The sequence below is a fragment of the Paenibacillus sp. H1-7 genome (genome assembly GCF_022354825.1).
Classification (GTDB): domain Bacteria; phylum Bacillota; class Bacilli; order Paenibacillales; family NBRC-103111; genus Paenibacillus_S.
In genome coordinates, this window is sequence record NZ_CP031168.1 from 1,211,201 (window position 1) to 1,268,871 (window position 57,671).

The window sequence follows — 57,671 nt, forward strand, 5'->3', positions numbered from 1 at the left end:
TTCAGACTCATATGGATTTGCCCAAAACCGGCAAGCGTTCTGCAATCGCTACTTTTTCCCGAACGGCTGAGCATATTAACGCCATGCTGAAATGGATCGATCAGAACTATAAAATGCCTTTTACGATTGCCTATATGGCATCCCGGCTGCATTTCTCTCCCAATTATTTATCCAAGCTGTTCAAGGAACAAATGGGCAAAACGATTATCGAGTATACGAATGAGAAAAGATTGGAGCAGGCAAAGACGCTATTGGAGTTTCAGACGCATTCCGTCGAGGAGATCAGTAAAGAGACCGGCTTTAAATACCCGTCATACTTTATCCAGCTGTTCAAGAAAAAGGTCGGAGTCACTCCGCAACGTTACCGGGACCAAGTAAGAAACGTACAGAGAACAAATGCAGTCAATTTTGAAAGCGTAACCAAAAATGAATAGAATATTGATATTTTCGCAGTGAAATCTGTTATCTTCTATATCTTATGATAGGACTATGGCTTACACAGCAGCTAAACATTCGAATCCGAAAGGGGGAAAAGGATATAGGGTCGTCCCGGAGCTAAGCGGAAGCCCGCAGCAACCATAGGGCCTAAACTAGTACCGAGGAGTCAACGTACATCCCATGATAGCAGACTCAAAATGAGAGGTGGAGAATTCATTGTACCAAGCTAAGCAAACGATCAGCCGTTGCCTGGCTATGCTGCTCTTCTTATCCTTACTGATCCCTGCACTGTTACCTGCACCGAGTACGGCATTGTCTCTGGAAGCCGGGCCGAAGGTCAATTTGGCGCTGAACAAACCGGTATCGCAGAGCTCCGATTGCTCCTGCGGACGAGCTGTCTCTGTTGTTGACGGCGACCCGGCCACGTTCTGGCAGCCTCTCAGCGCCGACAGGACGGACGGCAACGTTTGGATCACGGTTGATTTGAAAGCGCATTACGACATTGACGAAGCGGCGATCCACTTCAAGTCGGGGAGCGTCAGCAATTATAAGATTCAAACTTCGAAGGATAACGTCGAGTGGCAGGACGCCTTTGTCAAAACGATCAACGGCTCCGTATCCAACAAATTGGAAAACGTTCATTTCCCTGCCGTCAACTCCCGATACGTGAAGCTGTCCGTCCAATTATCCAGTACAAGCGGCTTCCAATTGAACGAGTTCTCCTTGTATTCCTCCAACGGCGAGCCCCCTAAGGCCGTATTGGAAAGCGTTTACGTAGCGGATATGACGGGTCGTGTTATGGACCGCTACGATACGGTCACGCTTCGCCCGGCGGAATCGTATTCCTTCAAGCTCGGCGGTATAATGAGCAACGGCCAGGCGGCCGATTTGTCGCAGACTCCGGTTACATGGGAGAGCACGAAGGCAGGGACGGTATCGGTGAATACCTACGGAACCGTAACGGCTCTTCAGCAAGGCGTCGCCAAAATTATCGGCAGAGCAACGCTGGACGGCATTACGAAAGAAGCCAGCGTCTGGGTAGACGTATACGATCCGGGCACGCTTCTTGTCGATGTGCAGATGGATCACGCAACGATGGAAAGAGAGATCGGCAAACCGGCGCTGCTCGCAGTAGGAGATGCCTATCCTTCCGTTAGGCTGACTCCTTATTCCGACGGGCAGGTGAAGGCAGCTCTCGTTAACGCGACGACGGGGACGATAGCTGCGGAGCTTCCGGCAGCAGCCTTGCATCGCGATACGCAGCAGGTGCTGACATTTCCGGGTAGTGTAGCGAGTGCGGGAAATTACGAAATTCGTCTGGAGTTTATGCTCGGCAACAAGCCGGTGTACGATGCCTTGTTCTTTACGGTTCCCAATACGGCTGACATCAGTCTGGGAGAGAGCAGAATTGCTTATCTCGACCACAACGGGCAAATGGCTTACGCTCCCGATTACCGCGGCAACCGGATTCTGGATTTCTCCAATGCCGGTTATATGGGAGGCGGGGTGAAAATCCCCGATGTTCAGGCACGAATCGCTCTGGAGCCTGGAGAAGGGGATGACATGGCGCGCATCCAGGCGGCAATCGATCAGGTCTCGCTTATGCCGCAAGACGCCGACGGCTTCCGTGGTGCGATACTGCTGAAGAAAGGTACGTATGAGATTTCCGGAACGCTGTATATTCAAGCAAGCGGCGTCGTTCTGCGCGGGGAAGGCCAAGGGGAAGACGGCACGATCCTGTATGCGACCGGTACGGCGAAACGGAATATTCTCGAAATCAAGGGACAGCCTGTGAAGATGCTGGAAGACACGGCGGTCACAATTGCGGACCTATTCGTTCCATCCGGATCGCGTTCGTTCCATGTCGACGACGCCAGCGGATACCAGGTAGGGGACAAAATTAAAGTTCGCCGTTACGGTAACGACCGCTGGATTCATGAAATCGACATGGATACGATCCATGAGATCGAAGGAACCGTGCAGTGGACGCCTTTCAGCCTTGATTTCGACCGTGTCATAACGGGGATTCAGGGCAATGTCATCACCATCGATGCACCGATCGCGAATTCCATCGAACAGCGCTGGGGCGGAGGAGCTATCGTCAAGTATGAGGATCCGAACCGTCTGGAGCAAGTGGGCGTGGAAAATCTCCGCGTAGATTCGGAATTCGATCCGAGCGTCACGGCGACTCAAAATGGGAAGAAATATTTCTCCGATGAAAACCATGCGGTCAGCTTCGCTATTTTCACCCATGTAACCAATGCATGGATGCGCGAAGTAACCGGGCTCCATCTGAACCATGCGCTGGCGCATGTGGGCCGGGGAGCCAAGTGGGTGACGATTCAAGACAATCAATCGCTGGATATGGTCAGTGTCATTACAGGTGAGCGCAGGTATCCTTTTAAATTGGGTGGAGAGCTCACACTGATGCAGCGCAATTATGCGGAAACGGCACGACATGCTTTCATCGTGGACAGCCGTGTTCAGGGCCCGAATGTCTTCCTTGACAGCCAATCCGTTAACGAATATGCCTCAAGCGAGCCGCACCACCGCTGGTCGGTCGGAGGATTGTACGACAATGTGAAGGCGGATATTGCCATCCAGGACCGCGGTTCATACGGAACCGGGCACGGCTGGTCGGGAGCGAACTATGTGGCGTGGAATACGGAGGGGGATTTGATAGCGCAGCAGCCTCCGACGGCGCAAAACTATGCGATCGGCCACGTAGGAGCCAAAGTCAAGCCGTATTTGCCAAATGGAGATGACAATCGTCCGCGCAGCGACGGATACTGGGAGTCCTTCGGATTTCATGTGTCACCAACCAGCCTGTATTTGCAGCAGTTAGAGGGCCGGCTTGGTGCTCAAGCTGTACAAAATATTGCTCAATCGCCAGTAGGCGGCGGCAATCTGGATATTCCGGCACTGCCGTCCGGTCTGCCTCTGCTGAAGGGAATCAAGGTGAACAATAAAGCGCTGGAGGGCTTCACGGACGATGTATTCGAGTATACGCTGCAGTTCCCTGCAGGGACAACCGTTGTCCCGGATATTAGACCGCACGATATGCGGCATCATGTAGAAGTGATTAAAGCTTCCACGATTTACGGCAAGACCGTTCTGATCGTCCGGGATAAGAAGCAGCCCTCTCAATCCGTGCAATATCAGGTACGTTTCAATGTAGCTCCATAAACCTTGTGAGGCGGCCTATTCAGGTCGCCTTTTTGCACGGTTAAGACCGGCGCTCCTGCAAAGAATCCGATTGGCCTCGAAGCCAAAGCTCCGCTTTGCAGGGTTATTTTGTAGTATAAGAAACGCTGTTTTGGGAAATGTTGATGTTGTTCAACGACTGTTCAAGAATGGTCGTTCCGCGAACTGTATTTTTATGGAATAATTATAAGTGAAGGACCAGCATGTAAACCATGGGGAGGTACAAGATGAATATAGCCGAAATCAAAATATTCGCCGGAAGCTCAGGAAAAGCCTTTGCCGAGAAGATGTGCCGCTATATGGGAGTCGAGGTCGGCCGGTCGGAAACGCTTTCCTTCTCAGAAGGAAATACGTTCGTAAGGATCGGAGAGACGGTTCGAGGGAAAGACGTCTATCTTGTACAAACCATGGGCTTGAAGCCCAATGACGAATTTGTGGAGATTTTGTTTTGGATCGATGCTTTTAAACGGGCCAGCGCCAATAGCGTCACGGTCATTATGCCTTATTTCAGCTATGCCAAAGGCGACAAAAAGGACGAGCCCAGGGTATCCATCCGGGCGCGCGTTTGCGCGGAAGCCATTGAAATGGCCGGAGCCGATCGTGTCGTAGCGATGGATTTGCACAGCGATCAAATTCAAGGCTTTTTCAAAAAGCCGGTAGATCATCTCTATGCGCTCCCGGTATTGTGCGAAACGATCGCAAGAATGCAATTGTCCGATCTGGTTGTCGTCTCTCCGGATGCCGGATTTGCCAAGCAAGCCCGTAAGTATGCCGATTATTTGGGCACCGCGATTGCTATTGGAGACAAAACAAGAAAAGATCACAGCGAGCGGGCTGAAGTGCTGGAACTGATAGGGGACGTCAACGGGAAGACGGCGCTGATCTTTGACGATTTCTCCATCTCGGGCGGAACGCTGGTCGACCTTTCCAACATGCTTGTGCGCAGAGGAGCCAAACGAATATTGGCCTGCTTATCCCATCTGGTTATGAATGAAGCCGGCATCAAGAAGCTGGAGGACAGCCCGATCGAGCTTATTATAGGGACCGATTCCGTAGACAACCCGCATCTTGCTCATTCCAGTAAAATCAAGGTGGTATCGGTTGCTCCGTTATTCGGAGAGGCGGTCAGCAGAATTCATAAGCGCGAATCCGTAACGCCTTTGTTCGAGAAGGTTCCTGACGAAGTGATTCTTGAATCTATGGAGTAGGGTGAAGCCGATGCTGTTTTTTGATTTGAACGTAACGCTGCTGGATTTTAAAGGCGCCGAGTATGCTGCAGTTCAATCGTTTCATCGCGAACTCAAAGCCACTGGAAGCCTTTCGAGGATGTGATCCCATATCTGGAGCGATCCGAAGGGGAGCGGCTGGGCGTCATAACGAATGGCGATCTGAGCGAACAGAGGCTAAAGCTTGAGCGAATGGGCGTGCTCAACTATTTTGAAGTCATTGTGGCATCAGGGGACATTGGCTTCTCCAATTCAGGCTGCTTGCGAATGGACCGGAACATCCGTATCGGAGATGATATATGTCGGCGATGATCCGGCAACGGATATCATCTCATGTGAAGTGGACCAACAGACGGAATGATATTCCCGCCGTTCCCGTAAAACGGATGATTATTTCATTGAATGAATTAATATAAATAAATGACCAGGGCTTCCGAGAGGAAGCCCTGATTAGTTTTACAACCTTAGTGCCGTTTTCGGATCAGCTCGATCACGCTTGGGAAATCGTCGCTCCCATGTCCTTCGGCTACCCGCCGTTTCATAAGATCGTACAATGGAGCAAACAGCTCGGTGCTGATTCCTTGCGCCCTGCTTACTTCGCCGATAGTATCGTTCGACGCCTGCATTTCCAGGCTGGCTTCCTTAGAGGTGTAGTCCCCGGTGTCGATCTGCCGTGCCATCTCGGGCAGCGTTGTCATCATCGCTTGCAGCCAAGGGATAAGCAACGTAGAAGTGAATTCCGTTGCCTTAACCCCTTCGGAGCCCACCAGCGCTGCCGCATGCAGGAAGCCGCCGAACATTCCGTACATTCCGCTTAGCAGGGCCAAGTCGTGCAGCGGCGCAAGTCCGGGGTCGCTGCCGAGGTAGACGGCCTTGCCCAACCGGCTTAGCGTAGAGTGATGCCGATTGAAGGCATCCTCTGTTCCGCTATAGAGCAGCACCGCCTCAGGCCGGGCTATAAGGGAAGGGACCGCCATGATGCCGCCGTCCAGGTAATCCGCGCCATGGCGGCCAGCCCATTCGGCGAGCTCGCGTGCCCGGACTGGGGTTCCGTTGGTTAAATTCACTAGGACACGGCCCGCCAGTCCGCTGCTCGCCGGTTGGAGAATTTCTTGCACAACCGAGTAGTCCAGCACGCAAATTACTACCAAGGAGCTGGCTTTAACCGCTTCGTCTACCGTCGCGGCAAGAGCTGCACCGCGGGCTACCAGGGCGTCCGCTTTGCCTGGAGTCCGGTTCCATACGGTCGTCGGATGCCCGCTGTCCAGAAAAGCGCCTGCAAGCGTCGATCCCATGGCTCCCAGGCCGATGACCGTTACCGGCGTGCGGTCTGCATCCGGTATCCCGGCGGCTTCTTCAAGGACTCGGTCGTTTCTACTCTGCTCATGGTCATTTCTATTCATGAAATGGCCTCCTTTCATTTTGGGGCTGGATTTATTGTAAAGGTTCACACTAGTGTGAATGTCAATAAGCTTTTTTTAGCACCTGTGCAATGAAAGGGCTGGTTGTAAGCTCGAGCGGGACTGCTTTATAATGGATGTATCGATATTTGATTTACATCATTTGGTATAAAATGAATCTGCGCAACCGAACTCATAGAGAACCAACGATTTTTTGACGGCAGGGAGGCTTTTGCTGTGAAAATAAGCGAGTTATCCAAGAGAACCGGCGTCAGCACAAGATCTATCCGGCACTATGAAAAGAAAAAGATCATTAAAGCCATGCGGCTGGAAAATGATTACCGGGAATTCGACGAGTCAGCCATTGAACGCATAAGAATCATTCAGCTTTATTTGGGTTTGGGCTTAACAACCGAGCAAATCGAGCAAATACTGTCATGCGAGGACAGCGGGCCCGATGAGTACGAGTTTTGCAAAGAAATGTTGGACGCTTATCAAGGGAAGCTGAATCAAATCAACCAACAAATCGAGGCGTTGGAAGCCGTAAAACAGCGGCTGGAAAAGCAAAAGGCTAAAATGATGGAAAAGCGAACAGTAAAGGCAGCGGAAGCAGCTGCATCAACAGCTACATAAAAGGAAGAGCCCCGGTCTGCATGAAGACAGGGGCTTAATTCGTTTTGAGCAGGCGGCCGTTCACAGATGCGGGTTCCTCAGAAACCCGGTCAGACGGCCGTAGCCGTCATTGCCGTATCCTGCATTGATGGCCCGCCGGGCCGCTGCCAAGGCCGCACTCATAACGGAAGTATCCATACCGTGGTACTGAGCGGCGTGGATGATATGCTCCATCCCCGCCGCAGCGGAGGTAATGCTGGAGGCATCGCCCGGATGGCGTCCCGCTTCAACGGCATTCGCTATGTCAACCATAATATTAGGCATGATCGCAGCGATTCCCCGGGCATAGGCTGCAAATTCCTTGGGAGCGACGTTCTCTGCGCCGGCGAGGGCGAGAGCATGGGCATAACCGCTCATCGTTGTCCAAAACAGGTCAAGCAGCGCCACATCATACGCCGCGGCACGGCTGGAATCTTCGCCCAGATAAGAGGCGGTGCCTCCTATGCTCGACAATGTTTCCCGATGAGCCTGATAAACCGGTTCCGGTCCGCTGTACAGAACGACGGCGTGCTGCGTTCCAATGGTCGGCGTAGGAGTCATAATCGCCCCGTCGATATAATCGATTTCTTGCTCGGCAGCCCAAGCCGCCATCCGCCGGGACCGATCAGGCGTGTCGGCCGTTAAGTTCACGAAGGTTCGTCCTGCTAGTTGATCTCCCAATGGACTCAGGATCGCGTTCACAGCATTGTAGTCCAATACGCAGATAATGGTCAAAGAGCTCGCTGCCACAGCATCGGCGGCCGTATCGGCAAGGACTGCTCCCTGTTTGACAAGTTCAACCGCTTTGCCTGGCGTACGATTCCATACGGTTGTTCTGTGGCCGCTGTTCAGAAAGGCTCCCGCCAATGCCTGCCCCATCGGCCCCAGGCCAATTACCGTAACGGCTGCGCGATCCCCGCCCGCAACGACCGCATGCTCTTTCACCGTCTTTCCGCTTGCATGGCTTTCGTTCTCATTTCTTTCTTTTGTCGACATGGATCATGTCTCCTCTCTTTGTTCAGATGATTTCGAATCTTATTGTAAAGTTTGACGCTAGTGTCAATGTCAAGGAGCAAAACAACATTGCCAAAAACAACGGAGGGCTTGAGGCGAAAGGCGGCGTACAGGAACTGAATGGGAGCCGTTAGCATGAACAGCAAAAACCGCAGACTCTATCGAAGCAGTCTGCGGTTTGATTATGCTTAGCCCATGTCTTTCAATCCCATCATGATCCCGTAGACCGGTAATGCCGGACGCCGATGTGCCAAAATAACAGGCAGGGGAAGAAAAACAGCACTCCGGCAAGGGGCGACAGCATATACAGCAGCTCGTTCCCATTCGCTCTGTCCAAGAGGTACAGCAGCGGCAAATAGTTGACGCAGCCGAAAGGGATGACGAAGGTAAAGAAGAGGGTCACCCACCGCTGATATATATTGAGCGGGTATTTGGTCATTTCGCGGCCGCCGTCCGTAAACACATTCGCCACCTCCAGCCCCTGGACCGTCCAGAAGCTGAGGGAGGCTGTCGCCATGAAGATGCCGCTGAAAATAAGCACGCCGCACAGGATCATCAAGGTTAGCGTGATCACCTTCGGAAACGTGAGCTCAATAGGCAGGTTGTGCAGTGACCAGATGAGGATGATGACGCTCTGCAGCAATCGCCCCATTCGGGCGAATTCGAATTTGGAGCCCAGAACCTGCAATACCGTATTTCGGGGCCGCACAAGCAGCCGGTCGAAATCTCCTCCCTGCACGAGGCCTGAAAACGTATCGAAGCCGCGGGCGAACGTCTCGCTTAAGGAGAAGCAGAGACCGATGATCGCGTAGCAGAGCGCCGCTTCGAAGAAGCTCCAGCCCTTCAGCTGCCCGAACCGGTCGAACATAAAATAGAGTCCGGCAAAGGTAGTCAAGGGCGTCAGTGACTGCCCTATCATCATAAGCCAGAATGACGCGCGATACTGAACCTGGGATTTGAACAGCATCGCTACGTATTTGAAATATAGATTCATGTCAGGTTATCCTCCTTGCACTACGACTTGACGGAGCGCCTTGCGCAGCCACCATCGGCCAAAGCCGACCAGTACGGCCAGCCAGGCCAGCTGAATGAGGATCCCCCACAGTGCTTCGGTCTGAGGGATTTGGCCCGAGTAGACGCGAAAAGGAAAATCCGTCGTCCAGCGAAACGGCAGCGCGTAGGTGATCGTCTGCATCCATTGCGGCATCAGCGGAACGGGAATGACCATTCCGGCGAAAAATTCACCGGCTATGGCGATCATAAGGATCGAGCCGGTGGGAGACATCGTCCAGAAGACGGAGATGTAAATGAGCATGGAAATCGACACGACCACGAGCAACCCTAACATTAGGGTAACCAGAAACAAGGCCAAAGTGGACAGTGAAGGCGGCAGGGTCAGCCTGTAAGGGTGAGGCAGCAGGAATGCAACGATAAGAATCGGGAAGCAGCGGAGGATGGCGCTGGACAGCCGCTGGGCGAGCAGCTTGGAATACCAGAAAGGGTAAATGTCGCAAGGTCTGCATAATTCGTAAGCAATATTGCCGCTCGTGATCAATTGAAAAATCTCGTTGTCGCGAAACCACAGCATGACGAAGGCGAGAAATACTTGCTGGAGCCATATGTAGGCTACCAGCTCCTGGAGCGAAATCGGGGGCTGTACGGTGCTCTGGCTGTAAAAGGCGATGAAAATCATGATGAAAATAAACCCGAAAAACAGCTGCGTCGCCATCCCGGCCAGTGCCGCCGCGCGGTATTGCAAGCCGTTAATAAACCGCAGCTTCCAGACGGACAGGTAAGCATTCATATTTGATGCTCCTTATACAGTTGTATGATAAGTTCATCTACCGGTTTGGTCTCGATGCTCACGTCCTCCAGCTCGATTTGCTCGGATAACCGGGAGAGCACATTCGCAATTTGCACCTGCTCGGTGTCTACGCTGAATACCGCCCTCTCGGAAGTCCACGATAACCGTGAGGCGCCAGGTATATCGACGGGCTCTGTATGCTCGCGATAATCGACCGTTATGATCCGTTGGGTGCCGAAGCGGTTGCGCAGATCATTCAACGATCCGTCGTACAGGAGCGTCCCTTTGCCTATCATCAGGATCCGGTCTGCCAGCGATTCGATATCGTGCATGTCGTGTGTCGTCAGGATGACGGTCACTCCTTTTTCCTTGTTGATCGCCTTGATAAACTGGCGGACGGCGATTTTGCTTACGGCATCGAGTCCGATGGTCGGCTCATCCAGAAATAAGATTTTGGGGCTGTGCAGCAAGGAGGCGGCTATCTCGCAGCGCATCCGCTGTCCCAGGCTCAGCTGCCGGACGGGAGTCTGCAGCAGGCTTTCCAGCGAGAGCGTTTCGCAGAGCATGGTCAGATTCGATTTATACTCAGCTTCCGGGATGTTATAAATATCTCGCAGCAGCTCGAAGGAATCGATCACCGGCACGTCCCACCACAGCTGGGTCCGCTGTCCGAACACAACGCCGATATGCTTTACGTAGGCGGTTCTATCCTCCCATGGAGTGAATCCCAGAATGGAGCACGATCCGCTGTCCGGCACGAGGATGCCGCTCATCACTTTGATGGAGGTGGACTTGCCCGCACCGTTCGGACCGATATACCCGACGATTTCCCCTTCATTGATCGTGAACGAAATTTGGTGAAGCGCTTCTACAATCGTATGCTCGCGGCGAAACAACGCTTTGACCGCTTGCCGCAGCCCGGCCGTTCGTTTGGCTACTTTGAACGATTTGTTGATGCCTTCCAGTACAATCATGCATTAATACCTCCTGTAAAATGAGTTCGTCAAAAAATATATGCGAAATACCAAAAAAAGTATAGACTTATAATAAACGATGAGTTATAATACTATTATAGAGATCAAGGATACCTAATTTTCGGATGAAAATTGAAAAAAAATCATTTTAAATGACAAGTCGGTTGTCAGTTTTATTTATAACGACGTTATTAATAAGCCGAGCATGTTTGCCTTAGTGCAAAATGCTTGGCTTTTTTGGTTTTATAGGTAATGGGTATTGTTATATTTTTACAATAAGGAGATCTCCATGATTGGTTACATTGCTAACTGGCGTAGGGATCGATGAGATGGCAATTGTGAATGTACTATACATATAGAAGAATTTGTTATGACATGGAAGATTCGATTTCATTGCATAGGAGGAGACAGGAGAATATGACAGTTTATATCGGGCTGCTGCGGGGGATAAATGTTGGCGGGAAGAACATGGTCAAGATGGCTGAGCTCAAGCGGGTGCTGGAAGGGATGGGACTTGCCGGTGTAAAGACGTATTTGCAGAGCGGCAACTTTTTGTTCGTCTCGGATGAAGCCGCAGAGCTGCTCGCTCAACGGATCAGGCAGGAAATCGAGGGCACTTTCGGCATAGCACCTAGTGTCATGCTGCGAACGGCGGGGGAGCTGGAGCAGATCATCGATGCTTGTCCCTATGCGGCGGATTCTTTGCGGGAAGGAGAATCGATTCAGGTATCGATTTTGACGGAATCACCTCCGGAGAATATTACCGAAGTACTGTCCGCCGGACAAGACGGTACGGATGAATTCCATATTCATGGGCAAGAGATCTATTATTTGTTCCGGCAAAGCGTGCTCGATTCCAAGCTGGCAAGTAATGTCCAGAAGCTGGGCGCACTGGCAACGACGCGCAACTGGAATACGATCGTCAAACTGGCGGAGCTGGCCACAGCGATGCGAAGCTGATGTTAGATGGGCTTCCGCTTGTATTGGAGCAGTAGTAAGCCTATCTCATGGGATGGAAAATTGTATATTTATGGGGGCGAATATGAACTTGAATCCAAGCTCCGGTTCGGCAAACCAAGCTTTTACGATTGAATGCAGCGATCTCATCCTGCGTGAATTTGGGCCTGACGATTTAGACGACATTCACGAGCTTACGTGGCAGCCTGAAATTTATGAATGGCTCCCGGGCTGGAACGTACCCAAAGAGAAGCGGGCTAACTGGCTATTGAACTATGAGCTCAAAGAAAACCGGCAGTTCTTGAAAGCCGTATCGGACGGCGGAGATGTTGGTCAGCTTTGTCTCCGTCTGGGGATGATAGACAAAGCGACAGGGCGATTTGTCGGCTGGTGCTGTACGCGGATCAAACCGGAGCTTCCGCCTCCAAACCGGGAAATCATGTATGCCGTATCCAGAGACTATAGAAGCAGAGGCTACTCGACTCAGGCGGCCAAAGGCTTGACTGCGTTCTTGTTCAGCAGCACGAATGTCGATGTGCTAAATGCGATTGCTCTAGTACATAATGTTCCTTCAAATAAAGTGATTCGAAAATGCGGGTTTGCGTATCATCAAAATATAGAAATCGATAATCAAACATATCATGCTTATAAGCTTACCAAAACGGATTGGGAAAAGAGCGTGGTCGGTCGATGAACGGAGCCAAAGGCGAAACGGGGGGAGTGCCAAACCGGTGCGATCGTTCATTTCTAGCCATGCAGCGAGGAAGGAAGTGACCTGCCGATGATTTGCCGCAAGCTGAAAGTCATTGAACAAATGGCGGGAGGACACGGACTGTCCTCTCGATACGATGAGCTTGAGATTCGAGGAGTGACGATTGATTCGCGAAACGTTACGAAGGGAAATCTGTTTGTCCCGATCGTTCGGCAGCTCAATGGTCACGACTATGTCCAAGAAGCCATTGCTGGCGGGGCCGTCGCTTCTTTATGGCAGACTAGCCATCCGAATCCTCCGCAGGATGTTCCGCTTATTTTCGTGGAGGATAGTTTAGAAGCGCTCCAACAGCTCGCAGCTGCTTACCGCCGGGAGCTCCCGGTTAAAGTCATTGGCATTACCGGCAGCAACGGCAAGACAACGACGAAGGACATGATCAATTCGGTAGCAGCGACGACCTATCGCGTTCATAAGACGGCGGGAAATTTAAACAGTCAGATCGGCGTTCCATTGACTCTGCTGCAAATAAGCGATAATGACGACGTTGCCGTCATTGAGATGGGAATGAGCGAAAGAGGACAGATCGAGCGTTTGTCGCGCATGTGCCGACCCGATACTGCAATCATTACAATGATTGGCGTGTCTCATTTGTCATCGCTCGGTTCGCGCGAAAATATCGCCGAGGCTAAGCTGGAAATCGTCAGCGGAATGACGGACGAAGGGGTTCTGATTTACAGCGGTGACGAGCCTTTACTTGTTAACCGTATCGAGGAGCTTCAGCGGAGCAAGCCGTTTAAAGCGGTAAGGTTCGGCGAAAGGCCATCCAACGACATTCGTGCCGAAACGGTTGAAACGGATTCCGAAGGCTCCTCGTTTACAGTCGGCTCCGCTAAGTATCGTATCCCGCTGCTCGGCGCGCACAATGTCCAAAATGCGTTGGCAGCCGCTGCAGCCGCCTCGCAGCTTGGGATTCCGGCAGATAAAATTGCCGAGGGCTTTCAAGCGTTGACTCTAACCGGCATGAGAATGGAAAAGATCATGTCGCCTCATGGATTTTTGATCATTAATGATGCGTGGAACGCCAGCCCGATATCGATGGCCGCTGCGATTGATGCAATGAAACAACTAGAAGGGTTTTCCAGGAGGGTTCTTGTTCTGGGCGATATGCTGGAGCTGGGTGAGCAGGAGGAAGAATTTCATCGGGACATTGGCAGAAATATCGATCCAGATGCCATTGATTTTGTCTTCACCATCGGTTCTCTTGGGAAGTACATTGCATTAGAGGCGGAGAAAAGATTCCCTCCCGGAGGCGGCAGGGTGCGTTCGTTCGAAGACAAGGAAGAGCTCGTGAAGGAGCTGAAATGCAGCCTGAAAGAGCGTGACGCCATACTGTTGAAAGGCTCGAGAGGCATGCAGCTGGAGACGATAGTGCCGTTTTTATTATAAAGTTCAATAAAATAGAAGGAAGTCCCGGCATCAGGTTCCGGGACTTCTTTTTTTTCACAGTGGTGGAATAATTACTTCTTGGTGTATTGGTAGAAGCTCAAAGTTCCTGTTTCTTCTTCAGCGCTAACGAACAAATCGCGCCCATTCACTTTGTGAATACCTTCCGGAGCTGTGCCGCCGGCAGGGACCAGACCTAAGTATGAAGGCTTGGCAGCATCCGTAACATCGAAGAACAAGATCGTGCTTGCGCGCTCGGAGCACACGGCCAAAATTTGCTTGCCGTCCACTTCGCCCAGCGTCAAATTCTCAACCTCGCTGCCGCGGTTAGGGCTGCGGTCGTCGGGATACAAGCCGACCTTGGCATTGGAGCGGTCGATAAGCTCCATGCTGTCGTATACTACGGAGCCGTTCAGGTCCCAGGCCATAATGTTGCGGCCGCCGGATTTGACCCCGTCCTTAAACTCGTCTTTGCCCAGATCCCCTTCATTGGCCGTATACAAGTAGCGGCCGTCCGCGCTCCATACGATACCATCCGCCTCGGGACGCGCCGTCAAATCATCCTTGAAGGCGATGATGCCGTCATTTTTCAAATCGGCTTTATGCTTGGTGGTGCCGAGATCGAATACTTTCGTTACTTTCTTGTCCTTTAGGTCGACCAGTGCAATTGCGTTGTTTTCCTGTAAAGTAACCGCTGCAGTGGTGCCGTCCGGGCTGATGGCCGCATATTCAGGCTGAGGGTCGTTCGGATACGTAACATCCGGTCCTGCATTCGTAAGATCGAGAGGAATATCCGTCATCGTTCCGTTCAATGCATCGCCATTAGGAAACGAGAAGACGGCAATGGAGCCGGGACGCTTCACACGGGAGAAATCAATTTCATCCAGAGCAGGATCGAGCTCTTCATCCTCGATGCATACGACGGCGGCCGTGCCGTCTTTGGAGAAAGTGACGGCATCAGGCCCGATGCCTACTTCGTACGTTTTGACGATGGTGCCTGCTGCGATATCGACTACGGCCAGAGCGCCTTTGTTCGCATGATCGACGTCGTCGCCTTTACGGACGGCCACAAGCGCATGCTTGCCGTTCGGCATTACGGCTACGCTGGTGACCTCGGCTTGCCCGGATACCGATTTGAAGCTGACTTGCTTCAAGGCTTGAATGTTGTTCAGGTCATCGATCGAAACGATGCTGATGGAGCCAAGCGATGCTTCGGTTACCAGAAGCGTTTTGCCGTCCGGAGTCGAGGAGACGATTTCGGCATTCTTGCCCGGCATGGAGAAGGTAGCTGCGAGCTCAAAGCCGCTTTTATTTTGCGCTTGGAGGAGCTGGGTCTGGATTTGTTTGAATGTTGCCGGAGAAACAAAGGTTGAGCCGTCTTGGATATACGGCTTTTTGTCCAAAGAGGATTTCTTGCCCTGTACTTCCGCGTCGGCGCTGTCGATGATCACCTTCGCTTGAACGCTTCCTGCTTGGATGGCTACCGACCGTTCGGCTTCGTTCCACTTCACTTGACCTTCCATATTCTCGATAGCGGGACGGAGCTGGATATCGTCTGTTTTGGCGTAAGCTGCAGGGGCGGCAACGGAAGATGCGATAAGGCATACGGAAGCTAAAGAAAGAATGGCGGGTTTGCGTTTCATTTTACGTTTCATTGTGAGCACTCCTATAACGTTTATGATGGTATGTCATTATGAACAATGGCTACTTTCGTAAAGCATACGGATGGCTTACCCACGCGGTGAAGCGCATGTCGCCATACAGGTTGTCAGGGTCGGTGGAGCACGAATAGACGGTCTGATTCGTCAGGTTGACCAGCGACAGCCGCAGGCCGTGCTTGGCTCCGGTATCGATGCCGATTATGCCCGGTCCAACCCAGATTTCACCGGGAGCAGCTCCCATGCGGCGTGTCGGCGTATGGCCAAAAATAACCGGAAGAGGATACGGGTTCCGGGTCAGCAAGAACGGCTCGCGGATGCCCGTCAAATCGGCAGGCAGCTGATCCTCCAGCTTAAGTCCCGGACGCAGACCCGCATGCACGAACAAAAAGGAAGTGTGAAGCTGGTAGTAAGGCAGGGCTCCGGCAAAATCCAGCCAGGATGCTAACGCCGGGCCGGCGTCTTGAACGCTTGGCCGTTCGTTAGGTGTGGAGCATAGCCACGTTTCCATATTGCCGGCTATGGCGCGGGCGCCGCCCGCCGTCAATTGACGGATATCGTCGAGCGCACTCCATGTGCTAGGATCGTAATCGATGTAGTCGCCAAGCAAAAATAATTCGTCTACGCCGGGTTCGTAACGGGCGGCTTCCAACAACAAACGGACGCCGTCGGTATGACCGTGTATATCGGAAATAGCCAGGATTCGGGACATGGTTCTCTACCTTTCGTCTTCATGGGGATAAACATAAGCTGATTTCGAAGAAATGGCGACGCAGCCCGAGGTCCCCGGTTCCAGTGAGATAGGGTGCATAAAGGCCAGCTTCTGCCCATCCGGCGTCGATGCGAGCAGCCTCCATTTGGAGCCTTCAAAGGCACAGTGAACAATCCGTACCGGAAGAAGGTTGGCAGGAACCGAGCGCTCGCCATGCTTGCCGTTAACGGTTTGCCCGGATAGGCTTGCAGCGGCGGCAACTTCCTCATGAGCGCTGTCGATCCAATGTACATCCTCGGGCCGGAACAGCAAGTCGACTTGTTCCGTTGACGGCACCGTACCGGCAGGCATCAAGCATTCAATCACTTCATCCTGGATACGTACTGCCGGTTGAGCGCTAGTGCCGACCCATTGGCCCTGCAGCCGGTTGCCGGCTCCGAGCAGGGAAGCGACGGAGCGGGTGGCCGGCATGCTGTAGCAAGCCTGCGGCACATCCAGCTGGTCGATGCGGCCTGCGCGCATGACCACCATACGGTCGGCAAGAGCGAACGCCTCATCGGGATCGTGCGTGACATGGAACACCGTAGTGCCCAAACGCCGGAACAGGTACCCCATTTCCGTCCTCATCTCGATGCGAAGCCGCATATCCAGATTCGATAACGGCTCGTCAAGCAATAGAAGATCCGGCTGGGTAGCCAGAGCCCGGGCAATGGCGACGCGCTGCTGCTGTCCTCCCGACAATTGGGGCGGCAGCCGCTGCTCGAGACCTTCCAGGTGAAGGAGCGATACAAGCTCCTTCATTTTACGCTCGCGCTCTGCGGCCGGAGCTTTCCGGCGATGCAGGCCGTACGCGATATTATCGTAAACCGTCATATGGGGCCATAACGCATAATCCTGGAACACCATATTGATGCTTCGTTTCTCTGGAGGTACGAGCCGTGCCGCCGAGCTTACGACCGCTCCGCGAAGACGGATTTCTCCCGAATCCGGCTGCTGCAGGCCGGCAATCAATTGCAGCAGCGTCGATTTGCCGCAGCCGGACGGCCCCAGCACACTGATGATTTCACCGGAGCGGACGGAGAAATTCACTCCCGACAGCGCGGTGAAGGCTCCGTACGTTTTGCGCAATTCGTGCACTTCCAGAATCGTTGAATTCATAGGGACGTTCTCCTTCATGAAGATGATGGCGCATTGTGCTTGCGTTTGAACAGCCGCTCGACGATACCGATGATGAGGATGACAAGACCTCCGCCGACAATGGTGGCCGCAGAGGCATAACCGAATTGCAGGTCCTCGAACGCCTTGTTGATCACGACCGGCAAGGTCATGAAATTAGGCGGAAACAATATCGACGTAACGGCCAAATCGAACACACTGGCGCCGAAAGCGGCGAGACCGGCTGATACTAGCGCTCCTTTAAGCAAAGGAACAAGAATCGTCGTAAGCCGCTTGATGAAGCCTGCTCCTTGCATTTGGGCTGCGGAAAGCAGCTGCCCTGGCACCTTCGCCATCGCGCCGACGATGATTCGGGTAATGACCGGAATAGCTCCGGCGACGCTGGCGAGCACGAGAATCCAAGGCGTTCCATACAGCAGGAGGCCGATGGAATCCAGCCATTTCTGGTTCCAGATGAAAATGTATCCGATACCGAGCACGACACCGGGCACGGCGAGCGATACAAGGGAAATCACATCAATGACGCGGCGCAGCGCAAATTGGGAATAGGTAAGCACGTAAGCGACGAGAAAACCGACGATCAGACCAATGATTCCGGCTACGGCTGCGATTTCCAACGAGTGGGTGAATCCTTCCCGCAGCACCGAATTGTTCATGAACAGCTTGCGGTAATGATCCAGCGTCAAGCTGGCTCCCGACGAAGCGGTGAACGACATCAATATATTGGACCCTACCGGAATACCAATTACGACCCCCAAAAAGAGAATATTTCCAACTGCGAGGCCGACGGAGCCCTTTCTCGGTCTAACGGCTTCGCTCTTAGTTGCCCGGGAAGACAGGAAGTCGAATCGTGCCCGGCGCATGGCGAACATTTGCACGATCATAGCGAGCGCAATCAAGAGAACGAGATAGAACGACAGCACCCCCGCCATATCGAAGCGGATCGGCGATGTGTACAAGGCCGAATAGATCGAATAAGGCAGTGTCGGAAACCGGAATACCGTAGCAATGGAAGCGGGCAGCCCGAAATCTCCTACGGTATCCATGAAGACGAGCATAGCGCCGGAGCAGTAGGCCGGAAAAAGCAAAGGAGCCTGCACCGTGCGCCACACGGTCCATGGCGAGCCGCCGTTCAGCCGGGCGGCGTCGCGGAATTGATCGACCTTCCATTCCAATGCCGAGTAAACGGTTAAATAAGCCAATGGAAATTTGCTTAATGTCATAACCAGGATCAAACCGACAGGCTGAAAAATCAGTCCGTGCAGCCAGGTCCAGCCGAACCATTGCTTGGCCAGCCCGTTGGCGGAAGCGAACATGACCCAGCCCTGAGCCAAAATGAACGATGGCGTAATGATCAGCAGCCATACGGATAGATCAAGCAGCTTGGCCGTCGGAAACGTCCAGCGTGAACGAAGCGTAGCCAGAGCGGCGCCAAGCAGGGTCGCTGTAATCGTCGTCCCGACGCCGAGGGTGACCGAATTTTTCAGGGAAGCGAGCCACAGGGGCCGGCGGAACACTTCCAGCAAGAGGGATAAATCGCCAAAGACGAGATTCCCGAAAAAAACGCCCGGCAGCAGCACTTGAATAATGACCGCGCCCAGCGGCAGTAAAATAAGAAGCAGGAGGACGGCCAGCACCAGCCAGCCTGTCCTGTTTTCTGCAAGTAATGGTTTCATGCGATTATTTCACCGCTTTGTCGGCAAACCAGGTTTTGATTTCGGCTTCATGCGATGCCGCCCATTCCGGATCGGCTACGACGAGCTTGGCGTTCGCGGCTCGGTCTTTTTTCGCCGTTACACCTTTGGCGGACGGTTCGAAATAGCTTTCTTCCCCTTTGTCGATCAGCTCCTGCTGCGTTTTCGGATCAAGGATGAATTCAACGAACGCTTTCGCTGCATCCATATTTTTCGTCTGCTTTTGAATCGCTGCCACCCGTACGGAAGCGGGAGCGCCTTCCTCCGGCCATACGATTTCTACGGGCTCTTTCTTGTTTTTCATAATGTATGCGTTGCTTTCTTGCAGAGCGGCTACTTTGATTTCTCCTCCGGTCAGCGCGGTGGAAACATTCGGGTTTTTAGGGTATACTTTGACCCCGTTTGCAAGGACGCTGTCGAAATATTTTTTGCCGCCGTCCATTCCTTGATTATTGAAGAACCAGGCTACGAACGGATAAGCAGGTGCGGCGACGGCAGGATCGGCCATGCCTACGATGTTTTTAAATTCCGGCTTAGACAGGTCGCTCCATGTTTTTGGAGCTTTGGCCGCGTCGATGGCTTTCGTGTTGTAGATTAGAACGGATGCGGCATGCGCGCCGGTTGCATAGTACGATTTGTTGGCCGGGATGAGCTTTTTGGCGAAATCGGTTAAACCGTCCACGTTCTTGGGCGACCAGCCTTCAAGCAGCTGTCCGTTTTTGCCGAGCTGGTGAATCGACGGCATCGCATCCATCCACACGACATCCCAGTGCGGATTCCCTTTCTCCGCTTCGATCCGGGACATGATCTCCGCGCCGTTGCCGCTCACAATGTTCAGCTTGTAGCCGCTAGCTTTCTCGAACATCGGCCCGATAATCTCGTCGAAATCGTTCAAGTAGACGGTCAAAGGCTCCGTCGATTTGGCAGGAGCAGGGGTAGGAGTGGCGGCAGCGGTGCTTTCTTTTGTCGCCGCGGGGGCGGAGCCTGCTGCCGTCGGCTCGGTTTTGCTGCCGCATCCTGTGAAGAGTAGAGTTAAAGATAGTGCGATAGCTCCCATACTTGCCGTTTTGTTTTTTATACGTAGCATCTGATTGTAACCTCCCGTTTTCTTGTTCTTGTCCTGTTCAATATTTACTTTAACGCAGTAATGTAAGAGCAAGGTAAACGGAGTGCAAAGGTTTTGTTAAATAACTTCTATAGATATTGATCGTTGTATAGATAGATTCTATAATATAGCCTGAAAGATGGGAGGGAGAAGCCGTGAATATTCAGCAGATCAGGGTGTTTGCCACAGCCGCGAGCTCGCGGACATTATCCGAAGCGGCGGAGGAGCTGCGTTTGCGCCAGCCGACGGTAAGCTTTCATTTGAAAAAGCTGGAGGAGGAGCTGGGTGTGGAGCTGTTTCGGAAGCAGCTGCGCCATTTTCAGCTGACCGATGCGGGCTCGGCGCTGCTGCCGTATGCCCGCAGAATATCAGCTTTGCTGGATGAAGCGGAGCATTTGATGAAGGAGCACCGGGAGCAGGGGAGGGGCAAGCTGCGGATCGGGGCGAGCTATACCCCGGCAACCTACTTTTTGCCGTCCTATATGAGGGCGTTTCAGGCCAGCTTCCCGCAGGTCATGTCGCTGCTCACCGTGAAAAAAGCCGGAACGACACTGAACCTGCTGCGCGAGTACGAGATCGACGTCGCCGTTGTTTCGCTGCGGAATGTGCCGTTGGACGGGCTGCATGTCATTCCTCTCGTTCCGGATGAGTTGAAGCTGGTGATGCCGACCGATCACCGGTTGGCGGGAATGGCCGACTTGGAAGTGGACGATCTGCGCGGGGAGCCGTTCCTTGTTCACGAGCCGGGGTCAACGTCGCGTGAGCTGTCGGAGGCATGGGCGCGCGAGGTAGGGCTGCAGTGGGAAGTACGGATGGAGCTAGGCGCAATCGAAACGATCAAGGAATCGATCAAGTTCAACATGGGCATCGGAATTCTTCCTCGCCGAAGCATCTTAAGGGAGATCGAGCTGGGCGAGCTGGAGGTGCGCGACCTACCGGGGTACGTCAATCAGCGCCATATTTGTCTTGTTTACCGCGATGAGGATATATTGGCTTACCAGGTACGTACGTTTATCGGATTTATGCAAAGCCGCTGTCAGGAGTAACGTAGGAAAAAGCCGCGTTCGGATGGGATGCGGTTTTTTTTGCGCAGTCCCGCGAGATACGGCAATGAGCAGCAGGCAAGATAAAGGCTTGCATCTATTGACAATATGCGTGAGAACGATATAATGAAGGAAAAATGTTAGTGTTTACTAACATTTTGGCAATGACTTAAGAGATGGAGGCACCGACAACGAAGAAGCTGAGCAATAAAGATAAAATGATGACTGCAGCGATCGATTTGATGGCCGAACGAGGATACAAGGGCGTTTCGACCAAAGAAATCGCTGCGTCGGCAGGGTTTAGTGAAATGACCTTGTTCCGGTATTTCGGCAGCAAGCGGAAGCTTCTGGAGGAGGCGATCGACCGGTTTTATTATACCGGCGAGATGCAGCGTATTTTTGCGGAAGAGATGGTGTGGGATTTGCGCAACGACCTCCTGCTGATCAGCAAGACGTACCATGAGATAATGCATCAAAATCGAAAGCTTATCCGCATCGTGCTCCAGGATAACGAGCTGGCGGATTTGCGGAAGCATGCGGAGAAGCACCCGCGTCAGCTGAAGGAAAGACTGACGGACTATTTTGAATCCATGCAGAGCAAAGGCAGGATGATTCCGACCCGTTCCGAGGCGCAAGCCATGACGTTCATGTGGATGAACTATGGAGCCTTCATGACCGGCCTGTATGGTGCATCATCCATGACGGCCGTTTCTTTGGAGGAATTTATGCAGTCGAGCATCGAGCTGTTTGCCAGAGGACTCACCACCTAGTTTTTATGAATAACTTACTTTATATCAAAGGAGGAATTCGTTTGACCAACTATTCATCGCAACAAGCCGTGGAAGCGGATACGGGCCGTACCATTGCATCGTGGATGGATGTGCTGAGCCGGGAGGCGGAGAAGGACTGGTCTCACGGTCAATTGGTGGATTACCTGACCTCCGTGTATGAGGTTGGGATCGAACCGGCCGGGCGGATAGCCGATCATTATGAGGAATTCAAGGGCAATAAGCCTGTCGGCAAGACCGCATCCGCAGGCGCAGGCTATCAGGTAGGCGTAAGAAGAACGTATCCAGTCACGGCGGAGGCTGCATGGGCGTTCCTTACTTCACCGGAAGGCATGAAGCTGTGGCTTGGCGGACTGCCAGCCCTTGATTTCCAGCCTGGCCAGACGTTTCAATCCGATGAGGGCATCTCCGGCGAAATGCGTGTCGTGAAACCGATGCAGCAGCTGCGGCTGACATGGAAGAAGAAGGATTGGGACCGGCCTTCGACGCTGCAAATCCGTTTGATCCCAACGGCTACCGGCAAGCTGACCATCAGCTTTCATCAGGAAAATATGGCGGATTTCTATGTGAGAGACGAAATGAAGCAATATTGGGAAAACGCTGCAGCTGTTTTGCAGGAAAAGCTCGGTTAACTGTATCGCCGCGCCGCACAGTCTCGCTTTTTGAAAGCGATCTGCCGGGCGCGGCGTTTTTTGCGTAACGAACCTTTCTAGTAGCCGACTGGTCTTGGTGCTCAACTGACTACGGCTTTGCTTCAGAGAGGACAGAACGCCGGCTGCACACTAGAACATTAGCTGCGTTCAAGCCAGCAGCCGCTCCTCCTTTAACTTCCTCAACACCTCTGCGTCGGTTGGAAACGCTAAGTCAGGCAGCTTGTCATACGAGAAAAATCCCGCATCCTGCAAATCGTCCCCTGCGGCAAGCTCACCCTCCAGCACCTCGGCCATAAACCAGATACCCACCGTATGCTGCTCCGGATTATGAAAGTTGGACTGAACGGAATACACTTCTGTTATACGAATCGTTAACCCTGTCTCCTCGAGAAACTCCCGCCGGGCCGCGTCGTACACATCCTCATCCCATTCGACATAGCCGCAAGGAATGCACCATTGCCCCTCGTAGCTTCCTTTTCGTTTGCCTAACAGCACTTTGTTGTCCCGCAGTAGTATGGCCGCAACGCCGACCGCAGGATTTTGATAAAAAATAAAACCGCAAGCCGTGCAATAAGGGCGGGTTGTTTCTTTTCGCTCGTTCAGAGCAAGCTTTCCCCCGCATTTCGGGCAAAAATCGTATCTCATGGTGGCTTCACCTCCGCAGCGCATTACTCCCAGTATAGCAGAATAGATATCGATGAGCTGCGCATGCCGAGCAAATAGTTGCCAATAACATATGAGAATTTCGATAGAACAGATGAGAATTTTGCATGTGCTTTTGAACCAACATAAACGATAATGAGAAAGCAAAGACGATTACATTTTTTAAACAAATGGAGGTCACTTATATGAAAAAGGTCGTATCCACGCTTCTTGCGGCAGCGTTGATCACAACGGCAGTAGGCTGCGCCAGCACGGGAGGAACGAATACAGGGGCATCAAGCGGAGGGGCACCAACCGGTTCCGGCGGCGCTGCAAAAAAACCGGTGCTCGGCGTAGCGATTTATAAATTCGACGATACGTTCATGACGGGAGTGCGCAACGCGATTTCGAGTGCGGCTGAAGGCAAAGCGCAGGCGGACATCGTAGACAGCCAAAACTCGCAGCCGACGCAAAACGATAAAGTCGACTTGTTCATTACGAAGAAAGTGAATGCGCTTGCCATCAACCCGGTTGACCGTACAGGCGCTGGAGTTATTATCGACAAAGCGAAGGCTGCCAATACGCCGGTTGTATTTTTTAACCGTGAGCCGTTGGCCGACGATATGAAGAAGTGGGATAAAGTGTACTACGTTGGCGCGAAGGCCGAGCAATCCGGCACGATGGAAGGCCAGCTTGTCGTCGACTATTTCAAATCCCATCCGGAAGCGGACAAGAATAAGGACGGCACGCTGCAGTACGTTATGCTGAAAGGCGAGCCAGGGCATCAAGACGCCGAGCTGCGCACCAAGTTCTCGATCAAAGCCGTGGAAGATGCAGGTATCAAGGTTCAAAAGCTGGCTGAAGACACCGCCATGTGGGACCGCGTAAAAGGACAAGAAAAAATGGCTGCATTCCTGGCATCCCACGGCGACAAAATCGAAGCCGTATTCGCGAACAACGACGATATGGCGCTCGGAGCTATTGAAGCTTTGAAGGCAAAAGGCTACTTCAAGGACAACAAATACGTTCCTGTCGTAGGCGTTGACGCAACGGCTCCCGCTCTGAAAGCGCTCGAAGAGGGCACATTGCTCGGTACCGTGCTGAACGATGCGAAGAACCAAGGAAAGGCAACCTTCAACCTGGCTAATGTGCTGGCGCAAGGCCAAACGCCTAATAAGGACAATACAGGCTACGAAATTACCGACGGCAAATATGTATGGGTACCGTACAAAAAAATTACGAAAGAAAACATGAACGACGCGAAATAATCCGGTTTTTTTGTAAAAATTGCAGCATTAGCTCGGTACAGGTGAAATAGGCGATTTAGGTTAGAGATGTTCCGTTTTTTCAAATAGTACGACAGGGCAAGGGGCAATGTGTGCTTTCGTTGTACCCTTGCTTTCTTTTTCGAAGGGGGCGTTACCGTGACACAAAGCGGATTTTTACTTGAAATGAACAATATCTCCAAGGAGTTTCCCGGTGTGAAGGCGCTCGATAATGTAACGCTTAAGGTTCGTCCGGGTACGGTACATGCTCTGATGGGAGAAAATGGCGCTGGAAAATCGACGCTGATGAAGTGTCTTTTCGGAATATATACGCCCGATGGGGGCGACATTTATTTGAACGGCAGCAAGGTGGACTTGAAAAACTCCAAGGATGCGCTGGATCATGGCGTATCTATGATTCATCAGGAGCTGCACCCGATTCCGCAGCGCAATGTGATGGAAAATATTTGGCTTGGACGGTTTCCGCTCAAGGGCATCGGGCCGTTCCAGCTCGTCGATCATAAAAAGATGTATAAAGATACGGTAGAGCTGTTCCGCGAGCTCGAAATGGATATCGATCCGAATGCGCTTGCGGGCTCGATGTCGGTCTCGAAGCTGCAGTCTCTTGAAATCGCCAAAGCCGTATCGTTTCAATCCAAAGTCATTATTATGGATGAGCCTACCTCGTCCTTGACGGGTAACGAAGTCGAAGCGCTGTTCAAAATTATCGACAGTCTGAAAAGCCGCGGCGTAGCGATCATCTATATTTCGCACAAAATGGAGGAAATATTGCGTATTTCCGATGAAGTGACCATCATGCGGGACGGCAAGCTGATCGGCACTTGGCCGGCGGCGGAGCTGACGACCGATCTGATTATTACCCGGATGGTCGGACGCGATTTAAGCCAGCGGTTCCCGGAGCGGACCAATGTGCCGGGGGACGTGCTGCTGAAGGTGGAAGGTCTCACTTCGCCCATCGCCAAATCGTTCAAGGACGTATCCTTCGAGCTTCGCAAAGGGGAAGTGCTCGGGCTCGGCGGCCTCGTCGGAGCTCAGCGAACCGAATTGATCGAGGCGCTGTTCGGCCTGCGTGCGGTATCGGCCGGTACGATCTCTCTGCGCGGCAAGCCGGTGCGCTTCAAGGCGCCGATCGATGCGAAGAAGCATAAGATCGCGCTGTTGACCGAGGAACGGCGGGTAACGGGGATTTTCCCGGTGCTGTCGATCCAGGAAAATACGGCGATTGCCAACCTCGACCGGTACATTAATCCGTTCTTCCTGCTGAACGAACGGAAAATCAGGGACGAGGCTGAGCGAAGCGTGGAACAGCTGCGCGTGAAGACGCCATCGGTCAAGCAGCTGATCAAAAACTTGTCCGGAGGCAACCAGCAGAAGGTGCTGCTGGCCCGGTGGCTGTTGACCGAGCCGGACATATTGCTGCTCGACGAGCCGACCCGCGGCATCGATGTCGGGGCCAAGTTCGAGATCTACTCGATCATCGCCGATCTGGCGAAGCAGGGGAAGAGCATCATTATGATTTCCTCGGAAATGCCAGAGCTGCTCGGAATGAGCGACCGCATCATGGTGATGTGCGAAGGGCGATTATCCGGCATTGTGGAAGGTAAAGACGCGACGGAAGAAGAGATTATGCGCCTGGCGACCAAATATATGGTGTGATATGGAGTTTACGAAGAAGGCTTTCCTTCGGAAAGCCCAGTATCGCTTACGAAGTCAGTTTTGCTACCGCAAAACTTTTAGGAGGATCAAAAATGCAAACCAACAAAGTAAGTAACTTTTTGACGCAAAATGCGATTTACATGGTGTTGATCGTGCTCGTCATAGGAATAGCGATATCGGATCCGCGATTTTTGTCCATTGATATTTTTCGCGATATTTTGCTGCAAAATTCAACGAGAGCCATTATTGCGCTCGGGATGGCGTTCATCCTGATCACCGGAGGCACGGATTTGTCCGCTGGGCGCGTCGTCGGTCTGACGGCTGTATTATCCGCCTCCATGCTGCAAATGTCGGATTATCCGCGACGGTTTTTCCCGGATATGCCGGACTTGCCCTTGTGGGCGCCGATTGCTATCGGTATTCTCGCCGGGCTTGTCGTAGGACTGCTTAACGGCTGGATCGTATCACGGCTCAGCGTGCCGCCCTTTATCGCCACATTGGGCACGATGGTTATCGTGTACGGGGCGAACTCGATTTACTTCGATTTGAAGCCGAACGAATCACAGCCTATTGCAGGCTTGCGCAAAGATTTCACGAATTTGGGCACCGGATTTTTCGGTCAGAACGGCTCTTATTCCATCCCTTATATTGTCATCATCGCAATCGTCGTCGCGCTCATCGTCTGGGTTGTGTTCAATAAGACGAGGCTCGGAAAGAACATGTACGCCATCGGCGGCAACATCCAGGCCGCTACTGTATCGGGGATTAACGTAAAGCGCAATTTGCTGTACATTTATGCCTTTGCGGGAGCTCTGTATGGACTTGGCGGCGTTTTGGAAGCGGCAAGAACCGGCGGTGCGACGAACAACTACGGCAACATGTACGAGCTGGACGCCATCGCAGCCTGCGTCGTAGGCGGGGTGTCCACGGCCGGAGGGATCGGAACCGTACCTGGCGTGCTGGTAGGCGTCTTGATCTTCGGAGTCATCAACTACGGACTTACGTTCATCGGCGTCAGCCCTTACTGGCAGCTGATCATTAAAGGCTTGATCATTGTTGCCGCAGTAGCCTTTGATATCCGCAAATATTTGGCTAAAAAATAATAAGAGTGACGCGATGGAAAAGCGCTTTATAGACAGGGGCTGCTATATGCAGCCTTTGCTATGGAGCGTTTTTTTTGTGTCGCTGTGCTGGGGAATGAAGCCGAGGGTCAGAATTATCGGCTGAAAGAAGGAAATTCCGCGTTACAGGGAGGATGTAACGCGCAGGAGCACGCTGTAACGCGGTTTTTCCGCGTTACAGAGCAGGAGCAAGCAGCCGAGGAGCGAAACTCTCGGCTGTAAGCAGGAAATTCCGCGTTACAGGGAGGATGTAACGCGCAGGAGCATGCTGTAACGCGGTTTTTCCGCGTTACAGAGCAGGGGCAAGCAGCCGAGCTACGAGACTCTCGGCTGTAAGTAGGAAAAACAGCGTTACAGGGGAATGTAACGCGCAGGAGCACGCTGTAACGCGATTTTTCCGCGTTACAGAGCAGGGGCAAGCAGCCGAGGAGCGAAACTCTCGGCTGTAAGCAGGAAATACCGCGTTACAGGGTGGAAGTAACGCGCAGGAGCACGCTGTAACGCGATTTTTCCGCGTTACAGCAGAAAAGGCATATCTCCACGCTGACCGCCCATCTCACCACCTCGCCCCTACTCTTCGGCCCAAGGTGGACAAGCAGGCCGGAGAATGAGACAATCAGAGCAACATTCACGTAAGGGGAATACGCAATGGATCAGCATGAAGAAGCAGCAGCGCCTGCTTATGTATATACTTACGCTTGCCACGAGGACGAGCTCCCGCTATGCAGACTGGAGCATCGCTCATTGTTCTGCTGCGATCCGGGAGACGCAGGCTATGTCGTAAGCCGGCGTGAGGTGGATCCGAGCCGCAGCCCTTTCACGAAGCTGCGGCTGGCCGTGCGGTACGACACGGACAGCCTGGAGCAGATGGCGCAGTCGGTCGAGCAGCTGTCGCTACGGTCGGCGACCTTCAAGGTCGTCTACGTCGAAACCGGCGGAACGGTCGACTATGACAGGCAGCGAGCCGTCGAACGCTTGCTCGGCTCTCATATTCGCGGCAAAGCGGAGATGCGCAGGCCGCAGCGGACGTTCGGCATCGCCCATATCGAGGGGCGATGGCTGTTTGGGGAATGCAGCCGCAACGAGGCGGTGTGGCTGCGCCATAACGAGAAGCCGCAGCAGTACTCTACGGCTTTGAGCACCCGCGTTGCCCGGGCCGTTGCGAATATCGCCGTTCCCGAGCCCGCAGGAACACGGGCGATCGATCCGTGCTGCGGCATCGGAACGGTCGTGCTGGAGGCCCTATCGATGGGGATTGACATCGTAGGCAACGACATCAATCCGCTCGCCGTTCGCGGAGCAAGGGTGAACTTGGCTCATTACGGCCATCCCAATGTCGTGTCGTTGGGAGATATTCGCCGGATCGAGGGGCACTACGACGTGGCTATCGTCGATTTGCCTTATAATTTATGCTCGGTCCTAACGACCGGGGAGCAGTTGGAGATGCTGACCAGCGCACGAAGGCTGGCAGGCAGAGCGGTCATCATCGCAACCGATATGATAGATGAGGCGATTGAACAGGCCGGATTTGTCATTGCCGATCGCTGCGAAGTCAGGAAAGGGAGATTTGTTCGACATATTTTCGTTTGTGCGTGACAACATTGAACGATCCGCAAAGCCGCCCGGAGCATTTCTTCCGGAGCGGCTTATTTTGCATAGCGTCAAGCTTGCCAAAGCATGTCTTCCAATCGCTGCTCATATACTTGTACCAGCCCCAATATAAGAAGTCGTATTGATCATAAACGATTTGCCGCTTAGGTTGGGTAAGTATGAGTTGGGATAGGAGAGATCGTTATGGCAAGCTTGCTCCGTTGGTACAATGTACTGTCGTTTGCGGCTGTATTGGTAGTGAATGCGCTCGCTCAAATCAAGCCTCTTAAAGGATTGTCGACCGGAGAAATATCCGCCCTGTTTCCGGTCCAAATAACCCCCGCGCCGTATGCCTTCTCGATTTGGGGGCTCATCTATGCTCTGCTGATCGGTTTTGTCATCGTCCAACTTCTGCCCGCTAAGTCAGAGAAGAATGAAGTTCGAGCCATAGGACCGTGGTTCGTGGCAAGCTGCTTTTTTAACATCAGCTGGCTGTTATTGTGGCAAAGTCTGTCTATTGCTTCTTCCATGTTTTCCATGCTCGGCCTGCTGATAGCGCTGATAGGGATTTACTCGAATACGCGGCACGCCGGTTGGTCGTCGGACGCGGCAGTCCGCTGGCTTGTTCAGGTGCCGTTCAGTCTGTACATTGGCTGGATTTCCGTTGCTGCCCTGGTAAACCTCGCGGTAGTGTTATATGCAAACGATTGGAACGGATTCGGGCTGCCCGAAACGTTGTGGACCGTGATTCTCATCTTAACAGCCTCTTTAGTCAGCTTATGGGTAGGCTATCGTTACCGCGACCCATTCTATATGCTGGTGACCGTTTGGGCACTCGTGGCGATAGGGATAGCCAATCCCGGGACGCCTCCGATAGTATTCATCTCTTGGGGGGCTGCCGGAATGCTGTTTCTGTATGCGCTGCTTCTGCTGTATTCAGGAGAGCTGCTCCGGCTGCAGCGTCAAACCAATCCAACATAGCAGAGGCGACTATCGTTTCCTTGCCTCGCTCCATCCACTCGCTTTCGAAAAGACGCTCCAATATAAAAATCCGCTCGCTAAGCTCAGAAATATCGATTTGAATCTCCAAAAAGCAACAACAAGCTGACCGCGCAGCGAAATCCTTCGCCTGCCGGTCATTTTTTTACTACGCCCGAATTTATTAAGAATCCGAAGCCGTCAGATGCAAGATTCGAATTAGTAATACAATCCGCCATGCTTTCGAATCGAGTTGCTAAAGCAAAATTTTCAGATCAATCAGGCTGTAATACGCCGATAGACCTTTTTCTCACGTTTCTTGGTTGCCCTGCAAGGAAAGGCGTTGTAAATTAGTGGAATAGACCGAATTAGCTGCTGTTCATTAATCAGGTTTGGAGTGGTTATCATGCCGGACTGGTCGTACCAAACGATATTTCGCCCCTTGCTGTTCAGTCTGCCGTCCGAAATAGCCAGAGATTTTACTCTGCATGCGATGGGTTCTTTGAGCAAAATACCGGGCGGCAGCTTTGTTATCCGCACGCTCGGACATATGGAGGCTTCGCCGCTGCTGGAGAGCGAGCTGGCTGGCATACGTCTGCGTTATCCCGTCGGGTTATCCGGCAGCCTCGATCCGAACGGAGTCGCCCACCGGGCCATAGCCCAGTTCGGAATCGGTTTTATTGAGATCGGACCGGTTACCGTCGAGGAGATCGAACGCAGAGGGCAGATTGTAAGAGATGCAGCGAACGAAGAAATTCTGTACCCCGATGCTTACGCCAATCCGGGACTGGATGCTACCGTTCAGCGGATGAAGCGCAAGCAGGGGCACAGGTTGCCGCTTATGCTGCGAATTCGAAGCATGCCGGACAGCACTCCCGAAGAAGCGCTTCTGGAGCAGAAGCGTATGCTGGAGGCGTTGGAGCCGTATGCAGCGGGATTTTATATTGACGTGCTGGAGGAACGATGGGAGCTCGACGAGACGGTTCAGCTTCTGGAAGCTGTCGTTCAGGCGGCGAAGGAGATGAAATCCGGTGAGGGCGGCGGCGCCAAGCCGTTATTTTTATATATTCCGCTCGATTACCCTTTGCCCAAGCTCGAGCGTTTGCTGGATCGGCTGCGAATGGAAGCGTGGGCCGGCATGGTGGCGGGGGAAGCCATCCGTACCGAGGAGGGATCGGCGATAGGGCGCTCCGGCAAGCAAGCGAGCGCCGACAAGCTGCGCTTGATCCGCGGGAAGTGCGGACCCGAAGTGAAGCTGATCGCTTGCGGCGGTATCCACGAGCCCCGGGATGCGCTGGATTTGCTGCAAGCCGGCGCTTCCTATGTCCAGCTGCACAGCGGACTGGTATATTCCGGCCCGGGGCTCCCCAAACGGATCAATGAAGCCATCGTATACGAGCTGATCCGCAATGAGGCTGCACCTGCTCCCAAATCGTTTTGGACTCATTGGGGCTGGATGTGCTTGCTTGGCATCGGCATGATGATCGGAGGGATTATTGCCTGGCTGATCGCTGCGACAACCGTAGTGCTGCCTTATGACACACAGTTTCTAGGAATGGCAAAGGCATCCCTCTCACAGGCTAATCCGTTATTGCTAGGCTTCATGTCTCATGACAGGGTGACATTGGCGGGCACGATGATCTCGATCGGCATCCTGTATTTTCAGTTTGCGTATCACGGCCTTCGCTACGGGCTGCATTGGGCGAAGAGCGCACTCCTGATGTCGTGTATCGTAGGCTTCAGCAGCTTTTTTCTGTATTTGGGCTACGGGTATTTCGATCCGCTGCATGCATTGGCTGCCGCTATCCTTCTCCCGATGTTTATTTTGTCGATGAGAGGAAACGAGGATTTGCCACCGAGGGATCGGCCGAATACAGCCAACGACCGGCACTGGCGCCGCGCCCAATGGGGGCAGCTCATGATGGTCATGCTTGGATTTTCGCTGGCTGTCGGGGGCCTGGTCATAGCCTTTGTAGGTGTGACCCGTGTGTTCGTTCCGCAGGATTTGCAATATTTGTGCGCGACCCCTCAAATGCTGGCGGACATCAACGACCGGTTGATTCCGCTAATAGCGCATGACCGCGCCGGGTTCGGCGGAGCGCTGTTTTCCAATGCTGTCGCCTTGCTGGCAGCCGCCCTATGGGGAATTAACAAAGGTCAGCGCTGGTTGTGGTGGACGTTCCTGATCGGAGGCTTTCCCGGCTTCCTGGCAGGCTTCAGCATTCATTGGGCGATCGGCTACACGAGCTTCATCCATCTGCTCCCCGCTTATTTCGCTTTCGGCTTCTATGCTGCCGGACTCCTTCTTCTGTATCCCTATATGATGGCTAAAGAGGAGGTGCAAGGAGGCTCTGTCGACAAAGAATGAGCCTTGCCCCTGCCCCTGCCGACCAGGCTGTTGATGCTAAAAGGGGATAGGTGAGCGATCTCCTGGAGGAGCGTAAGCAACCGCCTTTGTTCTCGGGAAATCACCGCTAAAAACTAGATTATAAAGTTTCCCGAGAACAACAGCGGCCGGAGGGAGATACCCCACAGGGGTACCCGTGCCGCTTTTAAGTTCTAAGGGTTTCTCAACAAGCTCATCCGCTGTCTAACGACGGTCGGATTTTTTTTACCACAAAAGAACTTTTAGATTCCGAGGTCATCGGATGCAAAATTCTATTTGGCGATAAAACCTGCCATACTTACGAAGCGGGTTTTGCTAAAGCAAAACTTTGAGGTCGCTCATCTTTGAAATGCATCGGTATAGGTTTTCTCATGAGAACAGGGAGCTCCCGTTAAAGACTTTTTAATGAGCTGCAGACTCAGAGTAATTGGACGCTGAATCATAAAAAGGAAATTCATTACATAACGTGGAAAATAGTGAAGGAACATCATTTTGCCAAATAAGACGTGAGGTATCCTATGGTAGATATTACGGAAACGTATGTAGATTCGTTGGCCTTAAACAGCGCCGCCATCAAAAACGGCCGTGATCTGGTGAAGAAAAACAGCTTTCCCAAGCTGTGCTTGTCAGACGACCGAACGTTGGTCTTCGGCGAGTGCAAAGGAAGCGGGAAGGAGCCTTACCGGTGTTCTGCGGATTATATAAAGCCGGAAAGCCCGGTGTTCCGCTGCTCCTGCCCGAGCCGCCAATTTCCGTGCAAGCATATTTTGGGCCTGTTGTATGCGTACGCCGCAGGAGCTCCGTTTCAGACGGAGGATATCCCTGAAGAGATTGCGGACAAGCGGGAGAAAGTGCAAAAGCGGGAAGACAAGAAGCAGGAGAGTCTCGCGGAGGGCCAGACGGAGCCGGCTGCCAAGCGGAAAACGAACAAGTCCGCCCTGGTCAAAAAAATCGCCGCCCAGCTGGACGGGCTGCAGCTGCTGAACAAGCTGGTCCGCGATATCGTCCAGACGGGCTTGGCCGGCGTCGATGCGAAGGCGCTCCGTACATTGGAGGAGCAGGCGAAGCAGCTGGGAAATTATTACTTGCCCGGGGCACAGGCCTCTTTCCGTGAACTTCTGCAGCTTCTCGGACAGGGAAATCAACGGGAACGGGACTATACGGAAGCGATGGACCGGCTGACGTATTTGCACATGCTTGCCAAAAAAAGCACCGAGTATTTGACGGCCCGCAAGGAGAACCCGGATTTGTCGATGGCAACGGACAGCGCTATCGAAGAGCTGCTCGGCCATGCATGGCAGCTGGCGGAGCTCAAGGAAGCCGGTCTAGTGCTGGCTGATGCGGAGCTGCTGCAGCTTGGCTTTCATTCTAACACGGACGAAGTGCGCGGAGAGTATGTAGATGAGGGCTGGTGGATTCATCTGCAGACGGGAGCCATCTATTCGTCCCGCCATTACCGGCCGTTCCGGGCAGCGAAGCATATCAAGGAAGAGGATTCTATGGCTGCCGTCGTGCAAGCGAAGGAGTGCTTCGTTTATCCGGGAGATGTGAACCCGCGGATCCGTTGGGAGTCGGTGTCGTTCCGTGAGCCGCAGCGTGGAGATTGGGACATCGCACGCTCGCATTCGCATCGATCTTATGCCGAGGCCGTGAAAATGGTCAAGAACCAGATCAAAAATCCTTTGAGCGATAAGCATCCGGTTGTTTTGCTGCATGCTTCACGCCTATTCCGGGCGGGGGATACGTATGCGATAGCGGACGAAGCGGGCAAAACGATCGCGCTCAGCGACCTGGAGCATATCGGGCACCCGGGAACACAGCTGCTTCCCCTGCTTAAGGATGAGCATAGGGAAGGTCAAGCGGTACTGGTCATGTTCGGGCACGATCTGGACACGGGCCGATTGCATGCGCAGCCGCTCGGAATAGTTACAGATAACGGGCTTGTCCGTTTGATCTAGGTAAAGGAGAGACGCTTCATGAGTATACAGGTTTTGAACGAATTACATAGCGAGGTGCGGCGTTTGTTCATTGCCGGCAGCACGCTGGCCCAAGGCGACGGCAGGCTCAATAAGCTGCTGCCGCAGCTGCATAAGCTTGGGGAGAGCGCTCCCGTGTTCCGCAAAGTCGCCCAATCGGTTGAACAGCTCGTGGAGTCCAGTGGGGAAGAGGCTTCCGTGAAGCTGCTCGAGCTTGGAACGCTGCTTCACTCCATCCTTTATACGCAGGGTCAAACCGATGCAAGCGGGGCGCCGGAGCCGCTCGAAACCGCCAACACCAATTGCTATACAGGGGTTTCCTACCGTAAGCTGACAGCTGCCATCGATGCGTTGACGCAAAAAGGTCCCGGACGCCTGGAGATCATACGCCAGTCGTACGAAGAGGGTGTTTTTAAGGACATTAGAACGATGATCCCTGCGGTAGTTGCGCTGGATGAAACCTATCCGGAAATTGCCGATTATATGATGGAAACCGTGATCCCCTCTCTAGGAGAGCAAGTGCTGACGATTCTGAAGAGCCAGTTCCAGCCGGGCGGAGGGAAAGGCGCAGTCAGACGGCTGCAGCAAATTCACCGGATCGCGGGGATGAAGGAGAGGGAGCTTTACTTGAGCTGTTTAACCGAAGGTTCCCTTGAGGTTCGGGCTGCAGCTATTGAATTGCTTGGCGCGTATGACGAATGCGAGCCGATCCTTTTGGAGCAGTCGCTCGACAAAAAGAAGGAAATCCGGATTGCGGCTTACAATGCGTTGGCTGAACTGGCAAGCGCGAAGGCGGTGGAGCGGCTCTTTCAAGCTTTTACAGGCAAAGACCGCGACAATGTAATTGATCCGATCCGGTGCTGCAAGGCTGAATCGTTGACCGGGCTCGTGCTGGATTTTGCGGACGGGAAGTTCCGGGACTTCGTAGACCGGGCTGCCACGGAAGAGACGGTGCCATCGCTGGATGCAGCCGCCCAATGTCTGGACGGAAAGCGGGCTTTGGAAGTGTCCGCATTTTGGATGAAGCTGTTGTCCACTCCTTTGTTCATCGTTAAGGAGACCGACAGCCTTCAGCATTATGCGGCCCGTCAGCTTTTGGAGACGGAGCAGCCGGAGACGGACGAATTTCTGTTATCGTTGTACGATCAATGGAACCGGAAATTCATTTCGTACAGCTTTCATGCCGCCGTTCGTATGCTTCCTCCGGAAGCCGTGTATGACCGGTTCGCAATCCAATTTCAGAACAAGCAGCAGTCATCGGCCCGCGAGCTGATCCATACAATGACGGAATTGACGGAACCGCGCAGAGGTTACTGGAATCCGGCTGTTGTGCCTGAGGAAGAGCACGGAGCGGAGGGTCAGACGGCACAGGAAATCGTATGGGATGAGCGGTGGGTCCATCTGTTCGTTGCGATTAACGAAGAGGAGCTCGTATGCCGGTTGGCCCAACACGAAGAAGACAGTGTCATAAAGTATCTGGTGAAAAAATGGGAAGTGGCGCCACAGCAGATGAAACCGCGGACGGTTTCGATTTTGCGGACGCTGCATCGTCTCAGTTACGAGCAGGCACCTGAACTGATTATGCAATCCTTTGAGAAAGCGGCTTTAAAACATATGTATTATTTGGATCGGGAGCAGCAATATCTTCTGGCTGTGCTTCCGGGCTCCTACTCGGAACGGGTGGAGCAATTGGCCGAACGAATGGCTTATGACAGCGTGAAGCGGCAAGTGCAGGACATTGCGGACTTGCTGAAGAGCAAAGGGAATAACGGCACGATAGAGGACAACAAAGGAGCGGGATGGATCGAATGGATCAAAAGCAGAATGTATTGAGGCTTCCGGCAGAGCGCCTATATAGGGAGGAACTGGAAGCATTGCAGCAGGCAGATAAAGACTCGAGGCCTTCGGGATGGATGCTCTCTCCACGAGCGGTTCTAACCTTCATTACCGGTGGAAAAGCGGGCAAGGTTGACATTACGCCGAAATATATCGGCAATCGCCGGATCGTAGAGATCGCGATAGCGACATTGCTGACGGATCGTGCGCTGCTGTTAATCGGGGAGCCTGGCACGGCGAAATCGTGGCTGTCGGAAAATTTGACCGCCGCCATTCACGGCGATTCGGGGAAGACCGTCCAGGGCACCGCCGGTACCAGCGAAGAGCAGATTCGCTACTCCTGGAATTATGCGATGCTGCTGGCTCATGGCCCGAACGACGACGCTTTGATCAAAAGCCCGATTTACCGGGCTATGGAGTGCGGAGGCATCGCCCGATTTGAGGAAATATCCCGGTGCGCTTCAGAGGTGCAGGATGCGCTTATCTCCATTTTGTCGGAGAAAACCATCTCAATTCCGGAGCTCGGAAAAGAGCTGTCGGCTGCCAAGGGCTTCTCGATTATCGCCACGGCTAACACCAGGGACAGAGGGGTTAACGACATGTCAGCGGCTTTGAAGCGGCGCTTTAATATATTGGTGCTGCCTTCTCCTTCGGATTTGGAGACCGAGGTGGAGATTGTCCGCAAGCGGGTGCAGGAAATCGCGGCAAGCTACGAGCTGAAAGCGTCGGCGCCGGAAGAAGAAGCCGTCCGCAAGGTGGTCGCGATCTTTCGCGAGCTGAGAAACGGCATGACGCTCGACAGCAAGGAAAAGGTGAAGCCGCCGAGCGGTGTCATTTCGACGGCCGAGGCGATTTCACTTCTGACGAACAGCATGGCTCTGGCCGCCAGCTTCGGAACCGGACAGGTGCGGGACGAGGATATTGCAGCAGGTTTGCAGGGTGCGATCGTAAAGGATGAAGAGAAGGACCGGATCGTATGGAAGCAGTATTTGGATAATGTCATGAAGAAGCGGGGATCGGAATGGCGAAGCCTATACAACGCATGCAGAGAGATGAACGATTGAGCGGCGGAAGCGGTCAGGTTCACATCTTTGGCATCCGCCATTTGTCGCCGGCGGGTGCGTTCGAGCTGAGAAGCTATTTGGACGATATACGGCCTGACATCGTGTTGGTGGAAGGGCCGTCCGACGCTACGGAATGGATCGGTCAGCTGACTTCGCGGGGCGTGGTGCCTCCCGTAGCTCTTTTGGCTTATACCGAGGAGCTGCCCGTCCAGACGCTGGTGTTTCCTCTGGCATCGTATTCGCCGGAATATCAGGCGTTCGTGTGGGCGGCCGAGCATGGCGCGCGCGCAGCCTTTATCGATCTGCCTTCGGACGCGGCCGTTATGCTGCACGGATTGCGGACAGCCGAAAGCAAGGACGGCGAGCAGCCTCTCGAGGACAAGGCAGCACGAGCGGACGGGCGGCGGGCCTATTACGGGAAGCAGCGCCTGATTTACGATAAGCTCGCGGAGCTGTCCGGCGAGCCCGATTACGAAGCGTATTGGGAGAGGCATTTCGAACACAATACGTATCCGGGGGCATACCGAGAGGCGATCAAGGAGTATTCGCTTCAGCAGCGGGCGATGCTGGAGCAGGAGGAGTGGGCGTTCGATCCGCAGGAGGCCGCATACAACGCGATTCGCGAAGCTTACATGAGGCGGAGCATCGCCCAAGCGATCGCATCGGGCTGCCCGCCAGAGCGTATCGTTGTAGTGACCGGGGCGCATCACGTTTCCGCCCTGGATCTATCGCTTCCCGCCATGTCGGACCAAGAGCTGAGGGGGCTGCCGAGACGTTCCACCAAGCTGACTCTGATGCCTTACTCGTATTATAAGCTGTCCTCGCACTCCGGCTACGGGGCCGGGAATGCTGCACCCGCTTATTTCGAGCTGCTGTGGCAATGTCTTCATCAAGGAGACTTGACGAAGCTGCCGTCGCTTTACTTATCCGCCGTTGCGGCTCACATGCGCAAGGAAGGAACGTTCCGTTCGACCGCATCGGTCATTGAAGGAGTTAGGCTTGCCGAGTCGCTTGCCTCGCTGCATGGAGGGAGCCTGCCGACGAATAAAGATTTGCGCGATGCGGCGATTGTTTGCCTCGGCTTCGGCGAGCTGTCCGCCGTAGCGGAGGCGCTGGCCAGAACCGATATAGGCACCGCTATCGGATCGCTTCCTGAAGGCGTCAGCCAGACGCCGATACAAGACGATTTGAACCGCCAGCTCAAACGGTTGAAGCTGGACAAATACAAGACGGCGGTGGCGGCCGATCTGGAGCTGGATTTGCGGGAAAACCGCAGGGTGAAGTCGGCGGAAGCGGCATTTCTGGATTTGCACCGCTCCACCTTCCTGCACCGGCTTGAGCTGCTCGAAATCGGCTTTGCCCGCAAAAAGAGGATCAGGCAGGATGCGGCAACCTGGGCGGAGCATTGGGTGCTGCAGTGGAGCCCGGAAGCGGAAATTCAAGCGGTGGAAACCGTAATGAAGGGCGAGACGATCGAGCTTGCGGCAGCCTTCGCGATCAAGGAGCTGCTGGAGCATTGCGCGGACATCCGCGAGGCATCGCGGATCATAAGGCTGGCCTGCGAATGCGAGCTACCCGAGGCGAGGGAGCAGGCGCGCCAAGAGCTGCAGCGGCTGTCGGTAGAAGCCGGCAGCACCGCGCATCTTGCCGATGCAGCAGGCGAGCTGTCCGTGCTTATGCGCTACGGCGATTTGCGCAAAGCGGACACGTCAGCGCTGCTGCCGCTTCTGCAGCAGCTGTTTCTTCGCGCAGCGCTGCTGCTCGTCGACGCTGCAGCCTGCAGCGATGAAGCTGCAGGCGAGCTTGTGGCTGCAATGAGCAAGCTCAACTCCATTGCCCAGGATCACTTCGAGCAGGTCGACGACGAGCTGTGGCTGCGACAGCTTCATGCGCTGGCCTCGCGCGACGACCGCAATGCGAAGCTGTCCGGCTTTGCCTTTGCCTTATTAATGGAACGCAATCAGGTTGCAAATGATCAGATAGCCCGGGAAGTGTCGCGCAGACTGTCCCCCGGCATTCCGGCGGAGCTCGGAGCAGGCTGGTTCGAGGGAATGTCCATGCGCAACCGGTACGCGCTGCTGTCGCGGGCCGCTTTGTGGGAGCAGCTCGACCTGTATATCCGCTCGCTGGAAGATGCCGATTTCCACCGTTCGCTGGTCTTTTTGCGCAGAGCGTTCGGTTCGTTCCAGGCCGGTGAAAAGGCGCTTGTTGCCGAGATGCTGGGAGACCTGTGGGGAGTCGGAGGCCAGGAGGCCGGTGAGCTGCTGCAGCAGCCGTTAAGCGAAGAAGAAAGAGGGAAATTGGATGAACTTAACGACTTTGATTTTGGAGACTTATAAGCGATGACGACAGCAGAGCAGCAGGAACTAAACGAACGCCGTCAACAGTTGAAACGATGGAGGCTCATCTTGGGGGAGGCGGCGGAAGAAAAGCTGAATGGCTTTTCTACGGAAGGAGCGGGCGCCTTGCTCGACGAGGAAGCGAGAATCATGGACGAGGCGCTGGCTGCCATATACGATGAAACCGGTAACGGAGCTGCTTCTGCATCGGCCGATCCCGGAGCTTCTAAGGCGGCGCGAAAAGCCGGACTTGGCGCTTCATCCCCCAAGCTTGCCAAATGGCTTGGAGATATCCGCACCTTTTTTCCTCCGGATGTCGTATCGGTTATTCAGGCCGACGCCATTGAGCGCAAAGGCTTGAAACAGCTGCTGTTCGAGCCGGAGATGCTGGAGCAGGTGAAGCCGGATATTCAGATGGTGGCGACGCTCATGGCGCTGCGGGGCAAAATTCCCGAGAAAACGAAGGATACCGCAAGGCAGCTGGTCAAGGCGGTCGTAGACGAGATCATGAAGCGAATGGAAAACGATATCCGCAAGGCGGTGACCGGGGCTTTGAACCGTAGACAGCATTCCCCGCTGCCGTCGTTATCCGGCATGGACTGGAAACGGACGATTGCCAAAAATCTCAAGCATTACGATACAGAGAACAGGCGCCTTATTCCCGAACGGTTTTACTTTTTTGACCGGGCCCGGCGCAGCAAGGAATGGACGGTCATCCTCGATATCGATCAAAGCGGCTCCATGGCGGATTCCGTTATTTACGCTTCGGTTATCGGCTCGGTGCTGGCCAGTCTTCCCGCGCTGGAGACGAGGGTGGTCGTGTTCGATACGGAAGTGGTCGATTTAAGCGAGCAGTGCGCACAGGACCCGGTCGATATGCTGTTCGGCATTCAGCTTGGAGGCGGCACGGATATTAACAAATCGGTCGCCTATTGCGAACCGTTCATTACAGAGCCGCAGAAGACGCTGTTCATCCTTATTTCCGACCTGTACGAAGGCGGCAATGTATCGGCTTTCCTCCGGCGGATGGACGAAATGAAAGCCTCCGGCGTAAAGGCGATGTGCTTGCTGGCGCTGTCGGACCGCGGCGTCCCGTCCTACGATGAGGCCAACGCGAAGAAGCTCGCCCAAATGGGAATCCCTTGCTTCGGCTGCTCGCCCGACCGGCTTCCCGAGTTAATTGAGGGCGCGTTGAAGGGAATGGACCTTGCAGCATTATCGGAGAAAGTAGGTACAGCTAAAGGTCATCTGTAGGATTTCAATAGAAAAAATTAATATAATCAATAAATATTTTTTATTTATTCATTGACAAAGATTACCTGGCACGTATATCATAACCATATCTTGAATGTGAAAAGGAGGCTGATGAAGATGATCCGACTTAACCGCACGAGATTGACACAACTGCATACCCATATGGAATCTTCCATTGGCCTCTACGGGCCTGGTGCAACATGATCTTATGCGGATTCCGGCTTCTTCGGTCAGCAGTATCGTGATGGTGACGTTATCGTCAGTGGATCGCGATCGCTATCGTGAACGTGTACATGAACACGCCGGGATCCTTTTACAGACAGCAATGCATACAAAAAACCGTGGGCTATTGTGGAGCGCCTGCGGTTTTTTTGTGTTTTTCATCAAGTGTTTCGGAAGTTTTTCAGCAAAGAAATGATTGGATAGAGAGGATTCGAAGGAATATGGAAAAAGAACTAATGGAAAATCAAGGAAGCCCTGCCGAAACGTATTATCGCAAGGTGCAGCTTCCGGCAGGCGATTTGCATGTCTATGCGAGCGGAGAGCTGTTCGCCGGGCTGGACTATAAAGTGTTCGAGATGGCCAATAACAATTTGCAAATACCGGATTCGAAGTATATGAGCTATACCCCGGATGTCCACGTAGGAGTTGGAACCTGCATCGGCACGACAGCGATTTGGAGCGCAGACAGCGGATACGTCTCCCCGTCGATTGTAGGGAGCGATATCGGGTGCGGAATGAGGGTGCATTTGACGAACCTGCACAAGGACGATTTGCGTGAGGTGAAGCTTCGGCGCAAGCTGGTTAAGGCGATCGAACGCCACTTGCCGGTTGAAGAGCATGCCCGGGGGCATTTCTCGGATATCCGGCTGGAGCATATTATCCGCAAAGGGCTGTACGGCCTGCCCAAAAAATACGTGCCGGACGGCTACACGCCCCGTAAGGCAACCTCGCTGACCCGGGTGGAATGCGGCAAGTTCGGCTTCGACGAGCAATACCTGGACCGTTTGCCGGAAATGGTATGGCACCGCTCGCACCGGCAGCTGGGGACGCTTGGCAACGGGAATCATTTTGCCGAGATCCAAGCTATTGAAATCGATGAGGAGCATCGGGATATCGCCGAGCAATGGGGTTTGACCGACGGCCAGGTGGTCGTCATGATTCATTCCGGATCGCGTGCGTGGGGCGGAGCCGTCAACCAGTATTGCAGCAGCGAAATGGTCAAAACGATGAGCCGCACCGGGCTCGGGACGGCCGATCCGAAGCTGTTGTTCGCACCGCTTGATAGCGACTGCGCACAAACTTACGTGAATTTGATGTACTCTGCGTTGAACTATGCGGTTGTGAACCGTCACTTGATCGCTTACGGGATAAGGGAGGCCGGCAAGGAAGTGTTCGGAGCGAAGTTTGAGATGACCACGCTGTATGATTTGATGCACAATTATGCATGGGCGGAAAAGCATGACGGCCAATCGCTGTTCGTCCATCGCAAAGGCGCGACCCGAGCACTGCCGGCGGGACACCCGGATAATCCCGACATGTATGCCGGGACAGGACATCCCGCGCTGATCCCGGGCTCTATGGGCACCTCCTCCTACATTATGGTCGGCAAGCCGGGCGGTAAAAACAACTATTACTCCATCTGTCACGGAGCCGGCCGTATTCGTTCGCGCAGCGCCACCAAGCGTTTGGTTACGTTGGATCAGTTCGAAGCTTCGCTGAGAATCGGCACGGAGGATGAGGTCGTCGTCAATCAGCGGATGCTCGAATCTCTAATTGATGAGTCGCCTCAGGCGTATAAAGATGTCGATCAAATTATCGACAGCGTCGTCGGAGCCGGATTGGCGGGTGTCGTGGCGAAATGCAAGCCTTTGGCTGCGGTAAAAGGAGTTTAACACTAGGTGAATAATAGGAATGAGAATATGTTTTTGAATACGAATACGGGTATGGAGTCAAATACGAATAGGGATAGGAATGTGAAAATGAATTGGAATAGGAACGTGGCAGTGAATGAGGAAATGAGAGGTACGGCGGTCAACCCGGGCAGTATCAGCAAATTAGACGGCGGTTGGAAAGCGGCCCTTACCGATACACAGGCTCGGCAGGTTTATCCTATGATCCGCTTAAAGGAAAGCGCGTCTAATGAATGGCAGCAATACTTTGATGCCGCTCTTGTTATAGAATGCATCCAAAATACGCTGATGGAGGCTTACGGGACGGAATTTCAAATGTATGTCCAGGAGGATTACGGCAATGAGCTGTGGGAAAGGCTCGAAGAGGACATCCGATCCGGCAGCAGTGAGGTTGAGCATACAGCGACCATTTACGATCGAGTGGAGTCCAAATCGTTTGCTTACGACGGCGATCTGCCGGAGGAAGCGGGCTACCGGATTTATCCATCCGTTCGCAACAATTTGTTCGTGTACCCTGCTTATCGCTTTGCTTTGGCGAGAGTGCCCGTGTTTCGGATGAACGGCATCTTTAACGAGGATTATATATTCGCTGCGGATGACTCGTGCATGGACCGGTTTCTGCAGTATATTTTGAGAAGCCAAAGGGAGAACGACAGGCGGCATGTTTCGGTTTTTACCGATAACCGCAATGGACTGGAGCGGCACCGCGAGCCTGTCACGCGCACTGTCAGCCGAGATGAGGTCATAATGAACGAAGCGCTGAAGGAGGAGATTTACCGGTCGATTGACGAGTTCTTTTCGCGGGACCGGCATTTTTTCGAGACGTACCGGATTCCTTACAAGCGCGGCATTTTGTTGTACGGCAAGCCCGGCAACGGGAAGACGACCTTGGTCAAATCGATCGCGGGGAGCGTCGATGCGCCAGTAGCCTATTGGCAAATTACCGAGCACACGTGCAGTTATACGATTCAGGAAGCATTTGAAGCTGCCGTAAAAATGGCGCCTATGGTGCTTGTCATCGAGGATATCGACTCCATGCCGGAGCAGGCGAGATCGTTTTTCTTGAACACCTTGGATGGCGCTACGTCCAAAGAAGGCGTGTTCCTGATCGGGACGACGAACTATCCCGACAAAATCGATCCGGCATTGATGAACCGGGCGGGACGCTTCGATCGCGCCTACGAAATCAAGCTGCCGGACTTGGAGCTGCGCCGCAAGTATTTGCGGCTAAAACAACTGCCGCTTGTCGTGGGAGAAGAAGCGGCTGCAGTGGCAGCCGAGCTGACGGAAGGCTTCACGTTCGCGCAGTTGAACGAGCTGTACGTGTCCGCTGCGATGCAGAAGCATTACGATATCGAGGTGCACCTGGAGCAGCTGGTGCGATCGATGAAGTCCGAGCTGAACAAAGGGCGGACGCAGCAATGGCACTCGGAACCGTCCGAGTCGAGAGTAGGGTTTGTGGTTGGGTAAAGTGTGTTCCCTGATGTGATGCGGGTTTACCGTGTCACATTGGGTTTTTATGGATCGGGTAGCGGCTAGAGATTCTCATTAAATGTGGAGGCTTAATTAATGAAGTTCGTATATTATAATGACACAGGCAGGATTGTGAAAATCCATCCGGCAAGCGTACTGCATGGATGTGATGTTGATGAATCGCCGATTCAACCGTTAGAAGAACGAGTATTTTTACTGCCTGCTAATACATATCCTTGGGTTAAAATGTGGGATTATGGTCAAGATCAGGGGCTAAGCATTTTGGTATCTCCAAGGACAATTGAGGATTAATACAAGGACATTGGAGAGTTCGGATTCTAGCAAGAACTATTGCACCGAGATATTGGATGAATGTGAAGGAGTACGGAGATGTCCGGTCTTATGGTTATTGATTCACCTAGTGGATTAATTGATTACATTATCGAATATGAACTGGAAAGTGATGAGATTAAGAGCATTGTAGCGGCACCTGAGGATGATTTTCTGGTTATGCACTTCGGTTTAGCTTTGTTAATAAGACATAACTTTGTGTTAACAGACAATGATAAGGTTCCGCATTTAATCGAACAATACTATGACTATAAAGACTATAAAAATAAGGATAAAGATAGACTTTTTTTGTTGCATCCAGATGATATTTCTTATGATATCAGCGTCCTTATACGAAAAAGGCTGCTTCACGGCTAGAAAGTTTAGTAAGTGTATTTTAAAGAGAAAAAGCCTCGATGTGTTGTGGATTTTCAGAGCACATCGGGGCTTTTTTACGTGTTGTGATGCACTTGCGGGTGAGGTTGCTGTAACGCGGAAAAACCGCGTTACAAGCAAGCTGCCGGCGCAAAGCGTCTCTGTAACGCTGAAAATCCGCGTTACAGAAATCCTGCGCCGCGTCAGAGGCTCGCCCGAGCAGTTGTAACGCGGAAAAACCGCGTTACAAGCAAGCCGCCGGCGCAAAGCGTCTCTGTAACGCTGAAAATCCGCGTTACAGAAATCCCGCGCCGCGTCAGAGGCTTGCTCGAGCAGCTGTAACGCGGAAAAACCGCGTTACAAGCAAGCCGCTGGCGCAAAGCGTCACTGTAACGCTGAAAATCCGCGTTACAGAAATCCCGCGCCACGGCCTGCCGTCTATTCCAGCCGGAAGCCGCGGCCTTCCAAGAACGGCCGAATATGCCCGCGTCCCGGTTTGGCGTATTTGTCCGTAATTCCTTTGGACCAGGTAGTTAGCGTCTTGCCGTTCGTTCGCTCTTTATAGTACTCATGCATTGTGTCATCGTACTGCTGAGTGCCTAGCGTTACCTTCTCTTTGTCATAAGCATCGGAGTGGTACACGGCATGACGGGGTAGACGCGGACGGGAGGAAGGCTCCTGATCGGGTACCCCGACGCACATGCCGAATACCGGATAAGTCAGCTGCGGCAGTTGGAGCAGAACGCTGACATCCTGCGGGTTGTTGCGGATACCGCCGATGTAACAAATCCCGTATCCCAGCGATTCGGCTGCGACGGCAGCATTTTGCGCGGCTAATGTCGCATCGACGGTGGCAACGAGAAAGCTTTCCGTGTTTTGGTGGAACGTCTCTCCGTGGAGCTCGGTAGCTTCCTTAAGGCGGTGAAGATCGGCGCAAAATACAAGAAATAGGCCGCATTGCTCGATATAGGCCTGATTGCCTGCAAGTCGTGCCAGCTCTTGCTTCTTCGCCGGATCGGTAACTCCGATAATGGTATAAGCTTGTACATTGCTGGATGTCGATGCCATTTGTGCGGATTCGATAATGGCGTCAATGTGCTCTTCCGGCAGAGCGATAGGTTGATATTTGCGGATGGAGCGATGCTTGCGGAGAACCTCGATAGTTGGATTCATGACTATTCATCCTCTCTTTAATTATGTAAAAAAGCCCCCATGCTGGTTAGTTAGGGGGTCTCCGACGGTTCGGTTGATTCCATTATTCTACCACATAGAAATGCTAATCACACCTGCACGGCGGGTGTGGACATGTCTATTGGCGATAAACCTTACAACTGAAACGCGGTCGCGCTTCCCCGGCTCACATCGATAATAGGTTTATCACCACTTAGCATGCTAATCACACCTGCCGAAGGTGTGGGATGTCTATTGGCGATAAACCTAACGACTAAAGTGCAGTCGTGCCTCATCGGCTAACACCAATATAGGTCTATATATAGGTTTATCACCACTCAGCATGCTAATCACACCTGCACGGCAGGTGTGGAGCTCCCCCCCGCGGCCTTCATTTTTCGAACCGTCGTTTCCTCACCTAAACCCCAAATATTGTATACCAAACAAATTTCAGTATCAGATGTTGACAATGATAATGAGAACCATTATCATTAAAGCATGAAGTGAGAATAATTATCAATTATGAGCGAATACATAAGGAGGAGCACTTTAAATGCCACTCGTCATTTGCCTGCTGCTGCCAGCGTTGTTTATCTCTGTAGTGCTTGCCGGCTGTTATCTCTGGGGAATGCGCGATTACTATTCGTTTATGAAGCTAAAGCCCTGGAAGCGCAAAGAAATTTAAGATAGAAATCAAATTCGGATTGATCCATATAACCATAACTAAAACTAAGGGATACCGAAAGGAGACAAGCCTATGGCTTCAATATTAGTAGTAGGTGCAGATCATTTGGGAAATATGCCGGAGCAGCTTGCTCATATCGGATTTGATGAAGTAATGCACATGTCGGGACGCAAATGCCAGATGGTCCGCAAGGGCATACCGGATAAGGTGGATGCGGTTCTCGTATTAACGGACTACATTAATCATAATTTGACGAAGGTGATCAAACAGCAAGCGAAGGAACAGGAGCTGCCGATTTATTATGCCAAAAGATCCTGGTGCTCGGTTCAAAAAGCCCTCTGTTCATGCGAGCACGTATGTGAAATGATGAAAAACAAGCAATAGCCAGCCGAGTCTCGTTCATAGTTCAAGGTTAGGCACTGGCTGTTCCTGCCTTCTTCCTCGATAGTAAAAAAAGCCCAAGCAGAACTGCTTCTGCATGGACTTGAATCAATCGTTCCCGCTTATGGAATAACAGGCTTCGGCGCGGTCAGGTTAGCGCGCGAGCTGTTCTTGGAAGCGCCTAGCGTTTTGTCGGCCGCTTCAGCGTAAGCTTTATCCTTGTATACGACAGCCGCTTCGCGTAAATAAGAGGCGAAGCCGGATTCGTTCTCCGCTTTGATCTGTTGACGTTCCCACGGTTTACCGTTAAAGTACGGTACCAAATATTCATAGGCCTGATGGACGCTTTTGCCGTCCGCCGTTTTATAATTCCAACCATCGAACCCGACCTTGCTGCCGTACAGAGCCAGCATGGAGAACGCCTCCAGGTTGAACACAGGATAGTGGAAGGAACGGGTTCTGCTCATTTCCAGCGGCATACTGCCGTCTTTTTCAATTTGCGCAGCGATCCGCTTCGGCAATTGTTCCTTGATGTAGGACGCCGCGGCATCCTTTTCCCCGATAAATAGAGTCAATCCGGCGAATATCGCGTCGTACCATGTGCCGTGATTGTTTTTGGCTGCCTTTTCCTCCAAAGCGAGCTTGTTTTCCTTCAACCATTTGACATACTGCGCAACCCAGCTCTTGTAAGCTTTCATGTCATTATCTGACCAAACGGGAGAACCGTCCAGCAAAGCCGCTGCGTCGGAAGTCGTCAAAAAATGCCTGGAGTCGAGCACGCCTTCTTTACGCCCGTCGGTTCGTCCGGGAACGCTTTGCCCGAAATTCATATTCGGGTTCATTTTCGTGTCCGCATCCAGAAACCAAGTCCGCAGCAACTTGGCCGCTCTCTCGCCATAGGGCTCGTGTCCGGTCACATAATAGGCCAAGGCCAGCGTCTCTACGGCGGAGGCCATATTGCCGAAGCTTGTAGCGTCATACTTGTCGGTCGAGCGCTCGGGATTCGTTTGGCCGTCCTTTTGGATATAGGGCTTGCCGTCCGGCTTGTTGGGATCCGGCCACCAATAAGGCGCCATGCTCATATAATCGTGCTTGTCTCCGCTTGGCGGCGTGCTTTTTTTGTTGACCACGGAGAAAGGTCCCACCTTTAAGGCGGCATCGGCTTCTTTGCGAAGCTGTGCCACCGCGTTCGCGAACTCCCCGGCATTGCCGGAGCTCGCTTTATTTCGGACCTCCTGCAGCACGCTTGCGTTCATTATCAAGGTGTCCGGCTGTCGGCTATCCTTCTGTTCCGTCCCCTTCGTACTTGCTGCAGGTGCTGGTGCAGGCGTGCCGGCCGACGTCGCAGGCGCGGGCTGAGGAGGGGCTGTCGTGCTTGCGCTTTGCTGCGGCGAGCAGCCTGAGAGTGCCGTTGTGGTCAGGGTAATCCCTGACATAATGGTGATAAGCAGCTTGCGCCTCATGAGGCACGCTCCATTCCTTCTGGTTTTCCTCGAAGTACTCCGATAGAAGTTTTTCTCATCCATTATAAGAAAACGGCCGGGAAAAGGAATATCGGAAATCCACATTTATTTGCGGTATGTTCAGGTGAACTTTAGAAAAAGAAGCATCCCGGCGAAAAGGGTTCATCTTGGATAGATAAAGAACTATGTATGCGGTTAAAACGCCATGTTTAGGATTTGTCAAAAAACATTACATAATATTATTATTTCTCTCATAAACGTTAGTTATGTGTTATATAAACTAACATATAACTAAACTACCTACATGGGAGGAACCTACATATGACACTCAAATCCAGCTCCGCAATGCTTAAAATGTTCTTGGCTTCAGGAATGCTGTTCACCGCCCTGCTATCACCGGTCGCTTTGCCGCCGACGTCAACAGCCATAGCGGCGGAAGCGGAAGCTTCCGTTCCTGCTAAGCTTCCAAAAGTAAAAGTAATCGGAACCGGGGGGACGATTTCCGGGCAATCGGTGGATGAAACCAGCTTTCAGAACTACAAGGCCGGTACGCTGTTGATTCAGGATATGGTCAACGCTTTGCCGAACAAGGACAAAATCGCTGAAGTGACGACGGAGCAATTCGGTAACTCGGGCTCCTCGGCTTACAGCATGCAGGATTTGTTCAATCTTTCGCTGCAAGTGGACGAAGCGCTGAAGGAACAGGACGGGGTTGTCGTAACGACAGGAACGGATACGATGGAGGAGATCGCCTACTTCCTCGATCTGACGGTACAAAGTCCGAAGCCGGTCGTCGTAACGGGCTCCATGAGACCGTGGACGGTTATCGGCAGCGATGCGCAGGCAAATCTGTATAATGCCATTAAGCTTGCGGGAAGCGGGAAGACGAAATATTTCGGAACGGTTCTAATGCTGAACGATACGATTCACGCAGCGAGAGAAGTAACCAAATCCAACGATTACCGTACGGATACGTTCGAGTCGCCGCAAGTCGGCATGCTTGGCTATATTGATGAGAGCAACATCCGCATCTACCGCGCTCCGGCAAGAAGCTTGCGGCCTGCAGGGGAATGGGCTACGCCGTTTGACTTAACCCGTATCAAGAAAGAGGATTTGCCTAAAGTTGAGATTGCTTTCTCGTACCAAGGCGCGGGTGGTGAGGCGATCGACGGATTTGTGGCCGGCGGAGCCGAAGGGATTGTTACGGCAGGAACGGGAGCGGGCGGCATTTCCAAAGCGATGTCCGATGCCCGCAAGAAGGCGATTGATGAGAAAGGCGTGATCTTCGTAACGACCACGCGTACGGGGTCCGGCAGCATTTATTCCAGCTCCAAAGGCATCATCGCAGGGGATAACTTGAATCCTCAGCACGCCCGTATTATGCTGCTGGTCAGCCTGGCCTTCTCCAAAGACTATGATACGATCAAAGGCTGGTTTGAAACCTACGGCGCTCCGCAGGTCGATTTCACCGGCAAATAAAATAAAAAAAAGAAGATCGCTGTGACTGCTTGAGGCAGTCCAGCCGATCTTCTTTTTTTTGCTGCGTTCTTATGATACATGCCTGAAAGAGCAAGCATGAACGAAGGACAAGGGTGCTGCAGCATCAGCCGTTATTATTGATGGAGCGCTCCGCCCGAACGAAAGCGATGAAGCGCTTGGCTTCCTCCGGTGTAAGCTTCATTCCGTCCACGGTCAATGTAAATTTTTCCATAATTTTCTCATTGGATAGCTCCAGAGAATCGACGAATTCCCGTACGTCTTCATCCAGTACGCTTTCAGGATCGTCCGTTCTGCCGATAAGATAATCGATAGAGACGTTAAATAAATTGGCGATACTTACGATCGTCTCGTAGTCCGGTTCTCTTCGATTATTCTCATAATGCGACAGCGACGCGCGGGTAATACCGAGTTTGTTAGAAAGCCCTTCCTGTGTCAGGGAATGTTTTTCTCGAAGTGCTGCAATCCGCTCCCCGTATTTCATAATTCATTTACCTCCAGTAATTACGAGCTTAATTAATATTTTTTCAAAGCCTGCCAAGGAGTAGCAAGTTTGTGAAAGGACCCTATATCCTATTGACATTGATACAATTTGTATCGTATTTTAATGATAGGTTAAATGACAAATTGTGGTTGTAAGAACGGTTACCGAATCTAAATTGGCTGCAAAATGGCGGTTAACCTTGAATGAATCGCGATTCTTCAATAGAACGTTGATGGAAGCGACCTGAAGGCAATGCCATAAGACTTGATCGCAGGTTTATAATAAACGATTTCTCATTACAAAATGTATCGTAAGTTTATTTTACCCAAAAAAACGTAGGTTGGGAAGATGCCATGTGAACGAAAAAGAAAATGCAAACCGGCAATTTCATTTGCGCCGGCTATTAGCTTCTATGGAATGCAGGATTTCTATTAGCCGGATAGGAGACAAGCCGGTACGAACCAAGTATGCGCTTGTGCAAATAACGGACTTGCAGTCGCGTAAGATTCAGTTTATGAGCTCGTTGAAGCTGCCGGCCGATCCGCGAATTACGTATACATTCGAGCTGCTGATGGATGGTATTCATATTTTATGTACGGGGAGTGATCTGCAAAGAACCGGCCAAACGGCTCCGTATCAGTACAGTATCGAGCATGATTTGGGGGCGCATGAGCGTGCGGTGTTGTTCTCAAGAATCAACCAAAGGATGGAAACTAGCTACCCCTTAATGACGAAAGCGATAGAAAGCTATTCTTCTTCCTATGTCTATGACCATTGTACCCCTTCCCATTATTTTCAAACATCTTGGGCGTAAATACTGTTGATTTAAGAGAATGGATCCAACCGATGTACGGATGAAGATGGTAAAAAGAGGAGTGCTGTTCATGATCATTAACAATCCGGATCAAGGAAAAATTCAACTGGACATTCAAAAAATCATAGTACAATTAAAGCTCGATCAAAATAACTACGCAAGCCATGGCGACGCCGCCCTCCGCTCCGCAAACATATCCGCTAAATCTTCCGATAAATAATTTGCCAATACCGTCTGTCGCCAAAATAGTCCGAATGAAGCATGACCTCCTGCTTAGTTTTGAAGCCGGGGGAGTGATACATTTAGTATCAGTTCCCCGGTATGGCCCACTGCATTTTACAAGTAATGCATCGTAACCTCGCTTCGCACAAGAAACCGCATATTGATGCCGGTTTGGCCAATACCCTTGGAAATGTAAAAGGTGCCGTTATCGGTCGTATGAAGGCCCCGGTAAATTCCCATGGCGGGCAGCTTGCCCATATACCGGAACCGGTAAAAGAAAGGAAGGGCGAATTGCTTGCCGTGCAAATGTCCGGCCATTAAGTAGTCGTATCCCTCTTGTATCGCCAGCACCACGTTAGGGTCATGCGTAATAATAATGCGCGGCTCTGCAGGACGGGTGCCCTCGAACGCTTTGGACAGATTGCTTTTGCCGCTGCAGTAATCGTCGATGCCGATAAGATGAAAGCCCGGGAGCTGCACGGATTCATTGCGCAGCAGCGTAATTCCGTAATATTGCAGCAGCTTGATCAGCCGGATCACTTTTCGCTGCTGGTAATCGTGGTTTCCCAGAACGGCGAAGGTCGGGATGCGGTGCCGTGACAGCATTCTCAGATAAGCGTCCAGCTTCGGCAAGCTCTCCTGCTGCTTTGTAAAGTCACCCGTTATGAAAATATAATCCGGCTTCTCCTTCTCGATCAGCGCGGATAACCGCGAGGGCGAGATGCGCAGCCGCTCGATATGGAGATCGCTTATTTGCAATATGTTCACCTTTAATCCGATGCGATGCTGCACTCTCTCGATTTTCAGCCACCGGGTAGGAAGGATGAAGGCGGCGTAGCCTAGGCATAGCAGGACAAGCAGGGAAGCGGCGTAGATCATAACTTCTCCTCCTTTTTTAGTATAAAAAAGGCTCTATTCTTATGAATTGCGCTACTAACCATCTTAGCATTGTGAAAGGGCTTTACGCACCATTACCAAAGATTTATTAAAGTAAACATTTCTTTATTGTTTTCGACAGAATCCACCTTTGACAAGATACATAGTGTATCATAAAGTGGTTTAAGAAGGCAAAACAAATGTTTATAGAGAGAATATTCCATTCGGAGATAGAAGGAGAGCTAGCAATGAACACCAACAACCTGAACAAGTCACCTATTCAATTGGATATACACAAAATTTTGAAGCAGCTGAACATTAACGAGCAGAGCCTTTCTCAAATCGGTCTTCCTTCTCAACAACCGTCTAGCGAAAATGCAAGCGCATCCTCCAGTCAGAAGCTGGTGTCGAGCTTCTCTTGATATAGAATCTCCCCGTCTTATTTCGTGCTTGTTGCAAAACGTTTCACGCGGGACGGCTGAACGCATCCATGGGTGCGCTCGCTCGGCTCAGGGCTTCAGCTTGCAGCTTCCTGGCTGCCGCCCGATTTGTATGCAGGCACTTCTTCCGCAGCAGTACGGCTTCCTTTTCCCTATCGTCCTAAGTAACCTGATTTAATAGAAACAGAACCTGGAAGAACAAACAGCGTAGGCTTGGAGGCGGAATGCCCGAACCGAGTCCGCGCTTATTCGGCGTTTTTTTAGGGCTACTTGACCTAGAGCCTTTTTTTGATTATTATTGATACGAAATGTATCACAATTCGACTATCGTATCTGATTACATATAGGACTGAAGTGGAGCTTGGCCAAAAAATGCTTTTGGAGACAATAAGCAAGCAGGGGGGATAAGGATGAAAGTACTAGTCACTGGCGGGGCCGGCTTCATTGGGTCCCACACCGTCGAGTACGCGAAGAAAGCGGGACTGGAAGTTATCGTAGTCGACAATTTCAGTACGGGCAAAGAGCAGTACCTGGATAAAAGCTGCAAGCTGTATAGAGTGGACGTGGCGAGCAAGGAGCTGCGGGATATTTTTGAACTGGAGAAGCCGGACTACTGTATTCACTTGGCTGAGAAAACCGATTTCGATGAAACGATGATGGTCAGGGGGCTTAGCCCTAATCTTCGCGGACTGATCTATTTGCTCGACCTCTGCAAGGAATTCAATATCAAGAAGCTGGTTTACGGTTCTTCTGCTGAAATATACGGAAACACGGAGCTTGTATCTGCGGACGAAACAGCCGCCTGCGTTCCGATGTCGGGAATAGGAATGTCCAAGCTCGCTCCCGAAGAATATATTCGGATGTACGGCGCATTATATGGCCTCAACTATACCATATTGCGTTATGCGAACGTTTACGGCTACCGCCAAAAGCGTTTCGGCTGCGGAGGCGTCATCTCGGCGTTTATGGAAACGTACGTGAACGGGGAACGGCCGGTCATTTACGGCAAAGGGCTGCAGAGCCGGGATTTCGTATACGTAACCGATGTGGCGGAAGCCAATATCCGGGCGATCAGCAGGGGGGACGGCGAAACGTATAATATAGGTACGGGACGATCGACCCAGATTGTGGAGCTGTTCGAACTGATGAATGAGCTTGTCAATCAGAAATTAAAGCCCCTATTTGCTCAAGCCCGGCCTGCTGACAGTACCAACGTATGCGTTACCATACAAAAGGCGGAGAAAGAGCTGGGATGGAAGCCGCAGATTCAGCTCAAGGAAGGATTGGCCCAGGTGCTGGGCGACTTTATTTATAACCGGTTCATGGATAAGCTGAACGGCGTGCAGGAGGTCGTGCCCGATATGGTGACGGCAAGCGCCCTGATCCGAAGAATGGGAGTAAAAAAGGCGGCTCGGCGGTTGAAAACGGTAACCTCGTAACAACTGAACGGCCTTTTGATAAGCGCCTATACATAATCAAAGCCTTGTCTTGGATGGACAAGGCTTTTTGCATAAATAAAGATTTGTTTATAATCACGGTTTCGACAAAATGATTGGCGCTTTAAGCGGAACGCCCCCCAGCATGTGACATTATTTTTTGAGAAGTTCCTATATAATATTGAGATATGAACGCTTATGAGACGAGATGGAGAGTGGGTTTACGATGGTAGAGCAAAAGAAGTGCATCGAAATTGACTTAATCCTGGATCAGCTCCAAATTCCCAGAGAAAAATTCGCTGCATGGAGCTCCCTTCAGCAAGCTGCTATTTCACCGGTCGAAGAGGCCTATAAAGAGGAGCAGCCTTCACTGTTTCCGATGTTTCAATGGGAGCTTGGTAAAATGGAGTATTCGAAGTAAAGTATCGATTCTAAAAAAGCGCTTTTATTTGGAAGTACGCTCATACCGGATGAATGCAATAAATCTTCGGGATTCCTCCGGCGTCAGCTCCCTGCCGTCAATGGTAAGGACAAACCTCTCCATAAGAGCTTCATCCGATAATTCCAGGTGACTGATAAATTCTTGTACATCGTTATCTATGGGATGGCTGCTGTCGTCGCTTCGGCCCATTAAAAAGTCGATGGTCACTTGAAAAAAATCGGCGAACTTCTGAATGGTTTCGTAATCCGGCTCCCTGCGGTTGTTCTCGTAATGGGAAAGTGCGGAGCGGGTGATGCCTACCTTGCCGGCGAGATCTTCCTGCGTCAAGCGTTGGTCGTTGCGCAGTTTAGCAATTCTATGCCCGTATTTCATATGTAATTTCCACCTTCGCTGGTTCGGTTTGTAAGTACCTATTGGTTGGTATACTGTTCGTGAGAAAAGCTGTTCTTTGCTAGGGTTGCGGCAAAAATTAAGAACTTCGACCCAAAAGTCGAAGGAAAGCAGTACAGGGGATTGATGGTTGCCGGACCGTTATAGACAAATCTTTGTTCAGGGTGATATGATTGCTCTGGACAATCAAATACGGATACGAATGAGGTGCGGATAAGGGGAACTTTATCTGCTTAAAAGGGAAGACCGGTGCAATACCGGCACGGACCCGCCACTGTAAGGAGCGCCAATTTTGGCCAGGCAGCCGATAGCTATACCACTGGAACATACGTTCCGGGAAGGGGATCGGCGCTTTTGCTCTAAGTCAGGAGACCTGCCTATTCGAACAACACTGTTAACCTACGCGGATTTAGGGAGGTGTTAGAGATCGGCTTACCTGTTCTTGGAGATGGCACTGTTGTGCCATTTAATTTCATTGTAGGTCCGGGCTGTCAAAGCATTTCTAACACATTCTGTTGGGGATGCTTTTTTTTGTTGCTCCAAAAAACGTATGAAGGACGATGGACAGAGCGATTGGAAGCGAAGCTAGAAGGAAGGCAACGGGATATATATCCGTAATATATAGGGAAGGACGTGTGTAGCATGGCGGGCAAACTGCTGATCATCGGCTTCGGGCCGGGAAGCTTCGAACATATTACGAAACGCGCGCGCGAAGCGATCGAGGAAAGTGAGGTTATTATCGGCTATAACACTTACGTGGATTTGATCCGGGGACTGTTGACCGATCAGGAGATTGTACGGACCGGGATGACGGAGGAGGTCAGCAGAGCGCAGGAAGCCGTAAGACAGGCGGAAGCGGGAAAAAAGGTCGCCGTCATCTCCAGCGGGGATGCCGGCGTGTACGGGATGGCCGGTCTAGTGTATGAAGTGCTCATGGAGAACGGCTGGCGGCGGGAAGGCGGCGTCGAAGTCGAGATTATCCCGGGCATCTCGGCAATCAACTCTTCGGCATCGCTGCTGGGAGCTCCGGTAATGCACGATGCGTGCACGATCAGCTTAAGCGACCATCTGACCCCTTGGGAGCTAATAGCGAGACGGGTCGAGGCGGCGGCGCAGGCGGATTTCGTCATCGCCCTGTACAATCCGCGAAGCGGTAGAAGGACTAGACAAATCGTCGAGACGCAGCGGATTCTATTGAAGTACCGCTCGCCCGAGACGCCGGTCGGTATCGTGAAGAGCGCTTATCGCGACAGGCAGCATGTGGTTCTGACGAACCTGCGCGATATGCTTGACCACGATATCGGCATGCTGACGACGGTCATTATCGGAAATGCATCGACGACGGTCTACGACGGCTTGATGATTACTCCGCGCGGGTACCAGCGCAAATATACGCTGGGAGCGGAGGTACAGCCGCTTAAGCCTCACCAGCGGCTGCAGGAGGCGGCAGAGCCTTGGGCGCTGCGCCAGTGGGAAGCCGGCGACGATGAGGACGATTGGGACGAAGAGGAGCCGGACGGTTTGGCGCCGAGCGCGGTGCGTGAGGCAGAGCGAGGGGGAGCGGCGGCAGCGGCGAGCGCGGTGCGTGAAGCAGAGCGAGGCGGAGCGGCGGCAGCGGCGAGCGCGGTGCGTGAGGCAGAGCGAGGCGGAGCGGCGGCAATGGCGAGCGCGGTGCGTGAAGCAGAGCGAGGCGGAGCGGCGATAGCGGTGAGCGCGGTGCGTGAAGCAGAGCGAGGCGGAGCGGCGATAGCGGTGAGCGCGGTGCGCGAGGCAGAGCGAGGCGGAGCGGCGATAGCGGTGAGCGCGGTGCGTGAGGCAGAGCGAGGCGGAGCGGCGAGCCCGCTGTCGCTGGCGATGGAGGCGCTGCGGCTGTCGGACCGCAGCCGTGGCGTAGAGACGGCGGACAGCTATAGCGCGCCGCCGGCCGGGGTGCTGTTCCGCCAGCAGTCGATCTTTGAGCTGGCGGTTAGCCCCGGCGTAGCCGAGAAGAAATTTACGGCACGGCAGATGCTGGCCTTAGCCGATGTCGTAGGCGACAACGGGACGATGGAGTATACGCCTCATCATCAAATGATTGTTCGCGTTCCTACGGACAATCCGGACGAAATTACTTCGAAGCTCCGGCAAGAGGGCTTTCTTTTGTCGCCGATTGGCGATGTGGCGCAGGTGAAGGCTTGCGATTTTTGCAACGGGGAAAAGGGTGACGCCATTCCATACGCCGAGGAGCTGAACAAGCGGCTTGGCGGCATGAAGGTGCCGAAGGAGCTGCGGATCGGCTTGAACGGCTGCGGCATGGCATGCTACGGAGCCGTTCAGGAGGATATCGGCATCGTGTATCGCAAGGAGAAGTTCGACTTGTTCCTGGGCGGTAAAACGATTGGGCGCAACGCCCATTCGGGCCAGCCGGTAGCCGAAGGGATCGAGCCTGAACGGCTTATTGAAACTATAGAGAACATTGTGGCGCGTTACATAACCAATGGACATCCGAACGAGAGGTTCC

At 52.6% G+C, this 57,671-nt stretch carries 51 protein-coding genes and 1 riboswitch (2 of these 52 running past the window's edge); of the genes, 35 read left to right on the forward strand and 16 right to left on the reverse strand.

Going from position 1 to position 57,671, the window contains the following annotated elements:
- The 4 genes from DVH26_RS05540 to DVH26_RS05555 all read left to right on the forward strand — a co-directional run.
- On the forward strand, window positions 1–434 hold the final stretch of the coding sequence (locus DVH26_RS05540; protein WP_239632001.1) for an AraC family transcriptional regulator. 487 nt of this gene lie to the left of the window's left edge; the window shows 434 of its 921 coding nt (coding positions 488–921); its start codon lies off the left edge, out of view; its stop codon occupies window positions 432–434.
- Between the two features lie 220 nt (window positions 435–654).
- A complete protein-coding gene (locus tag DVH26_RS05545) occupies window positions 655–3,624 on the forward strand; it encodes a discoidin domain-containing protein (RefSeq protein WP_239632004.1) in 2,970 nt (989 codons plus the stop codon).
- Between the two features lie 245 nt (window positions 3,625–3,869).
- Window positions 3,870–4,850, forward strand: a complete 981-nt coding sequence (locus DVH26_RS05550) for a ribose-phosphate diphosphokinase (RefSeq protein ID WP_239632006.1) — start codon at window positions 3,870–3,872, stop codon at window positions 4,848–4,850.
- Window positions 4,851–4,970: 120 nt separating this feature from the next.
- A complete protein-coding gene (locus DVH26_RS05555) occupies window positions 4,971–5,180 on the forward strand; it encodes an HAD family hydrolase (protein ID WP_239632008.1) in 210 nt (69 codons plus the stop codon).
- Between the two features lie 152 nt (window positions 5,181–5,332).
- Here DVH26_RS05555 and DVH26_RS05560 read toward each other — a convergent pair whose 3' ends face one another.
- Entirely contained in the window at window positions 5,333–6,271 is a 939-nt protein-coding gene (locus DVH26_RS05560) for an NAD(P)-dependent oxidoreductase (protein WP_239632010.1), read from the reverse strand.
- Between the two features lie 234 nt (window positions 6,272–6,505).
- On the opposite strand from DVH26_RS05560, the gene DVH26_RS05565 reads away from it, so the two are divergent.
- Window positions 6,506–6,901 (forward strand): MerR family transcriptional regulator, encoded by a 396-nt coding sequence (locus DVH26_RS05565; RefSeq protein ID WP_239632011.1) that lies wholly within the window; start codon window positions 6,506–6,508, stop codon window positions 6,899–6,901.
- Window positions 6,902–6,961: 60 nt separating this feature from the next.
- On the opposite strand, the gene DVH26_RS05570 is transcribed toward DVH26_RS05565, so the two are convergent.
- The 4 genes from DVH26_RS05570 to DVH26_RS05585 all read right to left on the reverse strand — a co-directional run bounded on the left by DVH26_RS05570 (window position 6,962) and on the right by DVH26_RS05585 (window position 10,711).
- Window positions 6,962–7,915: an NAD(P)-dependent oxidoreductase gene (locus DVH26_RS05570; RefSeq protein ID WP_239632014.1), complete on the reverse strand. Its 954-nt coding sequence runs from the start codon at window positions 7,913–7,915 to the stop codon at window positions 6,962–6,964.
- A gap of 229 nt (window positions 7,916–8,144) precedes the next feature.
- On the reverse strand, window positions 8,145–8,927 hold the full coding sequence (locus tag DVH26_RS05575; RefSeq protein ID WP_239632016.1) for an ABC transporter permease: 783 nt from the start codon (window positions 8,925–8,927) through the stop codon (window positions 8,145–8,147).
- Window positions 8,928–8,933: 6 nt separating this feature from the next.
- On the reverse strand, window positions 8,934–9,737 hold the full coding sequence (locus tag DVH26_RS05580) for an ABC transporter permease (RefSeq protein ID WP_239632018.1): 804 nt from the start codon (window positions 9,735–9,737) through the stop codon (window positions 8,934–8,936).
- Window positions 9,734–10,711: an ABC transporter ATP-binding protein gene (locus tag DVH26_RS05585; protein WP_239632027.1), complete on the reverse strand. Its 978-nt coding sequence runs from the start codon at window positions 10,709–10,711 to the stop codon at window positions 9,734–9,736. Before DVH26_RS05585 ends, DVH26_RS05580 begins: the two co-directional genes overlap by 4 nt.
- A gap of 417 nt (window positions 10,712–11,128) precedes the next feature.
- Between DVH26_RS05585 and DVH26_RS05590 the strand changes: the two genes are divergently transcribed.
- The 3 genes from DVH26_RS05590 to DVH26_RS05600 all read left to right on the forward strand — a co-directional run bounded on the left by DVH26_RS05590 (window position 11,129) and on the right by DVH26_RS05600 (window position 13,826).
- A complete protein-coding gene (locus DVH26_RS05590; RefSeq protein ID WP_239632029.1) occupies window positions 11,129–11,671 on the forward strand; it encodes a DUF1697 domain-containing protein in 543 nt (180 codons plus the stop codon).
- An 82-nt stretch (window positions 11,672–11,753) separates the two neighbouring features.
- On the forward strand, window positions 11,754–12,362 hold the full coding sequence (locus tag DVH26_RS05595; RefSeq protein WP_239632032.1) for a GNAT family N-acetyltransferase: 609 nt from the start codon (window positions 11,754–11,756) through the stop codon (window positions 12,360–12,362).
- A gap of 87 nt (window positions 12,363–12,449) precedes the next feature.
- Entirely contained in the window at window positions 12,450–13,826 is a 1,377-nt protein-coding gene (locus DVH26_RS05600; RefSeq protein WP_239632034.1) for a UDP-N-acetylmuramoyl-tripeptide--D-alanyl-D-alanine ligase, read from the forward strand.
- A gap of 71 nt (window positions 13,827–13,897) precedes the next feature.
- Here DVH26_RS05600 and DVH26_RS05605 read toward each other — a convergent pair whose 3' ends face one another.
- The 5 genes from DVH26_RS05605 to DVH26_RS05625 are packed head-to-tail and all read right to left on the reverse strand — an operon-like array spanning window position 13,898 to window position 20,150.
- Window positions 13,898–15,478 carry a choice-of-anchor I domain-containing protein gene (locus DVH26_RS05605; protein WP_239632037.1) on the reverse strand — a complete coding sequence of 527 codons (1,581 nt, stop codon included), beginning with the start codon at window positions 15,476–15,478 and terminating at the stop codon, window positions 13,898–13,900.
- Between the two features lie 49 nt (window positions 15,479–15,527).
- A complete protein-coding gene (locus tag DVH26_RS05610; RefSeq protein WP_239632039.1) occupies window positions 15,528–16,193 on the reverse strand; it encodes a metallophosphoesterase family protein in 666 nt (221 codons plus the stop codon).
- A 6-nt stretch (window positions 16,194–16,199) separates the two neighbouring features.
- Window positions 16,200–17,351 (reverse strand): ABC transporter ATP-binding protein, encoded by a 1,152-nt coding sequence (locus DVH26_RS05615; protein ID WP_239632041.1) that lies wholly within the window; start codon window positions 17,349–17,351, stop codon window positions 16,200–16,202.
- A gap of 14 nt (window positions 17,352–17,365) precedes the next feature.
- The gene (locus DVH26_RS05620; RefSeq protein WP_239632043.1) at window positions 17,366–19,045 is read right to left on the reverse strand and encodes an ABC transporter permease; all 1,680 of its coding nucleotides are present in this window, start codon (window positions 19,043–19,045) and stop codon (window positions 17,366–17,368) included.
- 4 nt (window positions 19,046–19,049) lie between these two features.
- Window positions 19,050–20,150: an extracellular solute-binding protein gene (locus DVH26_RS05625; protein WP_239632045.1), complete on the reverse strand. Its 1,101-nt coding sequence runs from the start codon at window positions 20,148–20,150 to the stop codon at window positions 19,050–19,052.
- Window positions 20,151–20,323: 173 nt separating this feature from the next.
- Between DVH26_RS05625 and DVH26_RS05630 the strand changes: the two genes are divergently transcribed.
- The 3 genes from DVH26_RS05630 (at window position 20,324) to DVH26_RS05640 (ending at window position 22,631) form a co-directional block, all read left to right on the forward strand.
- Window positions 20,324–21,214, forward strand: a complete 891-nt coding sequence (locus DVH26_RS05630) for a LysR family transcriptional regulator (RefSeq protein ID WP_239632047.1) — start codon at window positions 20,324–20,326, stop codon at window positions 21,212–21,214.
- A 173-nt stretch (window positions 21,215–21,387) separates the two neighbouring features.
- A complete protein-coding gene (locus tag DVH26_RS05635) occupies window positions 21,388–21,981 on the forward strand; it encodes a TetR/AcrR family transcriptional regulator (RefSeq protein ID WP_239632049.1) in 594 nt (197 codons plus the stop codon).
- Window positions 21,982–22,022: 41 nt separating this feature from the next.
- Complete coding sequence (locus DVH26_RS05640; RefSeq protein WP_239632051.1) at window positions 22,023–22,631, forward strand: SRPBCC family protein; 609 nt, start codon at window positions 22,023–22,025, stop codon at window positions 22,629–22,631.
- A gap of 168 nt (window positions 22,632–22,799) precedes the next feature.
- Here the strand turns inward: DVH26_RS05640 and DVH26_RS05645 are convergent, their stop codons facing one another.
- A complete protein-coding gene (locus tag DVH26_RS05645) occupies window positions 22,800–23,297 on the reverse strand; it encodes an NUDIX hydrolase (protein WP_239632053.1) in 498 nt (165 codons plus the stop codon).
- A gap of 203 nt (window positions 23,298–23,500) precedes the next feature.
- Between DVH26_RS05645 and DVH26_RS05650 the strand changes: the two genes are divergently transcribed.
- The 15 genes from DVH26_RS05650 to DVH26_RS05720 all read left to right on the forward strand — a co-directional run bounded on the left by DVH26_RS05650 (window position 23,501) and on the right by DVH26_RS05720 (window position 44,874).
- Window positions 23,501–24,562 (forward strand): galactose ABC transporter substrate-binding protein, encoded by a 1,062-nt coding sequence (locus DVH26_RS05650; RefSeq protein ID WP_239632055.1) that lies wholly within the window; start codon window positions 23,501–23,503, stop codon window positions 24,560–24,562.
- Window positions 24,563–24,718: 156 nt separating this feature from the next.
- On the forward strand, window positions 24,719–26,236 hold the full coding sequence (locus tag DVH26_RS05655; protein WP_239632057.1) for a sugar ABC transporter ATP-binding protein: 1,518 nt from the start codon (window positions 24,719–24,721) through the stop codon (window positions 26,234–26,236).
- Window positions 26,237–26,328: 92 nt separating this feature from the next.
- Window positions 26,329–27,339, forward strand: a complete 1,011-nt coding sequence (gene mglC / locus DVH26_RS05660) for a galactose/methyl galactoside ABC transporter permease MglC (protein ID WP_239632059.1) — start codon at window positions 26,329–26,331, stop codon at window positions 27,337–27,339.
- Window positions 27,340–28,005: 666 nt separating this feature from the next.
- A complete protein-coding gene (locus tag DVH26_RS05665) occupies window positions 28,006–28,953 on the forward strand; it encodes a TRM11 family SAM-dependent methyltransferase (protein WP_239632062.1) in 948 nt (315 codons plus the stop codon).
- A 198-nt stretch (window positions 28,954–29,151) separates the two neighbouring features.
- A complete protein-coding gene (locus tag DVH26_RS05670; protein WP_239632064.1) occupies window positions 29,152–29,928 on the forward strand; it encodes a hypothetical protein in 777 nt (258 codons plus the stop codon).
- Window positions 29,929–30,331: 403 nt separating this feature from the next.
- Window positions 30,332–32,293 carry a dihydroorotate dehydrogenase gene (locus DVH26_RS05675; RefSeq protein ID WP_239632066.1) on the forward strand — a complete coding sequence of 654 codons (1,962 nt, stop codon included), beginning with the start codon at window positions 30,332–30,334 and terminating at the stop codon, window positions 32,291–32,293.
- A gap of 536 nt (window positions 32,294–32,829) precedes the next feature.
- Window positions 32,830–34,269, forward strand: coding sequence for an SWIM zinc finger family protein (locus DVH26_RS05680; RefSeq protein ID WP_239632069.1), 1,440 nt, complete (start codon window positions 32,830–32,832; stop codon window positions 34,267–34,269).
- Window positions 34,270–34,287: 18 nt separating this feature from the next.
- Complete coding sequence (locus DVH26_RS05685; RefSeq protein WP_239632071.1) at window positions 34,288–36,120, forward strand: HEAT repeat domain-containing protein; 1,833 nt, start codon at window positions 34,288–34,290, stop codon at window positions 36,118–36,120.
- A complete protein-coding gene (locus DVH26_RS05690) occupies window positions 36,096–37,187 on the forward strand; it encodes an AAA family ATPase (RefSeq protein ID WP_239632074.1) in 1,092 nt (363 codons plus the stop codon). The genes DVH26_RS05685 and DVH26_RS05690 overlap by 25 nt, the downstream gene beginning before the upstream one ends.
- Window positions 37,145–39,526 (forward strand): DUF5682 family protein, encoded by a 2,382-nt coding sequence (locus DVH26_RS05695; RefSeq protein ID WP_239632076.1) that lies wholly within the window; start codon window positions 37,145–37,147, stop codon window positions 39,524–39,526. Before DVH26_RS05690 ends, DVH26_RS05695 begins: the two co-directional genes overlap by 43 nt.
- A gap of 3 nt (window positions 39,527–39,529) precedes the next feature.
- Complete coding sequence (locus DVH26_RS05700) at window positions 39,530–40,780, forward strand: VWA domain-containing protein (protein ID WP_239632078.1); 1,251 nt, start codon at window positions 39,530–39,532, stop codon at window positions 40,778–40,780.
- Window positions 40,781–41,223: 443 nt separating this feature from the next.
- Window positions 41,224–42,675 (forward strand): RtcB family protein, encoded by a 1,452-nt coding sequence (locus tag DVH26_RS05705; RefSeq protein ID WP_239632081.1) that lies wholly within the window; start codon window positions 41,224–41,226, stop codon window positions 42,673–42,675.
- Window positions 42,676–42,762: 87 nt separating this feature from the next.
- Entirely contained in the window at window positions 42,763–44,163 is a 1,401-nt protein-coding gene (locus DVH26_RS05710) for an ATP-binding protein (RefSeq protein WP_239632083.1), read from the forward strand.
- Window positions 44,164–44,262: 99 nt separating this feature from the next.
- A complete protein-coding gene (locus DVH26_RS05715; RefSeq protein ID WP_239632085.1) occupies window positions 44,263–44,478 on the forward strand; it encodes a hypothetical protein in 216 nt (71 codons plus the stop codon).
- 78 nt (window positions 44,479–44,556) lie between these two features.
- Window positions 44,557–44,874: a hypothetical protein gene (locus DVH26_RS05720; protein ID WP_239632087.1), complete on the forward strand. Its 318-nt coding sequence runs from the start codon at window positions 44,557–44,559 to the stop codon at window positions 44,872–44,874.
- A 435-nt stretch (window positions 44,875–45,309) separates the two neighbouring features.
- Here the strand turns inward: DVH26_RS05720 and nfsA are convergent, their stop codons facing one another.
- Complete coding sequence (gene nfsA, locus DVH26_RS05725; protein WP_239632089.1) at window positions 45,310–46,044, reverse strand: oxygen-insensitive NADPH nitroreductase; 735 nt, start codon at window positions 46,042–46,044, stop codon at window positions 45,310–45,312.
- A gap of 550 nt (window positions 46,045–46,594) precedes the next feature.
- On the opposite strand from nfsA, the gene DVH26_RS37050 reads away from it, so the two are divergent.
- Entirely contained in the window at window positions 46,595–46,726 is a 132-nt protein-coding gene (locus tag DVH26_RS37050) for a hypothetical protein (protein ID WP_275590452.1), read from the forward strand.
- A gap of 72 nt (window positions 46,727–46,798) precedes the next feature.
- Entirely contained in the window at window positions 46,799–47,110 is a 312-nt protein-coding gene (locus tag DVH26_RS05730; protein ID WP_239632091.1) for a DUF2325 domain-containing protein, read from the forward strand.
- Window positions 47,111–47,229: 119 nt separating this feature from the next.
- Here the strand turns inward: DVH26_RS05730 and DVH26_RS05735 are convergent, their stop codons facing one another.
- Window positions 47,230–48,570, reverse strand: a complete 1,341-nt coding sequence (locus DVH26_RS05735; RefSeq protein WP_239632093.1) for an alginate lyase family protein — start codon at window positions 48,568–48,570, stop codon at window positions 47,230–47,232.
- A 321-nt stretch (window positions 48,571–48,891) separates the two neighbouring features.
- Between DVH26_RS05735 and DVH26_RS05740 the strand changes: the two genes are divergently transcribed.
- Window positions 48,892–50,049, forward strand: a complete 1,158-nt coding sequence (locus tag DVH26_RS05740; RefSeq protein WP_239632095.1) for an asparaginase — start codon at window positions 48,892–48,894, stop codon at window positions 50,047–50,049.
- Between the two features lie 124 nt (window positions 50,050–50,173).
- Here DVH26_RS05740 and DVH26_RS05745 read toward each other — a convergent pair whose 3' ends face one another.
- Window positions 50,174–50,551 carry a helix-turn-helix domain-containing protein gene (locus tag DVH26_RS05745; protein ID WP_239632097.1) on the reverse strand — a complete coding sequence of 126 codons (378 nt, stop codon included), beginning with the start codon at window positions 50,549–50,551 and terminating at the stop codon, window positions 50,174–50,176.
- A 355-nt stretch (window positions 50,552–50,906) separates the two neighbouring features.
- On the opposite strand from DVH26_RS05745, the gene DVH26_RS05750 reads away from it, so the two are divergent.
- Together DVH26_RS05750 and DVH26_RS05755 are read left to right on the forward strand one after the other, a co-directional pair.
- Complete coding sequence (locus tag DVH26_RS05750; protein ID WP_239632099.1) at window positions 50,907–51,365, forward strand: hypothetical protein; 459 nt, start codon at window positions 50,907–50,909, stop codon at window positions 51,363–51,365.
- A gap of 70 nt (window positions 51,366–51,435) precedes the next feature.
- Window positions 51,436–51,585 (forward strand): hypothetical protein, encoded by a 150-nt coding sequence (locus DVH26_RS05755; protein ID WP_239632101.1) that lies wholly within the window; start codon window positions 51,436–51,438, stop codon window positions 51,583–51,585.
- Between the two features lie 116 nt (window positions 51,586–51,701).
- Here DVH26_RS05755 and DVH26_RS05760 read toward each other — a convergent pair whose 3' ends face one another.
- On the reverse strand, window positions 51,702–52,466 hold the full coding sequence (locus DVH26_RS05760; protein ID WP_239632103.1) for a metallophosphoesterase: 765 nt from the start codon (window positions 52,464–52,466) through the stop codon (window positions 51,702–51,704).
- A gap of 245 nt (window positions 52,467–52,711) precedes the next feature.
- Here DVH26_RS05760 and DVH26_RS05765 point away from each other — a divergent pair, with 245 nt between their 5' ends.
- The 3 genes from DVH26_RS05765 (at window position 52,712) to DVH26_RS05775 (ending at window position 54,760) form a co-directional block, all read left to right on the forward strand.
- On the forward strand, window positions 52,712–52,885 hold the full coding sequence (locus tag DVH26_RS05765) for a hypothetical protein (protein ID WP_239632105.1): 174 nt from the start codon (window positions 52,712–52,714) through the stop codon (window positions 52,883–52,885).
- Between the two features lie 428 nt (window positions 52,886–53,313).
- A complete protein-coding gene (locus DVH26_RS05770) occupies window positions 53,314–54,342 on the forward strand; it encodes an NAD-dependent epimerase/dehydratase family protein (RefSeq protein ID WP_239632107.1) in 1,029 nt (342 codons plus the stop codon).
- Between the two features lie 223 nt (window positions 54,343–54,565).
- A complete protein-coding gene (locus tag DVH26_RS05775; RefSeq protein WP_239632109.1) occupies window positions 54,566–54,760 on the forward strand; it encodes a hypothetical protein in 195 nt (64 codons plus the stop codon).
- A gap of 24 nt (window positions 54,761–54,784) precedes the next feature.
- On the opposite strand, the gene DVH26_RS05780 is transcribed toward DVH26_RS05775, so the two are convergent.
- Window positions 54,785–55,153 (reverse strand): helix-turn-helix domain-containing protein, encoded by a 369-nt coding sequence (locus DVH26_RS05780; protein ID WP_239632111.1) that lies wholly within the window; start codon window positions 55,151–55,153, stop codon window positions 54,785–54,787.
- Between the two features lie 206 nt (window positions 55,154–55,359).
- Window positions 55,360–55,565: riboswitch (cobalamin riboswitch) on the forward strand.
- Between the two features lie 248 nt (window positions 55,566–55,813).
- On the opposite strand from DVH26_RS05780, the gene cobJ reads away from it, so the two are divergent.
- Window positions 55,814–57,671: the 5' portion of a precorrin-3B C(17)-methyltransferase gene (gene cobJ / locus DVH26_RS05785; RefSeq protein WP_239632113.1), read on the forward strand. 92 nt of this gene lie beyond the right edge of the window; the window shows 1,858 of its 1,950 coding nt (coding positions 1–1,858); the start codon lies at window positions 55,814–55,816; its stop codon lies off the right edge, out of view.

Coding starts and splice junctions, on each gene's coding strand:
- DVH26_RS05610 (WP_239632039.1), bottom strand. CDS start 16,193: ATGTCCCGAATCCTGGCTATTTCCGATATACACGGTCATACCGACGGC.
- DVH26_RS05760 (WP_239632103.1), bottom strand. CDS start 52,466: ATGATCTACGCCGCTTCCCTGCTTGTCCTGCTATGCCTAGGCTACGCC.
- DVH26_RS05765 (WP_239632105.1), top strand. CDS start 52,712: ATGAACACCAACAACCTGAACAAGTCACCTATTCAATTGGATATACAC.
- DVH26_RS05720 (WP_239632087.1), top strand. CDS start 44,557: ATGTCCGGTCTTATGGTTATTGATTCACCTAGTGGATTAATTGATTAC.
- DVH26_RS05575 (WP_239632016.1), bottom strand. CDS start 8,927: ATGAATCTATATTTCAAATACGTAGCGATGCTGTTCAAATCCCAGGTT.
- DVH26_RS05595 (WP_239632032.1), top strand. CDS start 11,754: ATGAACTTGAATCCAAGCTCCGGTTCGGCAAACCAAGCTTTTACGATT.
- DVH26_RS05590 (WP_239632029.1), top strand. CDS start 11,129: ATGACAGTTTATATCGGGCTGCTGCGGGGGATAAATGTTGGCGGGAAG.
- DVH26_RS05560 (WP_239632010.1), bottom strand. CDS start 6,271: ATGAATAGAAATGACCATGAGCAGAGTAGAAACGACCGAGTCCTTGAA.
- DVH26_RS05635 (WP_239632049.1), top strand. CDS start 21,388: ATGGAGGCACCGACAACGAAGAAGCTGAGCAATAAAGATAAAATGATG.
- DVH26_RS05645 (WP_239632053.1), bottom strand. CDS start 23,297: ATGAGATACGATTTTTGCCCGAAATGCGGGGGAAAGCTTGCTCTGAAC.
- DVH26_RS05770 (WP_239632107.1), top strand. CDS start 53,314: ATGAAAGTACTAGTCACTGGCGGGGCCGGCTTCATTGGGTCCCACACC.
- DVH26_RS37050 (WP_275590452.1), top strand. CDS start 46,595: ATGCCACTCGTCATTTGCCTGCTGCTGCCAGCGTTGTTTATCTCTGTA.
- DVH26_RS05680 (WP_239632069.1), top strand. CDS start 32,830: ATGGTAGATATTACGGAAACGTATGTAGATTCGTTGGCCTTAAACAGC.
- DVH26_RS05695 (WP_239632076.1), top strand. CDS start 37,145: ATGGCGAAGCCTATACAACGCATGCAGAGAGATGAACGATTGAGCGGC.
- DVH26_RS05735 (WP_239632093.1), bottom strand. CDS start 48,570: ATGAGGCGCAAGCTGCTTATCACCATTATGTCAGGGATTACCCTGACC.
- DVH26_RS05585 (WP_239632027.1), bottom strand. CDS start 10,711: ATGATTGTACTGGAAGGCATCAACAAATCGTTCAAAGTAGCCAAACGA.
- DVH26_RS05570 (WP_239632014.1), bottom strand. CDS start 7,915: ATGTCGACAAAAGAAAGAAATGAGAACGAAAGCCATGCAAGCGGAAAG.
- DVH26_RS05580 (WP_239632018.1), bottom strand. CDS start 9,737: ATGAATGCTTACCTGTCCGTCTGGAAGCTGCGGTTTATTAACGGCTTG.
- DVH26_RS05605 (WP_239632037.1), bottom strand. CDS start 15,478: ATGAAACGTAAAATGAAACGCAAACCCGCCATTCTTTCTTTAGCTTCC.
- DVH26_RS05755 (WP_239632101.1), top strand. CDS start 51,436: ATGATCATTAACAATCCGGATCAAGGAAAAATTCAACTGGACATTCAA.
- DVH26_RS05745 (WP_239632097.1), bottom strand. CDS start 50,551: ATGAAATACGGGGAGCGGATTGCAGCACTTCGAGAAAAACATTCCCTG.
- DVH26_RS05710 (WP_239632083.1), top strand. CDS start 42,763: ATGAATTGGAATAGGAACGTGGCAGTGAATGAGGAAATGAGAGGTACG.
- DVH26_RS05740 (WP_239632095.1), top strand. CDS start 48,892: ATGACACTCAAATCCAGCTCCGCAATGCTTAAAATGTTCTTGGCTTCA.
- DVH26_RS05775 (WP_239632109.1), top strand. CDS start 54,566: ATGGTAGAGCAAAAGAAGTGCATCGAAATTGACTTAATCCTGGATCAG.
- DVH26_RS05620 (WP_239632043.1), bottom strand. CDS start 19,045: ATGAAACCATTACTTGCAGAAAACAGGACAGGCTGGCTGGTGCTGGCC.
- DVH26_RS05550 (WP_239632006.1), top strand. CDS start 3,870: ATGAATATAGCCGAAATCAAAATATTCGCCGGAAGCTCAGGAAAAGCC.
- DVH26_RS05685 (WP_239632071.1), top strand. CDS start 34,288: ATGAGTATACAGGTTTTGAACGAATTACATAGCGAGGTGCGGCGTTTG.
- DVH26_RS05690 (WP_239632074.1), top strand. CDS start 36,096: ATGGATCAAAAGCAGAATGTATTGAGGCTTCCGGCAGAGCGCCTATAT.
- DVH26_RS05705 (WP_239632081.1), top strand. CDS start 41,224: ATGGAAAAAGAACTAATGGAAAATCAAGGAAGCCCTGCCGAAACGTAT.
- DVH26_RS05650 (WP_239632055.1), top strand. CDS start 23,501: ATGAAAAAGGTCGTATCCACGCTTCTTGCGGCAGCGTTGATCACAACG.
- DVH26_RS05700 (WP_239632078.1), top strand. CDS start 39,530: ATGACGACAGCAGAGCAGCAGGAACTAAACGAACGCCGTCAACAGTTG.
- DVH26_RS05625 (WP_239632045.1), bottom strand. CDS start 20,150: ATGCTACGTATAAAAAACAAAACGGCAAGTATGGGAGCTATCGCACTA.
- DVH26_RS05675 (WP_239632066.1), top strand. CDS start 30,332: ATGCCGGACTGGTCGTACCAAACGATATTTCGCCCCTTGCTGTTCAGT.
- DVH26_RS05670 (WP_239632064.1), top strand. CDS start 29,152: ATGGCAAGCTTGCTCCGTTGGTACAATGTACTGTCGTTTGCGGCTGTA.
- DVH26_RS05730 (WP_239632091.1), top strand. CDS start 46,799: ATGGCTTCAATATTAGTAGTAGGTGCAGATCATTTGGGAAATATGCCG.
- DVH26_RS05665 (WP_239632062.1), top strand. CDS start 28,006: ATGGATCAGCATGAAGAAGCAGCAGCGCCTGCTTATGTATATACTTAC.
- nfsA (WP_239632089.1), bottom strand. CDS start 46,044: ATGAATCCAACTATCGAGGTTCTCCGCAAGCATCGCTCCATCCGCAAA.
- DVH26_RS05780 (WP_239632111.1), bottom strand. CDS start 55,153: ATGAAATACGGGCATAGAATTGCTAAACTGCGCAACGACCAACGCTTG.
- DVH26_RS05715 (WP_239632085.1), top strand. CDS start 44,263: ATGAAGTTCGTATATTATAATGACACAGGCAGGATTGTGAAAATCCAT.
- mglC (WP_239632059.1), top strand. CDS start 26,329: ATGCAAACCAACAAAGTAAGTAACTTTTTGACGCAAAATGCGATTTAC.
- DVH26_RS05615 (WP_239632041.1), bottom strand. CDS start 17,351: ATGAATTCAACGATTCTGGAAGTGCACGAATTGCGCAAAACGTACGGA.
- DVH26_RS05600 (WP_239632034.1), top strand. CDS start 12,450: ATGATTTGCCGCAAGCTGAAAGTCATTGAACAAATGGCGGGAGGACAC.